Source organism: Streptomyces sp. NPDC002886 (assembly GCF_042888445.1).
Classification (GTDB): Bacteria; Actinomycetota; Actinomycetes; order Streptomycetales; family Streptomycetaceae; genus Streptomyces.
Window position 1 is genome coordinate 1 of the sequence record NZ_JBIAPV010000018.1, and the last position, 54663, is coordinate 54663.

The 54663-nt window shown below is 68.9% G+C and carries 57 protein-coding genes and 2 pseudogenes; 27 read left to right on the top strand and 32 right to left on the bottom strand.

Annotated elements, in window-relative coordinates:
• A pseudogene (locus tag ACFYYB_RS40580) lies at positions 1 to 155 on the top strand (PRC-barrel domain containing protein); the annotation flags it as partial.
• A 201-nt stretch (positions 156 to 356) separates the two neighbouring features.
• Here the strand turns inward: ACFYYB_RS40580 and ACFYYB_RS40585 are convergent.
• Both ACFYYB_RS40585 and ACFYYB_RS40590 read right to left on the bottom strand, forming a co-directional pair.
• Positions 357 to 728: an STAS domain-containing protein gene (locus ACFYYB_RS40585; protein ID WP_389443475.1), complete on the bottom strand. Its 372-nt coding sequence runs from the start codon at positions 726 to 728 to the stop codon at positions 357 to 359.
• Positions 725 to 2152: a PP2C family protein-serine/threonine phosphatase gene (locus tag ACFYYB_RS40590; RefSeq protein WP_389443477.1), complete on the bottom strand. Its 1428-nt coding sequence runs from the start codon at positions 2150 to 2152 to the stop codon at positions 725 to 727. The genes ACFYYB_RS40585 and ACFYYB_RS40590 overlap by 4 nt, the downstream gene beginning before the upstream one ends.
• 405 nt (positions 2153 to 2557) lie before the next feature.
• On the opposite strand from ACFYYB_RS40590, the gene ACFYYB_RS40595 reads away from it, so the two are divergent.
• On the top strand, positions 2558 to 3001 hold the full coding sequence (locus ACFYYB_RS40595; RefSeq protein ID WP_389443479.1) for an STAS domain-containing protein: 444 nt from the start codon (positions 2558 to 2560) through the stop codon (positions 2999 to 3001).
• Here the strand turns inward: ACFYYB_RS40595 and ACFYYB_RS40600 are convergent.
• The 5 genes from ACFYYB_RS40600 to ACFYYB_RS40620 form a co-directional block, all read right to left on the bottom strand.
• Entirely contained in the window at positions 2998 to 3396 is a 399-nt protein-coding gene (locus ACFYYB_RS40600) for an STAS domain-containing protein (RefSeq protein ID WP_389443623.1), read from the bottom strand. The two genes, ACFYYB_RS40595 and ACFYYB_RS40600, sit on opposite strands and share 4 nt — an antisense overlap.
• 264 nt (positions 3397 to 3660) lie before the next feature.
• On the bottom strand, positions 3661 to 3978 hold the full coding sequence (locus ACFYYB_RS40605) for a hypothetical protein (RefSeq protein WP_389443481.1): 318 nt from the start codon (positions 3976 to 3978) through the stop codon (positions 3661 to 3663).
• Between the two features lie 389 nt (positions 3979 to 4367).
• Positions 4368 to 4841: a hemerythrin domain-containing protein gene (locus ACFYYB_RS40610; RefSeq protein ID WP_389443483.1), complete on the bottom strand. Its 474-nt coding sequence runs from the start codon at positions 4839 to 4841 to the stop codon at positions 4368 to 4370.
• Positions 4842 to 5052: 211 nt separating this feature from the next.
• Positions 5053 to 5403, bottom strand: a complete 351-nt coding sequence (locus ACFYYB_RS40615) for an STAS domain-containing protein (protein ID WP_389443485.1) — start codon at positions 5401 to 5403, stop codon at positions 5053 to 5055.
• 59 nt (positions 5404 to 5462) lie between these two features.
• The gene (locus ACFYYB_RS40620) at positions 5463 to 6137 is read right to left on the bottom strand and encodes an HSP18 transcriptional regulator (RefSeq protein ID WP_389443487.1); all 675 of its coding nucleotides are present in this window, start codon (positions 6135 to 6137) and stop codon (positions 5463 to 5465) included.
• A 129-nt stretch (positions 6138 to 6266) separates the two neighbouring features.
• Here ACFYYB_RS40620 and ACFYYB_RS40625 point away from each other — a divergent pair, with 129 nt between their 5' ends.
• The 3 genes from ACFYYB_RS40625 (at position 6267) to ACFYYB_RS40635 (ending at position 7708) form a co-directional block, all read left to right on the top strand.
• The gene (locus ACFYYB_RS40625) at positions 6267 to 6701 is read left to right on the top strand and encodes an Hsp20/alpha crystallin family protein (protein ID WP_389443489.1); all 435 of its coding nucleotides are present in this window, start codon (positions 6267 to 6269) and stop codon (positions 6699 to 6701) included.
• A 113-nt stretch (positions 6702 to 6814) separates the two neighbouring features.
• Positions 6815 to 7210 (top strand): DUF2267 domain-containing protein, encoded by a 396-nt coding sequence (locus ACFYYB_RS40630; protein ID WP_389443491.1) that lies wholly within the window; start codon positions 6815 to 6817, stop codon positions 7208 to 7210.
• A gap of 51 nt (positions 7211 to 7261) precedes the next feature.
• Positions 7262 to 7708: a DUF2267 domain-containing protein gene (locus ACFYYB_RS40635; RefSeq protein WP_389443493.1), complete on the top strand. Its 447-nt coding sequence runs from the start codon at positions 7262 to 7264 to the stop codon at positions 7706 to 7708.
• 99 nt (positions 7709 to 7807) lie between these two features.
• Here ACFYYB_RS40635 and ACFYYB_RS40640 read toward each other — a convergent pair whose 3' ends face one another.
• Complete coding sequence (locus ACFYYB_RS40640) at positions 7808 to 8200, bottom strand: ATP-binding protein (protein ID WP_389443495.1); 393 nt, start codon at positions 8198 to 8200, stop codon at positions 7808 to 7810.
• A gap of 1092 nt (positions 8201 to 9292) precedes the next feature.
• Between ACFYYB_RS40640 and ACFYYB_RS40645 the strand changes: the two genes are divergently transcribed.
• The 3 genes from ACFYYB_RS40645 to ACFYYB_RS40655 all read left to right on the top strand — a co-directional run bounded on the left by ACFYYB_RS40645 (position 9293) and on the right by ACFYYB_RS40655 (position 10764).
• Positions 9293 to 9628 (top strand): MerR family transcriptional regulator, encoded by a 336-nt coding sequence (locus ACFYYB_RS40645; protein WP_389443497.1) that lies wholly within the window; start codon positions 9293 to 9295, stop codon positions 9626 to 9628.
• Positions 9629 to 9835: 207 nt separating this feature from the next.
• Complete coding sequence (locus ACFYYB_RS40650) at positions 9836 to 10114, top strand: GlsB/YeaQ/YmgE family stress response membrane protein (protein WP_389443499.1); 279 nt, start codon at positions 9836 to 9838, stop codon at positions 10112 to 10114.
• Between the two features lie 176 nt (positions 10115 to 10290).
• Positions 10291 to 10764 (top strand): ATP-binding protein, encoded by a 474-nt coding sequence (locus ACFYYB_RS40655; protein ID WP_389443501.1) that lies wholly within the window; start codon positions 10291 to 10293, stop codon positions 10762 to 10764.
• A gap of 166 nt (positions 10765 to 10930) precedes the next feature.
• Here the strand turns inward: ACFYYB_RS40655 and ACFYYB_RS40660 are convergent, their stop codons facing one another.
• On the bottom strand, positions 10931 to 11317 hold the full coding sequence (locus tag ACFYYB_RS40660) for a hypothetical protein (protein WP_389443503.1): 387 nt from the start codon (positions 11315 to 11317) through the stop codon (positions 10931 to 10933).
• A gap of 230 nt (positions 11318 to 11547) precedes the next feature.
• Between ACFYYB_RS40660 and ACFYYB_RS40665 the strand changes: the two genes are divergently transcribed.
• Positions 11548 to 12021, top strand: coding sequence for an SPW repeat protein (locus ACFYYB_RS40665; RefSeq protein WP_389443505.1), 474 nt, complete (start codon positions 11548 to 11550; stop codon positions 12019 to 12021).
• Between the two features lie 345 nt (positions 12022 to 12366).
• Here the strand turns inward: ACFYYB_RS40665 and ACFYYB_RS40670 are convergent, their stop codons facing one another.
• Positions 12367 to 13386, bottom strand: coding sequence for a TIGR00341 family protein (locus tag ACFYYB_RS40670; protein ID WP_389443507.1), 1020 nt, complete (start codon positions 13384 to 13386; stop codon positions 12367 to 12369).
• Positions 13387 to 14208: 822 nt separating this feature from the next.
• Here ACFYYB_RS40670 and ACFYYB_RS40675 point away from each other — a divergent pair.
• The 8 genes from ACFYYB_RS40675 (at position 14209) to ACFYYB_RS40710 (ending at position 23729) form a co-directional block, all read left to right on the top strand.
• On the top strand, positions 14209 to 15411 hold the full coding sequence (locus ACFYYB_RS40675; protein ID WP_389443509.1) for an IS110 family transposase: 1203 nt from the start codon (positions 14209 to 14211) through the stop codon (positions 15409 to 15411).
• 66 nt (positions 15412 to 15477) lie between these two features.
• On the top strand, positions 15478 to 15777 hold the full coding sequence (locus tag ACFYYB_RS40680) for a hypothetical protein (RefSeq protein WP_389443511.1): 300 nt from the start codon (positions 15478 to 15480) through the stop codon (positions 15775 to 15777).
• A 362-nt stretch (positions 15778 to 16139) separates the two neighbouring features.
• Positions 16140 to 16358 carry a hypothetical protein gene (locus tag ACFYYB_RS40685; RefSeq protein WP_389443513.1) on the top strand — a complete coding sequence of 73 codons (219 nt, stop codon included), beginning with the start codon at positions 16140 to 16142 and terminating at the stop codon, positions 16356 to 16358.
• A 1741-nt stretch (positions 16359 to 18099) separates the two neighbouring features.
• Positions 18100 to 18297, top strand: a complete 198-nt coding sequence (locus ACFYYB_RS40690; protein ID WP_389443515.1) for a type II toxin-antitoxin system prevent-host-death family antitoxin — start codon at positions 18100 to 18102, stop codon at positions 18295 to 18297.
• A gap of 35 nt (positions 18298 to 18332) precedes the next feature.
• Positions 18333 to 18701, top strand: a complete 369-nt coding sequence (locus ACFYYB_RS40695) for a DUF6247 family protein (protein WP_389443517.1) — start codon at positions 18333 to 18335, stop codon at positions 18699 to 18701.
• Positions 18698 to 19021 carry a hypothetical protein gene (locus ACFYYB_RS40700; RefSeq protein ID WP_389443519.1) on the top strand — a complete coding sequence of 108 codons (324 nt, stop codon included), beginning with the start codon at positions 18698 to 18700 and terminating at the stop codon, positions 19019 to 19021. Before ACFYYB_RS40695 ends, ACFYYB_RS40700 begins: the two co-directional genes overlap by 4 nt.
• Before the next feature lie 752 nt (positions 19022 to 19773).
• Positions 19774 to 20721 carry a hypothetical protein gene (locus ACFYYB_RS40705; RefSeq protein WP_389443521.1) on the top strand — a complete coding sequence of 316 codons (948 nt, stop codon included), beginning with the start codon at positions 19774 to 19776 and terminating at the stop codon, positions 20719 to 20721.
• Between the two features lie 548 nt (positions 20722 to 21269).
• Positions 21270 to 23729, top strand: a complete 2460-nt coding sequence (locus ACFYYB_RS40710; RefSeq protein WP_389443523.1) for a prenyltransferase/squalene oxidase repeat-containing protein — start codon at positions 21270 to 21272, stop codon at positions 23727 to 23729.
• A gap of 736 nt (positions 23730 to 24465) precedes the next feature.
• Here ACFYYB_RS40710 and ACFYYB_RS40715 read toward each other — a convergent pair.
• A complete protein-coding gene (locus ACFYYB_RS40715) occupies positions 24466 to 24639 on the bottom strand; it encodes a CsbD family protein (RefSeq protein ID WP_389443525.1) in 174 nt (57 codons plus the stop codon).
• 241 nt (positions 24640 to 24880) lie between these two features.
• On the opposite strand from ACFYYB_RS40715, the gene ACFYYB_RS40720 reads away from it, so the two are divergent.
• Positions 24881 to 25330, top strand: coding sequence for an SRPBCC family protein (locus tag ACFYYB_RS40720; RefSeq protein ID WP_389443527.1), 450 nt, complete (start codon positions 24881 to 24883; stop codon positions 25328 to 25330).
• A 453-nt stretch (positions 25331 to 25783) separates the two neighbouring features.
• Here the strand turns inward: ACFYYB_RS40720 and ACFYYB_RS40725 are convergent, their stop codons facing one another.
• The 5 genes from ACFYYB_RS40725 to ACFYYB_RS40745 form a co-directional block, all read right to left on the bottom strand.
• Positions 25784 to 26320, bottom strand: coding sequence for a peptidylprolyl isomerase (locus tag ACFYYB_RS40725; protein WP_389443529.1), 537 nt, complete (start codon positions 26318 to 26320; stop codon positions 25784 to 25786).
• Positions 26321 to 26525: 205 nt separating this feature from the next.
• Positions 26526 to 26921, bottom strand: coding sequence for a hypothetical protein (locus ACFYYB_RS40730; RefSeq protein WP_389443531.1), 396 nt, complete (start codon positions 26919 to 26921; stop codon positions 26526 to 26528).
• Between the two features lie 69 nt (positions 26922 to 26990).
• Entirely contained in the window at positions 26991 to 27407 is a 417-nt protein-coding gene (locus ACFYYB_RS40735) for a DUF3052 domain-containing protein (RefSeq protein ID WP_389443533.1), read from the bottom strand.
• A gap of 168 nt (positions 27408 to 27575) precedes the next feature.
• Positions 27576 to 27827, bottom strand: coding sequence for a hypothetical protein (locus ACFYYB_RS40740; protein ID WP_389443535.1), 252 nt, complete (start codon positions 27825 to 27827; stop codon positions 27576 to 27578).
• A 135-nt stretch (positions 27828 to 27962) separates the two neighbouring features.
• A complete protein-coding gene (locus ACFYYB_RS40745; RefSeq protein WP_389443537.1) occupies positions 27963 to 28298 on the bottom strand; it encodes an STAS domain-containing protein in 336 nt (111 codons plus the stop codon).
• Positions 28299 to 28938: 640 nt separating this feature from the next.
• On the opposite strand from ACFYYB_RS40745, the gene ACFYYB_RS40750 reads away from it, so the two are divergent.
• Both ACFYYB_RS40750 and ACFYYB_RS40755 read left to right on the top strand, forming a co-directional pair.
• Positions 28939 to 29331: a hypothetical protein gene (locus ACFYYB_RS40750; RefSeq protein ID WP_389443539.1), complete on the top strand. Its 393-nt coding sequence runs from the start codon at positions 28939 to 28941 to the stop codon at positions 29329 to 29331.
• 356 nt (positions 29332 to 29687) lie between these two features.
• Positions 29688 to 31181 (top strand): NAD(P)/FAD-dependent oxidoreductase, encoded by a 1494-nt coding sequence (locus ACFYYB_RS40755; protein WP_389443541.1) that lies wholly within the window; start codon positions 29688 to 29690, stop codon positions 31179 to 31181.
• A 377-nt stretch (positions 31182 to 31558) separates the two neighbouring features.
• Here ACFYYB_RS40755 and ACFYYB_RS40760 read toward each other — a convergent pair whose 3' ends face one another.
• Positions 31559 to 31870 (bottom strand): carbohydrate-binding module family 14 protein, encoded by a 312-nt coding sequence (locus tag ACFYYB_RS40760; protein ID WP_389443543.1) that lies wholly within the window; start codon positions 31868 to 31870, stop codon positions 31559 to 31561.
• Between the two features lie 362 nt (positions 31871 to 32232).
• Here ACFYYB_RS40760 and ACFYYB_RS40765 point away from each other — a divergent pair, with 362 nt between their 5' ends.
• From ACFYYB_RS40765 to ACFYYB_RS40775, 3 genes and pseudogenes are all read left to right on the top strand, one after another.
• The gene (locus ACFYYB_RS40765; protein WP_389443545.1) at positions 32233 to 32442 is read left to right on the top strand and encodes a hypothetical protein; all 210 of its coding nucleotides are present in this window, start codon (positions 32233 to 32235) and stop codon (positions 32440 to 32442) included.
• Between the two features lie 68 nt (positions 32443 to 32510).
• A pseudogene (locus ACFYYB_RS40770) lies at positions 32511 to 33363 on the top strand (IS5 family transposase).
• Positions 33360 to 33758 (top strand): hypothetical protein, encoded by a 399-nt coding sequence (locus ACFYYB_RS40775; RefSeq protein WP_389443547.1) that lies wholly within the window; start codon positions 33360 to 33362, stop codon positions 33756 to 33758. The pseudogene ACFYYB_RS40770 and the gene ACFYYB_RS40775 overlap by 4 nt, the downstream one beginning before the upstream one ends.
• A gap of 157 nt (positions 33759 to 33915) precedes the next feature.
• Here the strand turns inward: ACFYYB_RS40775 and ACFYYB_RS40780 are convergent, their stop codons facing one another.
• The 4 genes from ACFYYB_RS40780 to ACFYYB_RS40795 all read right to left on the bottom strand — a co-directional run bounded on the left by ACFYYB_RS40780 (position 33916) and on the right by ACFYYB_RS40795 (position 36260).
• Positions 33916 to 34374 (bottom strand): hypothetical protein, encoded by a 459-nt coding sequence (locus ACFYYB_RS40780; RefSeq protein WP_389443549.1) that lies wholly within the window; start codon positions 34372 to 34374, stop codon positions 33916 to 33918.
• 328 nt (positions 34375 to 34702) lie between these two features.
• Positions 34703 to 35203 carry a peptidylprolyl isomerase gene (locus tag ACFYYB_RS40785; protein ID WP_389443551.1) on the bottom strand — a complete coding sequence of 167 codons (501 nt, stop codon included), beginning with the start codon at positions 35201 to 35203 and terminating at the stop codon, positions 34703 to 34705.
• Positions 35204 to 35379: 176 nt separating this feature from the next.
• On the bottom strand, positions 35380 to 35775 hold the full coding sequence (locus tag ACFYYB_RS40790; protein WP_389443553.1) for a lipocalin/fatty-acid binding family protein: 396 nt from the start codon (positions 35773 to 35775) through the stop codon (positions 35380 to 35382).
• Positions 35776 to 35843: 68 nt separating this feature from the next.
• A complete protein-coding gene (locus ACFYYB_RS40795) occupies positions 35844 to 36260 on the bottom strand; it encodes a DUF3052 domain-containing protein (protein WP_389443555.1) in 417 nt (138 codons plus the stop codon).
• Between the two features lie 299 nt (positions 36261 to 36559).
• Between ACFYYB_RS40795 and ACFYYB_RS40800 the strand changes: the two genes are divergently transcribed.
• A complete protein-coding gene (locus tag ACFYYB_RS40800) occupies positions 36560 to 37765 on the top strand; it encodes a hypothetical protein (protein WP_389443557.1) in 1206 nt (401 codons plus the stop codon).
• A gap of 372 nt (positions 37766 to 38137) precedes the next feature.
• Here ACFYYB_RS40800 and ACFYYB_RS40805 read toward each other — a convergent pair whose 3' ends face one another.
• The 10 genes from ACFYYB_RS40805 to ACFYYB_RS40850 all read right to left on the bottom strand — a co-directional run bounded on the left by ACFYYB_RS40805 (position 38138) and on the right by ACFYYB_RS40850 (position 48761).
• Positions 38138 to 38773 carry a hypothetical protein gene (locus ACFYYB_RS40805; RefSeq protein ID WP_389443559.1) on the bottom strand — a complete coding sequence of 212 codons (636 nt, stop codon included), beginning with the start codon at positions 38771 to 38773 and terminating at the stop codon, positions 38138 to 38140.
• A 230-nt stretch (positions 38774 to 39003) separates the two neighbouring features.
• Positions 39004 to 40155, bottom strand: coding sequence for a hypothetical protein (locus tag ACFYYB_RS40810; RefSeq protein ID WP_389443561.1), 1152 nt, complete (start codon positions 40153 to 40155; stop codon positions 39004 to 39006).
• Positions 40156 to 40292: 137 nt separating this feature from the next.
• The gene (locus ACFYYB_RS40815; RefSeq protein WP_389443563.1) at positions 40293 to 43334 is read right to left on the bottom strand and encodes a tyrosine-type recombinase/integrase; all 3042 of its coding nucleotides are present in this window, start codon (positions 43332 to 43334) and stop codon (positions 40293 to 40295) included.
• Positions 43307 to 43741: a hypothetical protein gene (locus ACFYYB_RS40820; RefSeq protein ID WP_389443565.1), complete on the bottom strand. Its 435-nt coding sequence runs from the start codon at positions 43739 to 43741 to the stop codon at positions 43307 to 43309. The genes ACFYYB_RS40815 and ACFYYB_RS40820 overlap by 28 nt, the downstream gene beginning before the upstream one ends.
• A gap of 43 nt (positions 43742 to 43784) precedes the next feature.
• Positions 43785 to 44249 carry a hypothetical protein gene (locus ACFYYB_RS40825; protein WP_389443567.1) on the bottom strand — a complete coding sequence of 155 codons (465 nt, stop codon included), beginning with the start codon at positions 44247 to 44249 and terminating at the stop codon, positions 43785 to 43787.
• Between the two features lie 4 nt (positions 44250 to 44253).
• Positions 44254 to 46674, bottom strand: coding sequence for a tyrosine-type recombinase/integrase (locus ACFYYB_RS40830; RefSeq protein WP_389443569.1), 2421 nt, complete (start codon positions 46672 to 46674; stop codon positions 44254 to 44256).
• On the bottom strand, positions 46667 to 47872 hold the full coding sequence (locus ACFYYB_RS40835) for a tyrosine-type recombinase/integrase (protein WP_389443571.1): 1206 nt from the start codon (positions 47870 to 47872) through the stop codon (positions 46667 to 46669). Before ACFYYB_RS40835 ends, ACFYYB_RS40830 begins: the two co-directional genes overlap by 8 nt.
• A gap of 36 nt (positions 47873 to 47908) precedes the next feature.
• Positions 47909 to 48154 (bottom strand): hypothetical protein, encoded by a 246-nt coding sequence (locus ACFYYB_RS40840; protein ID WP_389443573.1) that lies wholly within the window; start codon positions 48152 to 48154, stop codon positions 47909 to 47911.
• 146 nt (positions 48155 to 48300) lie between these two features.
• Positions 48301 to 48549, bottom strand: a complete 249-nt coding sequence (locus ACFYYB_RS40845) for a hypothetical protein (protein WP_389443575.1) — start codon at positions 48547 to 48549, stop codon at positions 48301 to 48303.
• 50 nt (positions 48550 to 48599) lie between these two features.
• Complete coding sequence (locus ACFYYB_RS40850) at positions 48600 to 48761, bottom strand: hypothetical protein (RefSeq protein WP_389443577.1); 162 nt, start codon at positions 48759 to 48761, stop codon at positions 48600 to 48602.
• Between the two features lie 641 nt (positions 48762 to 49402).
• On the opposite strand from ACFYYB_RS40850, the gene ACFYYB_RS40855 reads away from it, so the two are divergent.
• From ACFYYB_RS40855 to ACFYYB_RS40865, 3 genes are all read left to right on the top strand, one after another.
• Positions 49403 to 50305: a Ku protein gene (locus ACFYYB_RS40855; protein ID WP_389443579.1), complete on the top strand. Its 903-nt coding sequence runs from the start codon at positions 49403 to 49405 to the stop codon at positions 50303 to 50305.
• Positions 50306 to 51229: 924 nt separating this feature from the next.
• The gene (locus tag ACFYYB_RS40860; RefSeq protein ID WP_389443581.1) at positions 51230 to 51988 is read left to right on the top strand and encodes a hypothetical protein; all 759 of its coding nucleotides are present in this window, start codon (positions 51230 to 51232) and stop codon (positions 51986 to 51988) included.
• 165 nt (positions 51989 to 52153) lie between these two features.
• Positions 52154 to 52801, top strand: coding sequence for a DUF1524 domain-containing protein (locus ACFYYB_RS40865; protein ID WP_389443583.1), 648 nt, complete (start codon positions 52154 to 52156; stop codon positions 52799 to 52801).
• A gap of 909 nt (positions 52802 to 53710) precedes the next feature.
• On the opposite strand, the gene ACFYYB_RS40870 is transcribed toward ACFYYB_RS40865, so the two are convergent.
• A complete protein-coding gene (locus tag ACFYYB_RS40870) occupies positions 53711 to 54172 on the bottom strand; it encodes a hypothetical protein (protein ID WP_389443585.1) in 462 nt (153 codons plus the stop codon).
• Between the last annotated feature and the right edge of the window lie 491 nt (positions 54173 to 54663).

The window sequence follows — 54663 nt, forward strand, 5'->3', positions numbered from 1 at the left end:
TCAGCCGGATCGACGCGAACGACGAGAAGATCTACGTCGACCGGACCAAGGAGCAGATCAAGAACGCTCCCGAGTTCGACAAGGACAAGCACCTCGGTGATGCGGAATACCACCGCCAGGTCGGCGGCTACTACGACGGCCCGCACCGCCTGTAACCGACGCGGACACGGCTGTACGAGGCGGGGGCGGCAACCTACTGGTTGCCGCCCCCGCCTCTGTCATGTCATGAGCGGCCGCTGCCCAGCGCGCACTTTCACACGTCGCCGGCCGACGGGCCTCTCTTCTCGGGGCGTGTTGGGATGCGCCGGCACCGCCCTTCGTCCAGTAGGCGTGGACTGGCGGGTCGCCGCGGGAGGTTATGCGGGTGCGGTGTCCTGGCTGCGGGTGTGTGCGGTGAGGGCATGGGCGGCGGTGGAGTGGGCGGGCATCAGGGTGTCAAGGCCGGTCAGGTGGAGGAGCCGCTGAAGACGGTCGGGCACGGCGGCGAGAACCAGGGTCCCGTCGGCTGCCTTGGCGCAGCGGAAGATCCCGACGAGGGCGTTGAAGCCGGAGGAGTCGCAGAAGGTCACGGCCTGGAGGTCCAGGATCAGGTGTCGGTGGCCTTGTTCGATGAGGGCCAGGGCTTGGGTGCGCAGGTGGGGGGCGGTGGCTATGTCGAGTTCCCCGGTGACGTGGGCCAGGGCGAGGTCGTCTTCGGTGTGCTGTGTGGTGAGGCGGAAGTCGGTCACGGTCGGCTCTCCGTCTCGCCGGCGGGGGCGATCGTGTGGGCGGTGGCGATGGCGGTCAGCCCGTCTGTGGACCCGGCGTGGGGGACAGACAGGGCCAGTAGGGCGACGTCGTCTCCGGCGCCGTGGGGCATGGTGTCGAGGAGATCGACGGTGTCGTCTATGACCGCCGTCGCGCTGACGGGTCCGGTGCGGGCGGCCAGGAAGCGGGTCAGGCCCTCGTCGCCGATCATGTCCCCGCCCAGGGTGCGGGCCTCGGTCAGCCCGTCGGTGTAGAAGAGGAGTCCTTCGCCAGGGGCGAGGTGGAAGGTGTGGGAGGCGAAGCGGGCCTCGGCGATCGCGCCGATGAGCATGCCTCCCTTGGGCTGCACCGCTTCCACCATCCCGGGACCGCGCAGGTGGTAAGCCGGGGGGTGGCCGCCGGTGGCCACCATGACCGTGAACCCGCCCTTCTCATGCGGTTCCAGGACACCGAACACGGCCGTGCAAAACCGGGTACCGACGGACGGGTCCAGGAGCAGTGCCGTATTCAGCGAGGTGAGGACTTTGTTCGGGTCCGGGTCGATCTGGGCGGCGGCACGCAGGGTGTAGCGGGTCAAGGAGGTGACGGCGGCCGCTTCGGGACCCTTGCCGCACACGTCACCGAGGAAGAACGCCCACCTGGTGCCGTCGAGAGGGAAGACGTCGTAGAAGTCGCCGCCCACATCCTGCGGAGAGGCGGTGGCGTAGTGGCAGGCCAGCTCCAGCCCCGGCACCACCGGCAGCGCCGGCGGCAGCAGGGTGCGCTGGAGGGTGGAGGCGAACGCCTGGATGGCGGCCGTGTCGCGCTCCGCACGCTCGCGGGCCTCCTCCTGCTCGACGCGCCGCTCCTGCTCGTCGCGCACGGCGTTCAACGCCGCCAGACGCATTTCCATCTCGTCGAGCACGATCGCGGCCAGGTCGGCGAGGGTGGCGGTGTCGTCCTCGGTGATCAGGCGGGGCTTGGTGTCGAGGATGTTGACGGTGCCCAGCCGGTGCCCGTCACGGGTAATGATCGGGGCGGCGGCGTAGAAACGGACCGCCATCGGCCCGGCGACCAGGCCGTTGTTGAAGGCGACGGGATCGGCGAGCGTGTCCGGGATCACCAGCGTCTCGTCGGACAGGATCGCGGACCCGCACAGGCCCGGCTCCCGGCTGATCTCGCTCACCCCGTCCAGGCCGTGGGCGGCTTTGAACCAGATCCGGTCCTCGTCCACGATCGTCACACTCGCCACCGGCACCTTGAACAGCCGGGCCGCCATCGCCGCGACGCGGTCGAACGCTCCGTCCGGCGGGGTGTCGAGGATGTCGTAGCGGCGCACCGCGTCCATCCGGGCCGCTTCTACCGGGCTGAGCGTCGCCCGGCCCGGCGTGTCCGCGGGGCCGGTCGCGTGTCCCGCTTGCGGCATCGTCTGCCTCTCCTCGCCGCGCCGGCCTCGGTGGCCGCCGACGGCGGCAGCCTATGCCAGCCTCCTGTCGTCAAGAAACTGCGCGAAAGCAAGAGATCACACACGAGCGGTGCTCGGCGAGGATGCACTGTTCCGGAGCCTGAACCTGAGGGGCGTCCGCCCCGGACCCTGTCGGGTCGGGTGACGTCTCTGTGCCGTCACCGCGTACACGTCCCCGACGTCACCCGGGACGCTTCCGGTCGGTCGGCCGCACCGTCCCACTGCGCTCGGCGTCAGTTCGCCGGGCGCCTCGCGGCGGTCTGGCTTGCGGACGGTTACAGCGCAGCGCGACTATCGATTCGGGTCATCCCATGCCCGCAACCGCGCCGGCGTGCATCTAGCCGGCTGAGCGGCGAGGTAGTCGACATGGACTTCCGCATGATGATGAGGCGCTACGGGCCGACCGTTCACCTCACCCCGGCCGGTGAGCTCGACCTGGACGGCAGGGCCGCCCTTGACGAAATACAGGCCGGTCTCGACAGTAGCGTTGCCGTCGTGGCCTGCGACATGCGGCACCTGACGTTCCTCGACATCACCGGCCTGAACAGCCTGATTTCCTTCGTCCGCCGGCTCGACGCGCGCGGCATCGCGTTCTTCGCCTACAACTGGCAGACCCAGCCCCGCCGGCTCCTGGACCTCGTCGATGGCCTGTACCCACCCGCGGGCCCGAACGGGAGCCCCCGCCGCAAACCCACCACGCTGCTGCGCCGCTCCCTGCAGGACACCGTCACAGCCCGCCGTGCTGCCGGGGCTGCCCCGGTTCGGGAAGCCGTTCCGCGCTGGGCAGCCGCCGCAAAACCGCCCGGCTAGGCGCGGGGCACCCATCCGGCCCCGAAATCCGCGAGGTCCCGTGTACGCTCCGCCCGCTTTTCGATCAGTCGGCGGAAGGCCGCCAGTGCGTACCGTTCCCCGGTGGCCGAGCCCGGGCCGGGGATCCCGGCGACCTCGGCCATGAGCTGCTGAGGCTGGGGCTGCCAGCCGACGACCAGAACCCGCAGGCCCCGGAGCTCCGCCCGCCGGTGCAGGTCCAGCAGGTGCAGCAGCCCGTCGGAGTCCATGAACAACGTGCCGTGGAGATCGACCATGAGGTCCCGCTCGTAGCCCGTGGCATCGGAAAGCGCCTTCTGGAGTGCCGTACCGGCGTCCTGGTCGAGTTCCCCGTCGAGGCTGACCAAGACCGAATGGCCGCGGTACTGGACGTCCATGGTGATCAACGCGTTCTCCTCCCGCCCGGGGCGCCAGGGCCCTTTCGGGCACCCATCCTGTCGCGGCGTTCCCCCGAACGGGCACGAGGCTCGCTGAAGCTCCGGCATCAAGCTGGCCGGGTACGGATCAACGTCTCAGGTATTGCTTCAACCGGTACGTGGCGAACGGTTCGCCGCCGGATCGAGACCGCACCCATTGGGAAGGTGACCTCGCGAACCAGAGAGGTGCCCTTCCCCTCGTCCGGCTGGGCGGTCGGAGCGGGGTCAGTTCGGAGCATGGGTGATGCGGAGCCGGCCGTCGCTCCGGGCTGTGACGTGATAGCCGGCGGTGGTCAGCACGACGGCCAGGGCCGTGTTCAGGGCCTTGCGGATTCCGACGAGCTCCGGTCCCGTCCCGAAATCCGGTTCGTTGCCGTGGACGTGAGTACCCGGCCGCAGGAGGTCCGCCGGCTGCCAGCCCAGGAGGACCACGCCGTTTTCCACGCTCAGGTGCAGACCTTCCATGCCGTGGGCCGGATCCTCAAAGCCCGCGGACTCCAGTTCCCGGCGCACACCGTGCAGGAGATCTTCTTCACTGGTCACGGTCGAACAGTAGAGCGGGCTGGTGCGGCGGTGCCGTGCGGGGGCAGGGCAGGACCCGGGCGGGCTGATGTTGACTAGGATTCCCGACCGGATCCTGCGTGGTGGGCGACAGCTCTGGGGCAGAGCTCTTCGTAGCGCAGCTCGTCCTTGTCGCGCGTCATCTCGTCTTGGCCGCGGCGATTGAGCTCCTCGGGGCTCTTGCCCGGTTTCTGGTGATGTAGCTCGGCGGAGGGGGCGCGCGGCCGCGCCCGACCTCAGATTTGGCCGCAGGACGCTGGGCCGGCTCCGTCCGGTGCCGGATCACCTCGAGAGCCGTCTGCCTCCGGGCTCGGTGGTTTACGTGGGTCCGGCCATCGACGCGACCAGGGATTGTGCAGGGTGCGGCCTACCTACTTCTTGGCGCTGGGGACGGCGAGTGGTTCACCGGGGGCCTTCTTCTTGGCCTTTTCCATCTGGTCGCCGAGTTCGGTGAGGCGGTTGCGGCCCATGGCTTTGCGGACGTCGGGGAACCACTCCTTCTCCTCTTCCTCGACGTGGTGGCGGACGTTCTCCATGAGGACGGACATCTTCGCGTCGAACCGCTCGTCGGCCGCGTCGAGGTCCTTGAGCTCGGAGAGCATCCACAGCACGACGTGGTGCTCCTCGACGCTTTCGAGAACGTGGTCCTTGGTGTCGGGGGCGGCCTCGCGGGCGGCTGGGTAGAAGATCTTCTCCTCGATCCAGGTGTGCGTGGTGAGTTCCTCGATCACCTGGTCGACGATCTTGCGCTTCTCGGCGTGTGCGTCCTCGCCGGCCTTCTCGAACTGCTTGAACAGCTTCTCGACCGTCTTGTGGTCTTCCTTGAGCAGCACGATCCCGTCCACCAGCGCCTCCTCGGCATCGTCATACCGGGCGCCTGATCCGGCCGCCCCGACGTCGTCTACCCGGTGAGGCGCCGGGTGGCCCGTTTCGGGCACGGGGTTGGCCCGGACAGGCGATGCGCCTACGCCGTACGCCGATCAGGGGGCTGCACGCCACGGCGTGCCTCACTGCGCAGCCTCTGGGCGCACTCCCGCGACAGACGGCCGGCGGGGGCTACTGGTCCAGGGGGAACAGCGGCAGGGTGCCGGTCAGCTCCAGGAGGTGGCGGAGCTGGGGGTTGGGCGCGGCGAGGCGGATGACGGCACCGTTGGGCTGCGCTGCGCGGCGGGCGGTGAGGAGGACGTTGAGCGCGGAGGAGTCGCAGAAGGTGAGGCGGCTGCAGTCGATGACCACGGGCCTGGCGGGTGAGGCGTGGGTGAGGGCTTCGGTGAGGGCGAGCTGCAGGGAAGGAGCTACGTCGATGTCGATCTCGCCAGTGGGCCTGACCGCGACGGCGTGGTCCAGGACCTCCACGGCGATGTCCCCACCGCTGTCGCTGTCCTCCTGGTGAAGGTGTTCGGCCATGCTGGTTCACTCCTCGGATCGTGGGTGCGGTCGGTGGGCCGGCCGGTCCGCGATGGCGGTCACATACTGCGCTGGTCGTGGGTGTTCTGGCGAAGCTGGGCCGTGTGCCGGGTGAGGGTGTCGATGCGTTCGGCGAGGTCGGCGTCTTGGGAGCGCAGGTGGGGCCGGGTGTCGGCCAGTGGGCGGACGAGGCGGGCGGCGTCGTTGTCGGCGAGGGCCATGTTCAGGTTGTCGACCGCGCTGTCGGCGCTGGCGGGCAGGCCCGTGAGGGAGGTGATCTGGCCGGCGAGCCGCCGCAGGTCGGCCGCGTTGTCGCGGGCCCAGGCGGTCACGGTGCGGTCGGCGGCGCGGGTGGTACGTGTTGCCTGGACGCGCTGGTCGCCGGTGCTTCCGGCGGTGCCGGGGCGCAGGCGCAGGTAGCGGCGCTCGGCGGCCTGGCGGCTGGCGACCCCGAGGGGCCCGGCGAGGTCGGCCCAGCTCGCGCCCTGTCCGCGGGCGGTTTCGATCAGTCCGCTCTCCCAGCCGGCCAGCGTCTCGCGGATCTCGCGCAGCATGACCAGCGCGGCCAGCGCCGGGTGCGGGTCGCTGTCCGTGTCCGATGAGGGCTCCTCCAGTCCGTCCCCGGGTGGAGTTGTACACGGATCCTGCGCGCCTCGTACGGAGTGATCGATGGCCTCCAGCGCCGCGGCGGCTGCGAGGAAGGAGGGCTGTGAAGTTGTGACGGGCTCGTTCATAGCACCCTCTCCATTCATGTCACCCTTCTGGTGACATCCTTCTTGTCATCGTTTCGATGACATGTTACAACGGATGCACGTTGAAGCGCATTGGCAGTTTCTGCCTGAACCAACTGGAGGTGTTTCGTGATGTTGATGCGCACTGACCCGTTCCGCGAGATGGACCGGATCGTCCAGCAGCTGTCCGGCAGCTCGGGCACGTGGTCGAAGCCGTCCGTGATGCCGATGGACGCCTACCGCCAGGGCGAGGAGTACGTGATCGCCTTCGACCTCCCCGGCGTGAGCACCGAGGCGATCGACATCGACGTCGAGCGGAACATGCTGACCGTGAAGGCCGAACGCCGGCCCACGGGCAAGGCCGACGGCGTGCAGATGGAGTTTTCCGAGCGGCCCCTGGGTGTCTTCTCCCGCCAGATCATGCTGGCCGACACCCTGGACACCGAGCGCATCGAAGCCGATTACGACGCGGGTGTCCTGACCCTGCGGATCCCGATCGCCGAGCGCGCCAAGCCCCGCAAGATCAGCATCGGCGGCGAGTCCGGCCGCAAGCAGATCTCCGGCTGAACCCTCCAGCACCAGCCGGCCAGCGGAGGGCGGGGAAGCCCCGATCCCCCTCCGGCGACCCGCCCTCCGCACCCCCTTCTTTGACCCCTTCACCCCTTCTCGGAGGTGTCGTGATGTCGATGCGCAGGGAAGCGTTTCTGGCCCATGTTCAGGAACGAGGCGAGTACGAGACCGCGGAAGAGGCCGATCGCGTTGCCCGTGTCGTCCTGGCGCTGCTGGGCGCCCACCTCGCCGGTACCGTCCGTGCCGAGCTCGCGGCGCGGCTGCCCGAGACGTACGCATTGATCCTCCTCAACCCCCTCCAGGCGGCCGAACCCCTCTCGCCGGAGCGGTTCGTCCGGGCTACCGCGGCCTGGATCGAGGGCGCCACCGAGACGACAGCCCTGTGGGACATCGGCGCCGTGCTCTCCACCGCAGCCGCCGCCGCGGGCGACGTCCTCATCCGCGAGGTCCTGCTCCAGCTGCCCCCGGGCTACGACCTCCTCTTCGGCCACCCCCAGCCCACCTGACCGCACCCCAGCCCCCGCCCCAACTTGACCGAGAAAGGCCAGCATCCCGTCATGTACGCCCAGACCAGTCCGGAACGCTCCCTGACGGCCATGACGTACGACCAGCTCCTCGAACGCGTCCGCTACGAGGGCGTCTATCCCACCCGCGAACGCGCCGCGGAAGTCGTCCACCACGTCCTGGCGGCCCTGGGCCGCCAGCTCACCGGCGACGAACGCTTCGACCTCGCCCAGCGCCTGCCCGTCGAGGCCGCCCTCACCCTGTCCGCCCAGGTCCCCGACACCGAGCACCTCACCGGCTGGGGCTTCGTGAAGGATCTGGCCGCCCGTACCGGCGCCACCCCGGCCACTGCCCGCTGGGACGTCGGCGCCGTCCTGGCCGTCGTCGCCCGCCTCGCTGGCCCCGACCTCCTGGGCCGCATCCTGCGCCGGCTCCCCGGCGGCTACGCCCTGCTCTTCGGTCAGGCCGAACTGCGCCAGCCCCAGCCCGCTGCCGCCTGACCAGTCAAGAGGCCTGTGCACATGCGTCTGGGCCGGAACCGCTTCTGCGGTTCCGGCCCAGACGCATGCCCGGGGGTCTGCCAAGTCCTGCCCGGGCCGCTACCGGGGGAGGAGGGCGTGGACGGTCTTGCCGCCCTCGGGACCGGGGATGACGACGACCTGGTGGGCGAGGTCGTTGACCATGTGCCAGCCGAATCCGCCCGTCCCCTCTACGAGGTCGGGAGTCCGCATCCGCGGCATCTGCGGGCTGGGGTCCTGCACCGCGACCTCGATGGCGCCGGGGTGGGCGGAGAGGTGCAGGGTGTAGGTGCCGCCTCCGTGGCGCAGGGCGTTCGTCACGAGCTCGGAGACGACCAAGACGACCGTGTCGGCCTGCTCCCGGTCGATGGCCGGCTGCCCGAGGGCTTCGAGGAACGCCCGGGTGGCCTGGCGCGCCTCGGCCACAGCGGACAGAGGGCGAAGGGCTGTGCGCTCGGCGTGCATCGTGGTCATCGCGCGCTCCGGGTTCTGTCGTCGGTGTCCGGTCCTGCCTGCCCGGTCGTTGTGCCCGCGCCTACAACAGTTCAACCCGACCGCACCCGATTACCTCCGAGACGCGCACATGAAAATCTATGGCGGCCGGAGTAGACATTGCGCGGTGACGTGGTTATGGTTTCTCTCGTGACCCAGTGAAGAAGGGCCCGGCAGAGACGAACTGCCAGGCAGCAGTACCAGCAGTCGCAGTTGCAGTGCGTAGGACGGTGCGGTGGTGGAGTTCCGGAGCCAAGTGGGTCGCATGGCGGTGACGGGACTGGCGACCGGACCGGGTGGCCCGCAGATATCAGGGGCCGCCACAGGCAGTACCGCAGTTAACGCAGTGGTGCAGTACCCGTAGGTGAATGCAGTTCGCAGTACCCAGCAGTAGTGAACGGTGCCTCGGTGAGCGCGTCGAAGCGTGGGCGGGTGAACCGGGAGGTTCGGCAGTGGGGTTCTAAGCCAGAGCAGTTGCAGGACGGGCGACGGGGCTGGCTGCCGAAGGGTGGCGCTCGGACAGGCCGCGAGCAGTACAAGCAGTGAGGGCAGTTCGCAGGACCAGCAGTACCCAGCAGTGAAGTAATTGAGAGCGGTACCTCGGTGAAGGCGTCGGCTGCGGGCGCGCGCACCGGGAAGTTCGGTAGTGGGGTTCTAAGCCAGAGCAGTTGCAGGGCGGGTGACGGGGCTGGCTGCCGGAGAGTGGCGCTCGGACAGGCCACGAGCAGTACTAGCAGTGCGCAGTACAGCAGTTGAGTGGAGCAGTACCCGCAGTTCGCAGTACCAGCAGTTCCCAGTGGTAGGTAGTTGATCATCCGAGGGATGAACGGAGGGATTGGGCGCCATCAGGATCGCCCGGGCCGGCAGGTTGAAGCCCGGGTACCGCAGGACATCGTTTGTGAGGTGGTCTCCGGTCAAGCAACCGCGATCCCCGCGAATCCCGTCCCCGATCGGACGGGCCAGCGGAAACAGGAGGCCGGCGCAGTTCCAGGGCCGGCAGATGGTGTAGTCAGTTCCTTCGGGGCCCTGGTGCCATAGGCGCCAGGGCCCCTCCGTGTTCCAGAAAGAGGTGCGATGACAGCAGACGACTCCTTCGGTCGGCTCGATGACGACGACTACCCCGCCTACACGATGGGCCGGGCCGCAGAACTGCTCGGCACCACCCAGGCCTTCCTCCGCGCCATCGGAGACGCCCGCCTCATCACCCCGCTGCGCTCCGAAGGCGGCCACCGACGCTACTCCCGCTACCAGCTGCGCATCGCCGCCCGCGCCCGCGAGCTCGTCGACCAGGGCACGCCCATCGAATCCGCGTGCCGGATCGTCATCCTGGAGGACCAGCTGGAGGAAGCCCGGCGCATCAACGCCGAGGCCCGCGCCGCGGCCACCGCAGACCCCAAGTCCATGGCCTGAGACCGCGTGGTCGTCGTCCCTTTGCTGCCACGACATTGCCCGGGACGCATGCAGTTCCGGCCGCTCATTCCAGAGCTGAACCGCGCCCCGCAAAGCCCCTGCTGCCGCCGGGGATCGAAATGATCACAAGTTCCGGGCGTTTGGAAGCCTCGGCTTGGTGCAGACGAGTGCTGACACCGGCTCTATTCATACAGGTAGGAGAAGCGCATGGGCATCATTGCTTGGATCCTGATCGGACTGCTCGCGGGCTTCATCGCGAAGGCGCTGATGCCGGGCAAGGACCCGGGTGGGATCATCATCACCATGCTCATCGGCGTCGCGGGCGGTCTCCTCGGCGGATTCCTCGGCAGGGTCATCTTCGGCGTCGACTCCATCGACGGGTTCTTCGACCTCTCGACCTGGATCGCCGCCATCATCGGCTCGGTCATCCTCCTCGCGCTCTACCGGCTCGTCACCGGCAACAAGCGCCACCACAGCCACGCCTGAACCACCCGGCACCTGCCCCGACCCGGACGGCTCCCCCTCAGATGAGGGGGAGCCGTACTGCTGTTCCGCGTCACCGGGCGGTCAGATCTTCGTTTTGTGATCTTGTGTATGGCTGGGGTTTCGGGGTATCTGGCTGGAAGCAGCCGCGTGTGGCTTGCTCTGGATGAGGGTGGCGTATGGCTGCTGTGGTGCCCCAAGACGAGTGTGAGTCGCTGGCCGGCCGGCCGATCGTGTCGGCCATGGCCTTGGACGGCAGTGAACCGATCGCTGGAGCCAGGCGTACTGCCCGTAGTTTCATGACCGAGGTGCAGGCCGTTCATGGGATTCCGGTGTCGGACCGTGCGATGTGCATGGTGGAGCTGGTGGTCAGCGAGTTGGTGACCAACGCCTACAAATACGCGCCCGGGCCGTGCCTGGTGGATCTGGAGGTCCGCGACGGTGTCGTGGAGATCAGCGTGTGGGATACCGACGGGCAGCTGCCCTCGGTGAGCCCGGCTGATCCGGGCAGGATCGGGCAGCACGGGCTGGAGATCGCGATGGCGGTGTGCCGCAGTTTCGAGGTGCGGCGCGAGCCCGTGGGCAAGCGGGTGAAAGTCACCATAGGGCTGGCTGATGACCCCGGCGGGCATCCGGCCGGCCGCCTTGCCTGACGCTGCCGACTAGGCTCTGGCGCACAGGTTGGGAGCGCTCGACCCGGTTGCGCACTGTTTTCGCGAGCCTGCGTCCGTGCGTCCTCCATTGCCGGGGACACCTACGACTACAGCCTCCTGTATGTCCGGACCGCCGGCGCGGAACGGCCGGCGCCCTGTGGGTGCGTTATCCGGCGCTGCGGGTGCCGGGTGGGTCTTGGGGGTCCACGCCGGTGGAGGCGGAGGCGTCTTTGGTTCCGCTGGGGCGCTGGGAGCGGCCTCGCGGGCCGAGGTCGTGCATCCCCTTGGCGGAACCCTTCTTGCTCTGCTCTTCCCCGCGGGCACCGGTGCTCTTGGAGGGGTTGCCGTGAGGGTTGCCCGCTTCTTCTTTGGAGACCGTTCGGCCGGGGCCCTTGGCGGGGGCGTACTTGTCCGGGTGGAAGGAGCGGTGGGCGCTGGGGTTGGCTTCCTGGTGCGTCTCGTCCACATCCGGCGACCAACCGTGCTGCTTTCCCTTGTGCCGGCTGATGCCCTCGCCGTCGCGGGACTGAGACGGCTTTCGTTGCTTGGCCATGGCCTGACCTGCTGTTCTATAAGGGATGGACGCACACGTACGCGCGCTCTACCCGTGGTATTGAAATTCTCCCACCTGCCCGCCGACCGGTCGTGTCAGGCCACAAGGGACTGCCTGCTCGTAGCCCTGTGCTCCGGCTAGGGGTGCCACACACCCGATGACGCGACTTTCTACTTACATCCGCTTTATGCGGGTATGTGCGGGTTACGGCTCCTTCTCTGGAGGTCATCATGGCGTCAACCCACCGTGCACCCATCGAAGAGCACCCCGACCTGATGGAACTGCGTGCCCGTCACGACCGCGCGGCCGCCACGCCCCGCGCTCAGATGGTCGAGGCCCTGGCCCTGCTCACCGGCATCTTCCTTGCCGCGTCCCCGTGGATCGTCGGGTTCAACGGCTTCACGACCCTGGCCGTCACCAACCTCATCGCCGGCATCGCCTACATGCTCCTGCTCGGCGGTCTCGGCAACTCCTACGAGCGCACCCACTCCATGGCCTGGGCCGCGGTCGCCATCGGTATCTGGACCTGCGTCGCACCCTGGATCGTGGCAGGCGACGTCGCCCACACCCGCTCGATCACCAGCAACCTGATCACCGGCGCCATCGCCACCCTGCTCGCCCTCGCCGCCGCCTCGGGCGCCCGCGACCGCGACAGTCGCCGTCGCAGCCTCGGTACTCAGCCGCGCCATCCCGGAGCCCGCTGACCCGCCGGGCGGTGCGCGCTGTCTGGGTGGGGCCGAGGAACAGGTGCGCGGGTCCACGGCTCAAGCAGCCGGTAACGGTATCCAATTGGAGTGCAGGGAGGCAGCGACTGCAGCCGCTGCTCCCAGCCCCCGTGGAGCTGTCGGCTACGGGCAGGTCCGGCAGCCGTCACACGTCGCCTCCCCTGCCCGGCCGGTAGCACCCGCAGTCGTTACCGGCCTGCCTCTCCTCGCTCTGCGCTTGCGGTGGTGGGGTTCCTGGGCGCGGAAGCCTCGGGCTAAACTCCACCGCCGGCGCCGGCCGCCCCCAACGTGTGACGGGACTCCGGCCGTCCGTCCCGGGCCCGCTCAGCCGCGGCCGGCTTCGTGTGTGGTGCAGGTGGCCGTGTCTGCCGGGCACCAGTGGGTGCGGCCGCCGACGAGGTGGAGTTCGAGATCCGCGTCAGCCATCCCATTAAGGTCGAGGGCGGTCCGCAGGGCAGCTGGGGCCGGCTGCGGCGGCAGACCGAGGACGCCGATCACCACGATGCCGTTGCGGGCCTCGACCGATGCGATCTGCCAGCTCCTCTCGGCAGCCCACCGCTCGGCGACGGGCTGTGCGTTGGCGGCCAGAGCGCGATCGCGGGCCACGGTCACCGTGCCGGCCGTGAGCGGCACCGCGATGAGGAGGACGACCACCGCGACGGCACCAAGGGTCGCTCCCCGCAACTCCCCGACGGTCATGCCGGCTTCCTGCGCCGCGGCACGGACGCCGTAGGCGAGGAAGACGACGGTGCCGGTGGCGACGATGGCGGCCACGTTGGTCGCGAACAGGAGCGCGGACTGCCCTGCGTCGTGGTAGCGGTGGGCGGTGATCAGCAGACCGGTCACCGCGAGCGGCGGGACCAGGGAGATGGCGATCGCGACACCGGGCAGCGTGTCGGAGATGTCCGTCCGCACCAGGGCGAACGCACCGACGGTACCGGTTGCCAGCGCGGCCAGGAGATCGATCAGGCGGGGGCTGATACGCGAGGACACCTGACTGTTGGACGCGAACGCATCAGGCGGGGAGACGACCCACCCGAGCAACATCCCGATCGCCACCACCGCCATGGCACCGCCGAGGACAAGGAGCGCACTGCGGACCAGGTGCTCCCGGTCGGCCAGCACCAGGGCCAGCGCGCTGCCGAGAATGGGTGTCATCAGCGGAGCGACGATCATCGCGCCGATCACCGTCGCCGTCGAGTCGCCCACGACACCAGCGCCGGCAATGACCGCCGCCAAAACCAGCAGAACCCAGAACCGGCTCGAACTACGGCTGCGCCACGCTCGCTCGATGAAAAGGGCATCGGTCATGCGCCGCGCCGCTGTCGTGTCCACACCTGCCATGTCTCGCCGTCCTTCGGGGCTGGGGCGGTCTGCCGCGCCGACGGCCGGGCCGCCTAGCCGGTGCGCGGACGAGGTGCCTGCGACGTGACGTCGCCAGTCTGATCAGTGGTCGTGTCAGGAGTTCAGTACGCGGGCCTTCCCAGCCGTGAACTTCTCGGCCGTCACCAGCCCGTGGACGTTGACTTCAATGCGGGCCGTGAACCGCGCGACGCGGTCGGTGGAGCTGGGGTCTGCGCCGCGAGCCGCAGCTGCACCTGGCGCTCGACGGCACCTCGTTGCATGCGCGGGGAGACGCCGGTGCCGGGGCTGGTGATCACGGCGGTAGGTGCCGTCGAGCCGAGCAGCCCAGACCGTCGCATCCGTCGGGGAGGTGGCATGGGTCGTCTCTTCCCTCGTCGGGGGCCACGATGACCTGCTCGACATCTTCCCTGAGGGCATCCTCCAGGGGCAGCAGGCGCCCGTTGGACTCCCCGACCGCGTCGCCAGACGGGCAGCCGGCTCCGGCGGGAAGCTGCAACGTGAGCTCTGAGACGCCTCAACGTAAACGGCCGACTTGGCTCCGTCGCTAGCGTCCCCCCCCCCCGTTACCGTTTTCGTGGCTCCGCAGTGGGGCCTCCGGCCTTCGGGTCCGGCATGGCTTCCCCCCCTTGTTGCGGTTGATGATCCGGGGGGTGGTGTCACCGGGCCCGGAGGCATCGACGGACCGCTGATGAGGGGCTTGAGCACCGGCTTCACCCGAGCCGGAAGAGCTCTCCGTAACGTGGGTGTGGCAGCTCGGTGCCGAGGCAAGGCCGGACAAAGCGTGAGCAGAGGGGCCTGCACGTGATCGACACCAGCGACATCGACGTCTTCCTCGGCCTGGACGTCGGCAAAGGCGAACACCACGCCACCGCCGTCACCCCGGCCGGCAAGAAGGCCTTCGACAAGCGCCTGCCCAACACCGAACCCAAGCTCCGCGAGCTGTTCGCCAAGCTGCAGGCCAAGCACGGAACGGTGCTGGTCGTGGTCGACCAGCCGGCCTCGATCGGTGCCCTGCCGCTGGCCGTGGCCCGGGACATTGGATGCCCCGTGGCCTACCTTCCGGGCCTCACGATGCGGCGGATCGCCGACCTCTACCCGGGTGAGGCCAAGACGGACGCGAAGGACGCGTTCATCATCGCGGACGCCGCCCGCGCGATGCCTCACACGCTGCGGGCGATCGACGGCGAGGACGAGACGATCGCCGAGCTGGAGATGATCGTCGGCTTCGACGACGACCTGGCCGGCGAAGCCACCCGGGTTGCCAACCGGCTCCACGGCTTGCTGACGCAGATCCATCCATCGTTGGAGCGGGTGCTGGGGCCGAGGATGAAGCACCCGGCTGTCCTGGCCTTGCTGGAGCGGTTCGGGTCACCAGCTCAGATCCGCAAGGCCGGACGGCGCCGCCTGGTCACGCTCTTACGTCCGAAGGCGCCGAGGATGGCCGAGCGGCTGGTCGAGGACATCTTCACCGCTCTGGACGAGCAGACCGTCACCGTCCCCGGCACCGAGGCGGCAGCGTTGATCGTCCCAAGCCTGGCCGGATCCCTGACCGCCGTCCTCGACCAGCGGAAACTGCTGGCCGGACGGATCGAGGAACTCCTGGAGGACCACCCTCTTTCGAAGGTCCTGACGTCCATGCCGGGAATCGGCGTCAGGACCGGAGCCCGTATCTTGATCGAGGTCGGCGACGGCAGCACCTTCCCGACCGCCGGCCACCTCGCCGCCTACGCCGGACTCGCACCCGCGACCCGCAGTTCCGGCTCCTCGATCCGCGGCGAGCAACCGTCCCGACGCGGAAACAAGCAGCTCAAACGGGCCTTCTTCCTCTCCGCGTTCGCCGCCCTGGGCGACCCGGCATCCCGGGCCTACTACGACAAGAAGATCGCCCAAGGGAAGCACCACACCCAGGCCCTGCTCTGCCTCGCCAGACGACGAGCGGATGTCCTCTTCGCGATGCTCCGCGACGGAACCTTCTACGAATCCCGGACCACCGCAGCGACTTGAGACCTTCTTGTCCTGCGGACAGGTGCGTGATCAGCTTCGGAGATGGGGGCCGAGGATTCCGAGCACATGAAACTCATCCACCGCTGGCTCGCCGGCGAGGTGGTCAACAACACCGTCGGCATCAAGGTGACCGGCGGCCCGTTCGACGGACGGACCAAAATCGTCCAGCTCGATCAAGACGGGCTTCCGCCCGCACGCCTCCGTGCTCGCGGCGGCCGGGGACAGACACCTGGAATCCCTGCTGCCTGGCACATCTACGAAGCCGTCCCGGCCCCCGATACTGCCGCCGGCTGGACCTACGGATACGCCGGAGCCGACACGACTGACGCTTCCGCCGAGGGCCCCTCAGGCGCCCACACGGCTTGACCAAAGAGATAGGGGCACCCCCCCGGGCACACTCGGCTAGCAGTCGGGGGCTCCGATGGGCAGCACGCGCCTCGTCATTGACGAAAAGGCTGACTGCCGACGCAGAGGCGAGGCTGCCAGCCGCAAACCCTGCAGGAAGGGTCCCTGAGGAGCGGGTCGGTCGCAGGTCAGGCCCCCGGTTGGCGGACAGGGCCGTGTCATGGGGAGTGCGGGATCGTTTCGGCACTCATGAACGACACCCGTCACGTTGGAGTGAGCACCCCGGTCGCCCCGCAGAACCGTGCAACAGCAGGCCCACCCCGACCGCCCACCCTCTACGGGTCGGGACCTACTCGCCGTCTGGCCGGGGGCGGGGTGGCGGAGTGAGGGAGCGGGAGCGCTGGTTCTACTGGTGCCGTGCCTGCCGCCAGCCGCTCTACGCGACCAGCACGGCCACGGCTTCATCGGCCCGGGAGTGGGAGATCGACCACCAGCAGCCCGGCCCCTGTACCCGCGCGCACGCGCTGCCCCTGACGGGTATCGCTGAAGGGCCGGAGGAACTACCGACCGCCTCGACGGTCCTGCGGCACATGGGCCCGTAACCCCTGCCCGTGGTAGCCAGACGGGCATGCATCGTCCAGGAGCGGTGCCCGCCGGGAAGGTCACCAGTTGGCGGCCGTTACGTTCGTGCACCGGCACTGAGCCACTAAGCGCAGTACTCGGCCCAAGATGTGGCTCATTAGGTGCGTCACGCCACCTCGGTGCGGCTACCGACGGTAACTTTGTGAGGCGCTGAGAACGGAAGGGGCACTGCCATGCCAAGCGAGACAGTTCAAGGGTTGCCTCTGGACCTGCCCGAGCACGACTGGCGTCCCCCCGCCCCCGCCGCCGGATGTGAGACCTGCGCGAAGGCAGCCGGGAAACGCGGCAAGGCCCGCGAGGCCGGAGACCGCTCAGCCGTCACCGACCACAACATCACCTTGCGCAGCCACCCCCACACTCGCGCCAGCCAGGTCTGATCCAGCCCTACTATCCCGCCGCCGCGCTCTCACGCCTTGTTCTAGGCCGCGGCGATAAGGCCGGCTGCCCCTGCTCCGGCGGACACCGTTCCGCTGCGAGCTCCGCGGCTCTGGACAACCCGGCGCTACACAGCACGCAGCCGCGCCGATGGCGGGAGAGCGGGCGCCGCTCTCGCACAAGGGATCTCCGCCAGGAGGTCGTTCGTCTGTTCGGGGGTCATGGACACGGGTGACGGGGGCAGGGGAAGGTCTCCCCGGGTACGGCCGGGCACCGCTCGGCCGGCGAAGAGGAAGGAAACCTGTCGGGCCGAAGGCGAGTGAGGGTGACGATAGGGCTGGCTGACGACCTGGGCGGGTATCCGGCCGGCCGCCTGCTGTGACGACGCCGGCCCCGCTCTTCTCGCACCGGTAGAGGAGCGCTCCAGCCGCTCGCGCGCTGCTTGCGGCTCACGATCCACATCCCGGTCAGGGGGAGGCCGTGAGGCCGTTCCGACGATGGCGTGCCGGGCGGCTGCTGCGGTCGTCGGCACCCTGTGAATTGGGTGGCTGGGAGCGGAGCGGGGGGTGGTGATCCGGCGAAGGCTGGTGGGTGTCCGGTGCCGCGTGGTCGGGATCGCTGGAAACAAGGGTCCGTGTGTGACCTGGGGGAGCCCGAGGCGCCGTGCGTGAGGAATGGCTTGACAAATTCTATGGCCGGCCATCCCTATCCGTTCGGCTGACGGTGCTCATCTCGGTGGTTTCGGTACCGGTCCATCCACCGTCTGAGGAGTTCTCCGGGGGTACGGGCCGTCGGCGGCTGCTCGGGGGGCCAGTTCTCCTGACGGATGAGCGGGGTGTAGGGCATGAGGTACCGCAGACCGTCCGTTTCCAGCACGCACAGCGGGATGTCGCCGGGAGCGTCAGGATGCCCGATGCGGATCAAGAACAGTGCCGGGGGATCGGTGGAGATTTCCCCCCGCAGCAACATGGGCGCGTGATGTGCTGCACAGGCCGAAGCCAGCATCTTCCCATCGACCAGGACCTCGGTACAGCGGCGCCGGACATGGTGCACGACAGTGATCGAGTGTCCGTTCTGGTCGAGGTGGTATCGGGTGGGTCACCATGGCAGCCTCTCGGGGCGTCCGACTCCAGGGTAGGACTTCCCGGACCGCCGGAAGACGGCGCTTTTGACGGCAAAACGTCCGTGCCCACCCGCTGTCGTGCCTTGCCATCAGTGCTCGCCACGGAGCTGCGGGTGAAGGCAGCCTGACCTGAATGTCTCGCACGATGCCTAATCAGGGAAGCAGAACTATCACAACTATGATAGTTGGGGTAGGTTGGGTGGATGGAGCCGAAGACGTATACGACGATCGACCTGCGAAAGCAGATGGGGGAGATCCTCGACCGCACCCGGATCGCGGGGGAGCCGGCCGCGATCACCCGCAAGGGCAAAACCCTCGCCTACCTCGTGCCCGCCGAATGGTTCGAGCAGTACACGGCACAGCACCCCTCGACTACCGCCGCCGAGCAGGACGCGGCCTGAGGCCGGACCGCAGGCACACCAGGAGTCCCTTCGCCATGACAGCGCAGCCCATCCACTTCGACGGCCCGGGCGGCGACCAGCCGCGCCGGGTGCCGCTGATGCCCGAACGCACACCCCAGGCTCTGCGCCTGGCTATCCAGGAACACGCCCCGCACCTGCTGCCGGACTTCGAGGCCCACTGGCGTCGCGCGATCGGGGACGCGTTCAACCTCACCCCGGTCCCGGCCTTCATGCGGTTGTGGTGGACCCAGTACGCCATCGCCCGCGACCCCGGCCTGGAAACACACCTGCGTGACCTGGAAGCACGCGCCGCGAAGTGCGAGGACCCCGAGGAGTCCGCCCGGCTCTTGGCCGAGTACAGCCGACTGCGCGCCCGGGCGGCCACCGTGGAGCCCGGCCGGTGACCGACGAGCTCCCACGCCCACCCTGGCAGATGGATTGGACGGCGGAGGCGCTCCACGAGTTCGAGGGCATGCCCGAGGACGGAAAACGGCTGGTCCTCTCAGCCCGGGCCGAGCTCGTCACGGCTACCGACCCCTACTACCGGGGTATCGACGCCGACGTATCCCTCCCTCACTGGATCACCGTCCGTCCGCTGGCCTCGACCAGCCCGGGCGGCCCGCACATCGCCGACCTCGCCGGCGGCCGAGGCTGGCTCGTCTTCACCTTCATCCGCCGCAATGCCGACCCCCAGATCACCATCACCGACGCCTTCTGGGCCTGATCCGGGCACGGCCCTGCCCGCGCTTGCGTGAGCCCGCGCTGCAACGCACAGCCAGGCTCACCTGCCGTTCACGCGCCGGCGCGGTCGCCGGCACCCACCACACCGGCCGCTTCACGAAGGTGCCATGGTTCGCCAAGCTCCTACAAGCCCCCACCCCACCCGACCGGGCGTACCGGCAGCCGTGGTGGCCTGGCCCCCCGGCGCCCGCGCCGATCTTTGGAGCGCCGCCGGCATCTGACGAGTTCAGTGGTTGTTTGCCGTGTCGGCGGCTTGGCGGGCTGCGGGGGTGGGAATTCGATATGTCCTGGCGGCCGTGGCCTCGAACACCTGGCTCAGGGCGTAGGCGGGGACACGAAGGCAGCGCCGGCGTATGCGATTTCGGCCATGGGTTGGATTCCGCGGCTGTGGTAGAAGTCGAATTCTCACATGCGGCTGCGCGCCGAAGTGCGTGAATGCTTCGGTGTACAGGGGGTGAGGAAGTCGGTGAAATTCGCACGGCCCGCGGAGGTTGCGGGTGTGAGCCCGAGGAAGGCCGACCCCCGCCCGGAGACTCTGCCTGTTGGCGTTCAATACGCAGGCACTGTCTGGCTCCGCAGGACGGCTTCCGTTCCCGCGTGCGTGTGACTAGGGTCGTGGCGGAGTCAGGGCGCGCACGTTCCCCGTGGCTGTCACCTCCGCCCACGCGGTTCAGCGGCGCCGTCGGCCATGGTTGAGGCGAGCAGCGGTGGGGACCTCGCCCGGATCGGGGAGCCGTGTTCAAGAACAACTTCGCCGTGCGTCGCCGTCGGGCGCGCCTCTTCGCCGACTGCGTCGGCATTGGCTATGCCGAGGCTCTGCGCCGTCTGGACGACGCCCGCACCGGGGCCGTCGGTCACCAGCACGGCTCTCCGGACCTGACCTTCCTTACCCGGGAGCCTTACAGCGGCGGCCGCATCGTGAATACCGACTTCGCCGCTCGCCTGGTCGCAGCCGCGCAGAGCAGATGCCGCCACTGCCTGATCATGTTGTCGGTCGACGCCCTGGACGACCGCCCCACCGTAGCCGCGTTCTCCGGGAGGGCGTTAGGGATCCTGCCCAAGGCGGGGAGGGTGCGGGAGTCCACCGCGCGGTGGGCGGCTCTGGCTCGGCGCGTATACGGCGACCGTGAGGACTCCGCGGCCGCCTCAGCGGTGTGGGAGGCCGTCGAGGCGATGGACGTCCCTCAGTTGTACGGCCTGCTCGACGACGCGCTCACCCTGTGGGCCATCGCAGGGTCCCCGCCTGTCGTCATCCATCACGGCGAGTTCGGCGATGGCTGGGACGGTGGACCTCTCTATCAGGTGACGGTGGCGTCCAGGGAGGACGGCGGTCACCGGGTGCCCGTGCTCGCGCTCGGCCACGAGGCCGGCCGAGCAGGGCTGGCTCATCTGCGCGAGGTGGGCCTGCCCGACTGGGACTGGGAGGGCCCACCGGTCATGGACCCCAAGTGGGAGCTGCGGGTCAGCCGCGGCTCCCGGGCGTTGGAGGCGATCGTCCGCGTCGACGATGAGGGGCTCGACGACATCGTGCTGTGGAAGGCCGCGAAGCTCGTCCGGCTGTCCGCCGGCTGGTGGGACCTGCTCGACCGCGCGCAGCACGTCGAGGTGGGGGGCCCTTGGGCACCGGGCGCCCCCGAGGCGCCCGAGAAGGTCGCCGTCGTCGCCCGCGTCACGTTCCGGTAAGGGCACCGCCGCAATGCGGCAGAAGCCGCCGGCGCACGCACCATGGCACACCTGGACGCATTCCTGCCCGGCCTCGACGTCCACCTCAGCGACGACATCCTCGAACCGCATCCACGAAATCGTCCCGCCCGGTACCGACACCGGCGCCCCCGACCAGGACTACCTTCCGCCCGCCATCCAGAACGCGGCCGTGCGCCGCCGCCATGGCGAACGCGCAGCCGCCTGCATGCGTGAGAGGTGTTTGGGCCTTCCAGCGGGATGGCCGGTGCCGGGCATGACGCGGTTCGGCGCAGAGGCCCCGGGCTTCTGTGTTGTCTGCGGCCGCTGCTTTCGGCCGGCTCGGTCAAGGGCTTGGGGGTGCTGTCACCCGTTCGGGGGGTCGTTGCAGGCAGGACCCGGCGGGCGGTGTCGTGGGCCCGGGACACTTCGAGGGCAGGGGGTGCAGCGGTGACCGTCTGAAGGAAAGGGTCTTGCTCGTGGTGGAAAGGGCCGGCGAGCCGGTGCGGTCGGGTACCTGCAGTGCGAGGTGGCAGGCGGCCGAGCGGAGCATGCAGAGGTGGGCGGAGCGGTTCGGGCTGGTGCCGGGTGCGGCTGAGCAGCAGAGACTGGCCCGGTGGGGGCAGGGCCGGATGGCCGGCTACGTCGCCCCGGGCGCATCGGTGGGAGAGTTGGAGTTGCTGGCGTGCTGGGGGGCGTTCATCACGCTCGTCGACGACGGCTTCGACCGGCCTCATCCCATGCCGTCGGCGAATGTGGAGGCGGTACTCGCACCGCTGGTAGCAGTGGTCTCGGGCAGCGATTCCGGATCAGCGGGAGCAACACCGGCGGTGACCGCGCTGCGGGATCTGTGGCGGCGCACCGCGGTGGGGACCGGGACCGGGTGGCGGAAGGATTTCGCGGCCGCCTACGCGTCGTTCGCGGAGGCGACTTGCGAGGAGGCCCGCTGGCGTGAGAGCGGCTTCCTCCCTTCCCTGGAGGAGTACATACGGCTGAGGCGCCGCACGATCACGGTCGTCCCGCTGCTGCTGGTGACCGAGCGCCTCCACACCGAGGCCCCGTCGGCCGAGGGCCTGCACGACGTCTGCGCGGACGTCATCGGATGGACGAACGACCTGGCCGACGCCGCCACCGCACACGAAGGCCAACTGGACCTGGTCGACGTCTTGGTCCGGGAACAAGGCTGCGACCGCGGCGAGGCCGCGGCGATCGCCCGGGCGATGATCGAGGACCGCCTCGACGACTTCGACACGACCACCCAACAGCTGCTGGCCGCGCACCCTCACACCACCGGCACGCGCGAGCGGATCGAGCTCCTCCGCACGTTCCTGACGGGCGCGGTGACCTGGCAACACGAGTCGCAGCGCTACCGCGCCCCCCTGCCCGCACAACGCCCGGCCGGCCCGCGCCCGCCCGTCGATCCGGCGGAAGCGGCCGCTCTCCGCCTGGAACGCCGGCTGCCCCTGTCGGTGGCGGCCGGCGGCGCGGTGCGCGACCACTGCGCGGGCCGCGTCCTGGAAACCGCCCTCCTCCTGGCCCTGCTCCGCACCCGCGCCACCCACGACCCCGAACAGCGACAACTGTCCGCCTACCTCGAACAGCGCCGCCCGGCCGCCGACCCTCTCGACGCGCTGTTCATCGACGCCTGCCTGCACCCCAGCACTCTGCCGCCGAACGCCGCCGACGCGGCGAGGTCCGTGGCCGGCGACCCGACCCTGGCCGGGGGCAGTCCATCCGGCCGCCGGGGCCGGCTCAAGCGCAGCATGCTCCATGCCGTACTCCACGTCCTGGGCGGACTACGGCTGAACCCCGCGGACACTCCTGAACCGGCCACCGGCACCCTGTCCTCGTTCACCACCGTCAACCTCACAGCCGTGCGGATCCTCTACGCCCACGCCACCGGCTACCCGCACACGGTCTCCACTGACGAAGGCTTCCGCCTGGCCCACATCCTGAACGAGACCGCAGGACGGCTGGCATGGGAATCGAGCGCAGCCACCCACCTGCTGGGACTGCACGCCCTCAACTCCCACCGGCCCGCCCACCCACTGATCGAACAGGCGGTATCCGGCCTGCTGCTGGCACGCGACCTAGAGGGCGGGGTGCCGTTCCTCGACAGCCAGGACGTGTGGCTGTCCGCCGTCGCCGGCCTCGCCTTCCTCCAACGGCCCGCGCTGCGCCGATACACCCCGCGGATGGGTACTTTCGTCGCCGCCTGGCAGGCACCCGACGGCGGCTGGCCTTTCGCCAGCGGCATCCAGCAGACCGACGTGGACACCGCCACCCGCTGCATGGAGTTCCTGCACACCCTCGATCCCCACCGCTACCGGCACCACCTCGACAGGGGCGCCGCCTACCTCGCCACGAAAGCCGCACCCGACGGCGGATTCCCCACCTGGCAGCAAGGCGACCACCCCGACCTCGACATGACCGCCGGCGCCGTCCTCGCCCTCGCCCCCCACACCCCCTCCCACACCCGCCTCACCGCCGCCGCCACCCGCTTCATCCTCGACGCCCAGCACGAGGACGGCACCTGGACTCCCAGCTGGACCCGCAGCGAAGCCAGCGTCATCCTGCGAGCCCTCGACGCCCTCCACACCGCCCGCACCCTCCCCGGCGCCGACCTGGCCCGCATCCACGCCGCGACCACCCGCGCGACAGCACGGCTCCTCACCACCCAGCAGCCGGACGGCGGCTGGGGCCACACCCCCGACCACGACAGCGACACCCTCTCCACAGCCCAGGCCCTGCCCGTCATCGCCCGCCACGGCCCCCCTCACGCCACCACCGCCGCCCTGGCCCACCTGCTCTCCCGACAGGACGAAACCGGCTCCTTCCCCGCCCCACCAGACCAAGTAGGCCCCCGGCCCCTGCCCTTCGACTATCCCGTGGTCGCCGACCTCCACACCCTCACCGCCCTCAACCGCACCACGCCAGGCGCCCTGCTCCGGGCGCCGGCCAGGCCGCGGCCACGCACACCCGGAAAACCGGTCCGCCCCGGCCCCATGTGAACCAGCCGCGCCAAGCCGGCGAACCTTCCCGGTCACAGCACTGGAGTACGACGGAGGCCTCCGCCCAGGTCCTGGGGGAGGCCTCCGCTTCTGACGGTCGGAATGATCAGAAGGCGCCGTTCAGGCCCCACCCTGAGGTGGCGCGGAGAGGACTCGACGCGCCACGGGAAGGACTGTATCGCGCAGTGGGGAAGGTGCTGCGGCAAGGGGTGGCCGGGGCCGTGAGCTCCACGGCGACAGCGCGGCCCTCCGCGCCAAGGTCGTGTCCGATGGGTTGCGGAATCGCTTGGGCGTTAGAGGTGCGGGCCTTGGCGAGTAGCCGTTCAGCGGTACCTGTGCTGACGGCGTAGCAAGCGGCGAGAGCGTCGGCGGTGACGGCCGGCCCGTCGCAGGTGTGGGCGGTGGCGCGCGCGCCGGTGATTTCGGGCATGCGGGGGTCGGGGGTGTGCGGCGGTCGGTGCGCCGGGGGTACAGCATTTGTGCTGCGCGGGCCACGCGGCGCGGGCTTCGGCGGCCTCGCGGGTCCACCACCACCGTCCGTGCAGCTAGGGGCCAGGGGTATATCGATCGGCTAGTCGGCGATGGCCCAGCCGTAGACGGCTGCCAGTCCGAGGACGAGGGCGATAGAAGCGATCTTGACGGGTTTCACGGCCGTTTCCTCCTGCACGTGGCTGGGCCCCGACCCGGGGGGAGGGGTCGGGGCCCAGCGGGTGGCGGTGGTCCGCTGTGTGGGTGGCTAGTGGCGGAAGGTGTCCTTGACGTCTTCCTTGGCCTGGCGGGCGTTGCCCTTGGCCTGGTCGGCGTGGCCGTCGGCGGTCATCCGCTCGTTGGCAGCCACGCGGCCCATGGCTTCCTTGGCCTTGCCCTTGGCCTGCTCGGTGCGCGCCTTGGCCTTCTCCGTGCCCGACATCGGGACCTCCTCGTGTAGTACCGGATTGGTCGTGACCCTCTCGTGCTCCCGATCCCGGACCGCAAACCTCACCGCTTGGCATCGGCTGGCCGCTGGCTGGTGTCCTGGGGCGGGCATCGGACGGTGTTGCTGTCGGCGTGCGTCTGTTGGGGGTCATGGGCTCGAGGAATGGGGGCAGGGGAAGGTCTCCCCGGGTACGGCCGGGCAGCTGCTCGGTCGGCGAAGAGGAAGGAAACCTGTCGTGTCGAAGGTCGAAGAGCCCATCGAGGTCGACGTCCCCGTGCGTACCGCCTACAACCAATGGACGCAGTTCGAGTCGTTCCCCCAATTCATGGAGGGGGTCGAGCGGATCGAGCAGCGCACGGACACACTGACGCACTGGGTGACGAAGTTCGGCGGGGTGGACCGTGAGTTCGATGCGGAGATCACCGAGCAGATCCCCGACGAGCGCGTCGCCTGGACCACTGTCGGGGGTGAGGTGAAGCAGGCCGGTGTGGTTACTTTCCACCGCCTGGCCGACAACAAGTCGAAGGTGATGCTGCAGCTCGACTACGACCCGGAGGGTTTCGCGGAGAACGTCGGCGACAAGCTTGGCTTCGTCAAGCGGCAGATCGCCGGCGACCTGAAGCGGTTCAAGGAGTACATCGAGGACCGCGGTCGCGAGACAGGCTCCTGGCGCGGCAACATCTGACTGGCCCATCGGGGTGAACGGCGCCCTGATAGGCGCCTTCTCGCAGCTCCCGGGCCGGGGGCACTGCGAGAGCGAACCGCCCTTACCCCGAGATAGGGCGGCCTGACGGGGACCGGGGCGCGGTGCCGCGCCCCGGTCCCCGCTGGCAGGGTCCCGGCGGTGGTTGTCCGGCCGCCGCCGGAAGGCTGCGCGGGTGCGGGCCGGGGGAGTGGCCCATGAGCTTCTCGCCCTTAAGGACCGCTGATGTTGACCTGTATGGCATTTCTGCTCGATTGAGGGGCTGCCCGCCCGGATCGTCACTGAACGTTTCGGCTTTCGATCAGTGTGTCTGTGGCGGTGATGATCTCAGGGTCGCGGGCCTGACGTGTGACGCGGTTTCGCCGACCTCGGCCGGGCAGGTTGAGGAAGGCGCCTGGCCGGCGGGCCTGGGGCCTTCGTGATGGTGAGGTTGCGTCAGCCGGTGCGCCTGGCGGCCTCGATCTTGACCGTTTCGACGGGGACGTCATGGTGGTTGCTGTGGGTGCCGGTCTTGACGTTCGCGATCTTGTCGATGACCTCCATGCCTCCGGTGACCCTCCCGAAGACGGTGTAGCCGGCAGTCTCGCCCGGGTTGAGGAAGTCGTTGTCGCTCAGGTTGATGAAGAACTGGGCGGAGGCCGAGTCCGGGTTTTCGGTGCGGGCCATGGCCACCGTTCCGCGCGTGTTGAGCAGGCCGTTGCTCGCCTCGTTCTTGATCGTTCCCCGGGTGGGCTTCTGGTCCATGTCCTCGGTGAAGCCGCCGCCCTGGATCATGAAGCCGGGGATGGCGCGGTGGAAGATCGTGCTGTCGTAGTGCCCGGAGACGACATACTCAAGGAAGTTCTTCACCGTGATGGGGGCCTTCTCGGCGTCGAGTTCGATCTGGATCACGCCGAAGCTGGTGTGCAGTTCGACGTTCGAGGTCTTGTCGGTCATGGTCTCTCCGCTCAGGTTGAAGGTCGGCTGGAGCATCGTAGGGAACGTTGGGTGATGGAGTGGTCACGTTGAGGCTTCGAGGGCGGCGGTGCGCTTGTCGGCGAAGCGGATGTTGGAACGGGCTCCTTCGAGGCGCTCTCGGAGGGTTCGGTGCTCGCGGGTGAGCTGCTGGACCCGGTGCTTGAGAGGTGTGTTCTCGGTGGTCAGTGCCTGAAGTGACTCGCCAGGGACCGTCTGGGGGTCAGAGGCGTTTGAAGGTCCGCCTGGCGGTGACGCCGTCTGCTTCGCACAACTCGTCCATGCCGGTGTCGGTGAAGGTCCGGGTGACGGTGGCGGTGGAGTTGCCCAGGTGGAGTTCCTGGATCAGCTGGTCGCCGTTCTGAGTGATGGTGCTGGGGCAGGAGAGCCCCTCTACGTCCTCGGTGAACCTCTCGCCCAGGCTGAAGGTGACTTGAGCCTTCCTGATGCTGGTGAGAGTGTTCTTGCGCCAGCGGCTGTCACCCTCGGGGAAGATCTCCACCGTGGGCGTGGCCTTCAGGGCCATGTTCCGCATGATGTGCCCGACCCCCACTGCCTTGAGATACGCCTCGTAGTTGTCCGCGCTGGTCATCTCGAACATGCCGGAAGTGTCGTTCACGCTCGTCCTCCGCTCCGTGGAAAATTCTGGTCGCCAGATGCGTCCCGGGCTCCCCGCCGGGGCTTGGGCCTAGCGTCGCGTCTTGGGGGAAACCATCCGGGTGCCGGACCAGTGCGGGGCGACGCTGAGGGAGGTGGTCCGCGCGAGTCCGGCACTGGTCGCAGCTTCACTGATGTCGCCCGGGTCGACGTAGCCGTCCCGTCCGGACTTCGGGGTGCACAGCCAGATCGCGCCGCTGTCCTCCAGACCCTGGGCAGCGCCGCTCAGGGCGTCGATGAGGTCGCCGTCGTCCTCGCGGAACCACAGCACGACCACGTCGGCCAGGTCGGCATGGTCTTCGCCCACCAACTCGCTGCCGGTGGCCTCCTCGATGCCGGCCCGCAGGTCCTGGTCCACGTCCTCGGCGGAGCCGAGTTCCTGGACCACCTGACCGGGCTGGATCCCCATCCGGGCCGCCGGCCCCGCCTGTTCTTCCGTCGTCGTCATCGCAACTCCTCCAGTGCGCCCAGACACGCCATCCGTGCCCGTTGGTAGTCAGGCGGATGCCCAGAGCGATGATTGTGAATCACCCTCGTCGCACCCGCCCCGCTGACTGCCTCAACGCCCAGGCGGTCAGCGGGCCCGGTGGTGGCCGGGAGCCTCTCGGAGCCTGCGTCAGGGGACGGCGACGGTGAACGGGACGTCCACCGGGTCGTTGGCGTGACTGGTCGTCACGATCGTGATCGTGCGGGTCTGGCCGTTGTCGTTGGTGTTCGTAATGGTGGTGATCATGGTCTGGCTGTTGTTGACCGTGGCGAGCACGGCCGCATCGCGCAGGTTGACGGTGGGGAAGCTGATCCCGGCCCGGCGCCCTTCGCTGCGAATGTGTCCGCGGGCCGCCGCCACATCGGTGGCGGCGGCCCGCACCGTCGTGTGCTCGGTACCGTCGGCTACGGCGCGCTCTCCGGCGGGAGGGTCCGGCGTGGCCCTTTGGGCGGCGTGCGTATCCGGGGCTGTGCGTTGTCGTGGTGCGAGCCGGGCGGTGGGGTGCCGGGGGGCCGGTTATGTGTTGGTGACGGGGAAGACGGCGTCGGCGCCGGTCATCTCCAGGAGCCGCAGGAACTGGGGCTGCGGGTTGCGCAGGCTGATGCGCCGGCCGTGGCCGATCGCGGTGTGGCGAGCGCGGACGAGGACGTTGATGCCGGAGGAGTCACAGAAAGACAGGTCCGCGAGGTCGATGACGATCTCGTCGGGTCCATCGGGCTGGGTGAGCGCCGTGTGCAGGGCCTGATGCAGCATCGGGGCCCGGTCGGCGTCCATCTCCCCTCCGACGTGCACAACGCACCGCGCCTGCCCGTCCTCCCAGACGTCCGGCGCGGTTCTCTCTCGATCTTCCATGCCCTCCATGATGGTGCAGGCTGGGAGGGCCCCTCTTGTGACGGCCCTCGAGGGGCCGGGAATGGTGTGGGGAGCGGGGTGGTCGGTGGGGGCCGGTTGGTGCGAACGGGCGTAGTGGTGGCAGGGGGTGGGCGCCAGTCCCTCAGTGCGTGCGGCGTACCGGGTGAGGGACAGCCTGTCCACGGGTGGCTGCTGTCACGGGGTGACCAGCTTGCTGTCACGGGGTGACCAGCTTGCTGTCAGCAAGCGACTGCGCGCCGGCGAATCAGCTACCACCGGCTCGCACCTTCACGGGTGGGCCGGGTGGGCGGACCTGCCGCTGACCGAGGTGCGATCCGTCTTTGCCATAGGCAGCGAACTGGCATGCCGGATTGAGGCGTGGAGTCGACGGGCGCGGAGCCGTTGCGGGAGCGTCCTCGGCCTGGTGGGGCTGTGTGGGTGACATGCGTTTTAGCCGCACTACATGTGGTTTTAGCCGTTATGGCGATGCCCTGTTTTCGAGTTTTTGTGGCGGTTACACGCTCGTTCGGGATCGGGCACAGCGGCAGCCCAGTAGCTGTTGCGGGCGCCGGTCCCTGAACGGACAGGCTTCATTCCACGGGCCGCGCCCCTGTCGGGCGCGGCTGAGAAAGGCACAACGATGCGTACTCGAATCCTTGCTCTTACCGCCGCTGCTCTCGTGTCGGTTCCGGTCCTGGCCGCCAACGCCTGGGCTGCTCCGACGGATCTGAACGCGCCGTATGCCCGTGCCGCGGCCCGGGTGGGCGGGGACGCAACGCTCCTGGCGACGAAGAACGTGTCGTCGGCGGCGAGGGTCAACGGCCGGCCGGTGGGCTACTACTGCGTCGCGGTGTCCGATGCCACCGTGAACCTGAGTGATGCGGCGGTGCTCGCGACGGTCAACAACAATCGGGCCATGATCACGGCGATTCCGAACAGCAGCTGCAACGGCCAGTCCCGCACGATCACGATCGTGACGACCGACCACGCCAACGCCCCGGTGGATGTCCCGTTCACCGTCGCCGTCCTCTGACGCAGGCCCTCCGGGTGCCCCGGCCGGTACACCGGATCACCGGCCGGGGTCCGGGCGGACGACGCCGCCGGCCCCGGCCGTGTGGCGCAAACGCCGGTAGGGCGCCCCTGGCGGCGCGGTGAAGCAGGCCGCCGTCGGCTGGCTCCATTCGGCGGGTGCGGCGCCGTCGGCGGTGGCGCGCCTACCGGAGGCCGGCGGTCGGGGAGGTTCCCGGGCTGGGGTCGGCTGGGTGTGGTGTTGGTCTTTCAGTGGGAGAGCGGGCGGCTGGCGGCCGTTCGGGAGCGGGAGTGGCTCTCCTGTCGGGCGGTGGCGCGGCAGGGGTAGCGGTCTCTGGATTGTAGGGAGTGGCTGTGGTGGTGCGGGGTGTGGATGTGCTGGTGGTCGGTGCGGGGGTGGTGGGCCGTTCGCTGGCTTTCGCGCTCGCCGAGCGTGAGCCGTCGGTGCGGGTGGTGCTGGCCGGCGACACCGACACCACCCCTGCCGGGGCCGGGGCCGGTAGTGGGGTGGGTGCTTCGGGTGCTGCGGGGGCGATGCTCGGCGCGTTGGGCGAGGTCACCGACCTGGGCATGCGGACCCGGCACGGCCGGCTGCGTATCGACCTCGCGGTCGCGGCCGCACGACGCTGGCCGGCCTGGCGGGACCAGGTCCGCACCGCCGCGGGCAGCAACGCGCCGGCCCGGGACGGGTACGGCTCCGGCACGTTCATGATCCTGAACGCGGTCTCCTCTGCCCTGGACGACGCCTCGTTCACCGCCGTCGCCCAGGCCGCAGCCGACCACAACCTTCCCTGCCACGACACCAGCCCGGCAGACATCCCCGGCTATCGGCCGCTGGACAACGACCGTGCCCTGCGCGCCTGGCACCTGCCCGACGAACAGTTCCTGGACGCCAGGGCCTGGCTCACCACCCTGGACGCCGCCCTCGCCAACCTGCCCCACGTGACCCGCACCCCAACCGGAACGCTCACCGCGGCCCCTGGCGGCGGCTACCTTCTCACCACCCCGGCGGGCGTCTTCCGGGCCCCGCGCGCGGTGGTCGCGGCCGGCGCCTGGACCACTCCGATCCTGGAAGCTCTCGACCCTGATCTGCCGGTCGTTCCCGTCCTGGCGGCGGCCGGTACCGCGGTGACCGTCACGGGCACCGGCCCGCGGCCCGCCGTAATCCGCACCCCCAACCGGGCCTACGCGTGCGGGCTGCACGCCGTTCCCCAGGCCGACGGCTCCCTCTACCTCGGCGCCAGCGCACACCCCTCTCTCACCCCCACCACCGGACCCACGGCCGGAGCACTGCGCTTCCTTCTCGACGCGGCGCTGTCCCAGCTCGACCACCGCCTCACCGGCGCCGGCACCGCCCGTATCCATCACGGGAACCGGCCCCTGGCGCTGGACGGCCAGCCCGTCATCGGCCCCACCCCGCGCGAGGGCCTGTGGGTGGCATCCGGGACGCACCGCGACGGCCTGCACGCCTCCCCGCTGATCGCCGCCCTCCTCGCCGACGCCCTCCTCACACCCGGCAGCCCGCCCGGCCGGCTGCCGCACCCGCTGGCCGCGTTCACGCCGTGCCGCGAGCTGATCGCCGACCTCACCGCGAAGGAGGCGGCCGCCGAGGCCGCCGCCCATCACGCGGCCCTGGCCGCGGAGGCCCGGATGCGGCCCCCGCTGACCGGCCCCTGGCCCGAGGCCCTCGCCGACGCCTACGCCGCCCGGATGGAAACCGCGTACGCGGCCATGCCCGACGGCTACATCCCACCCCCCGACCTGGCACCCCTCGCCTACGAGGAGACCGGCCCGGCCCTCGCGGAACTCGCCGCCGCCCACCTGGCACGCCACGACCGAGCCCAAGCCCTGTAGAGCGCCAAGCGGGTTGTGCCCGCGCCCGGATCGCACCCACCCTGACGGCGCGGTCACGTTCCGGGGGCCCTTGCGAATAGGTCGCTGCAACCCGGAGATCGGCGCGTTCGCGCCACCGGCTGAGGAGGTCGCCGCTGCCATGGTGCACGCCGCGGGCTATGCCGGACACGGCGACGAGCAGGCCCACGAGTGGATCGCCGTGCAGCGCGCGGACGACCACATCCTGAAGGTCCGCCGCCCTGCACCGGCATCCCCGGCGTCGGCCCTGGTGGACCCGGGGTGTGTCGCGGAGATCTCCCCCGGGATGTGGCCGTCTCGCCCAGCTTCACGGTCAGAATGCCGCGCTGATGGGCGAGGTTCGCCGCGACCAGGTCTTGTCAGCTCGGGTCGGTGGCCGGCTTCTGCTCAGCGGCCGGGTTGCCGGCCTTCTCGGGCCAGTCGCAGACCAGCAGGTCCGGGTTGAAGTGCAGGATGCTCGGACAGTCCTTGACGTACCCCACGCCGTGCGAGCAGTGAATGAACTTGCCTGGGTCGCTCGGGTGGGGAAGGAGGTCCCCTTCCTTCCTGCACTGCGGATCGGCAGCGGTCGGGGAGACACTGACGGGCTGCGCCGAGGCGCCGTACGCGGGCAGGCACAGCGCACCAGCTGCAAGGAGGGCGGACGCCGCCAGCCGGGAAACCTTGATCATTTCAGTCCTTCATCGGGGAATTGAGTAGGGAGCGCGCCTCTGCCTCAGGCCATAGCGAGCGGGCGGGCGGCAGCGGGCGCCCCCTTCCTGAACGCCCCCGTCGCCGACTGGTGACGGCCGCCTGGAGAGTTGTCCTGAAGAAGCGGTGGCCCGATAGCAACCGCAAGGGCCGCCACTTTCCCCCGGGGCGGTCGTCGCAGGCGCCCGGCAGAAGGAGACGGACGTCTGCGGCTGCCGCGGCTCACTGGCCGCTCAGCTGCTGGGTCGGGGCCCTTCACTCGATGAGTGCATGCGTTCTGGCGTGGGCGTAGGGGGCAGCGTTGCCGAGCACATGCGCAGAAGGAAAGTCCGATGATCAAGGAGTGACCATGAACGAGCGTCGGCCCGCCGTCACCCTCTACAGCGGGGTCAACTACAGCGGCAAGAGCTACGAACTGAAACTCGACCGCGACACCTCGCTGGAGGAGACGGGCCTGGACAAGATCGCCTCCGTCAAGGTTCCCGCGGATCTCCAGGTTCGGCTCTTCGTCCCCTCTGAGTGGTCGTTAAGTCCGACTTCTCTTCGTTCGTGATCGCTCGATCGTGGTACTGATCGCGGTCCGGGCTCCTCGATGGGCATGTCCATGTTGAGATGCGGGGCGTGATGAGAGAGCCGTATCTCAGCGATTTGTCGGATGGGCAGTGGGCGTTGATCGAGCCGATGATCACGGCCTGGAAGCAGGGCCGGGTGGCTCGGTCGGCGACCGGGGATCCCGGGTCCTGTGACCTGAGGGAGGTGGTGAACGCGATCTTCTATCAGAACCGGACGGGCTGTCAGTGGCGCATGCTGCCCCATGACTTACCGGCCTGGTCGGCGGTGTTCTACTACTTCAGGTTGTGGCGCGAGGACGGGCTTGACCAGCGGATTCAGGAGATCCTGCGCTGCCAGGTCAGGGAGAGAGCCCGCCGATTAGAGGACCCGTCCCTCGTGATCATCGACACCCAGTCCGTCCGCGCCGCGGCGGGTGTCCCCAGGACCACGACGGGGGCTGGACGCGAACAAGAAGGTCTCGGGACGCAAGCGGGGACTGGCCGTCGACGTGCTGGGGCTGATCATCGGCGTTGTCGTCATGGCTGCCTCGGCGCACGACAACACCGCCGGCATCGCCCTGCTCGACCAGGCCGCCGAGCGATGCGGAATGCGCCTGGAGAAGGCCCTGGTCGACCAAGGCAAGGAAGCGGTCATCGTTCACGGCGCACTGCTTGACATCGACGTCGAGGTCGTCCGCCGCAACCCCGCCGACCAGGGGAAAGGGTTCGTCCCGCAGCCCAAGCGGTGGGTGGTCGAGCAGACGAACGGCACGCTGATGCTCCACCGGCGCCTGACCCGTGAGTACGACCACCGGCCCGACACTTCCGCCTCCCGCGTCTACTGGGCCTCCACCGCGAACATGGCCCGCCGCCTCACCACGCCCACGCCGGCCTGGCGCGACACCGTCGGACTGGCCGCGTGAACATCACCGAACTCCTGGTGGACCTTCACATCCGGGAGAACGAGGCCACGGCCCGGGCGGACGAACTTCGCCATCAGATCGCGCACCTCACTGCCACCCTCACCGAAACCGAGGCGCGTCTTGCGGACTTCGCCACCACCCGCAAGATCATCACCGAACTCGCACCTACCGGCATCAAACCCGATCTGCCCGAGTCGAGTACCGCCTACCAGGCCATCGTCGACGCCTTCAACCAGCACCCCGACCAGGCGTTCCGGGCCCGCGAGCTGCACGAACTCCTCGACATGCCCACCGACGAAGCATCAGTGAACATCACCCGCAGCCGCCTCGGACGACTCACCCGCCAAGGCTTCCTCACCCAACCCGGACGAGGCCGCTACCAGAAACGGACTTAACGCCCTCTGAGAAGTTCTCGAAGGGCAAGTACGACTTCACCGCGGACACTCCCGACACCGGCGAGGCCAGCGCAGCTAACTGGGCGCTGGCCAGGGAAATCTATGACGGTCCGTCGTTCGGCGCATCGCAGGGCGATATGGGCGCGGCGCGGCGGGCCTAGCCGACCAGGGTTCTGCGGGCGGTACAGGCGTCGCAGGCGCTGGCGATGGGCTCGTTGGCGATCATCCAGCGGGCCTCGTCCGTGGTGAGGGTGCCGCCGGTATTGCCAGCGATCGCCTCACAGGCAGGCTGATGGAGCCGGATCTTGAGATCGGCCCCCGCCTGTACCCGTTCCCCAAGCCACCGCCCGGAGTCCGCGGCGGCGGCCGGGGTGTGCTCCGGCGGTATGGGCACGGCGAGAGGGGTCGTGGGTGGCAGGCGGTGCAGCTTGGGGACACCTTCGTACGACGTCCCGGGTACAGGACGCACGCGGTCGGCGGGGACGTCGAGTTCGACCATGTCCGCGCTGATGTCCTGCCCGGTACTGGCGGTCCGGCTCGACGAGGCGCGCAGGGCGACCGTGTAGACCCACCGGCCGGCATCGGTCTGCCACCGGCGTACGAGCCGGCCAGCCACCTCGCCATCCGGCAGCAGGACGCGGACAGGCGGGAGCCGGGCGGGCGGCCGGCCTCGGGCGTGCCCGGTCATGGGCGGGTACGGGCGAGACGCTCGTCGCGCTCGTGCTAGCAGGCCTTGCAGAGCGGGTTCTCTGGGGGACAAGTGGTGGTGCGGCGCAGTCCGGCACGAGAAGGTGCAGCTCAGCGGCCACTCGGAGGACGATAGCGTGCGCAACAGGTGTGGCCATCGCCTGATCGAGCGATAGGCGATCGTTGGCGCCGTTCACGGAACGAAGGCGCCGCTCTCTCACCGGCGGGGCTGGGGCCTTTCTGATGGTGAGGTTGCGTCAGTCAGTACGCACGGCGGCCTCGATCTTGACCGCTTCGATGGGGACGTCCTGGTGGTGGCCCTTGGTGCCGGTCTTGACGCTCGCGATCTTGTCGATGACCTCCAAGCCCCCGGTGACCCTCCCGAAGACGGTGTAGCCGGCAGTCTCGCCCGGGTTGAGGAAGTCGTTGTCGCTCAGGTTGATGAAGAACTGGGCGGAGGCCGAGTCCGGGTTTTCGGTGCGGGCCATCGCCACCGTCCCGCGCGTGTTGAGCAGGCCGTTGCTCGCCTCGTTCTTGATCGTTCCCTGGGTGGACTTCTGGTCCATGTCCTCCGTGAAGCCGCCGCCCTGGATCATGAAGCCGGGGATGGCGCGGTGGAAGATCGTGCTGTCGTAGTGCCCGGACTCGACATACTCAAGGAAGTTCTTCACGGTGATGGGGGCCTTCTCGGCGTCGAGTTCGATCTGGATCACGCCGCAGCGAGTGTGCAGCTCGACGTGCGAGGTCTTGTCGCTCATGGTCTCTCCGCTCAGGTTGAAGGTCGGCTGGACCCTACTGCGGGTGCGGCGCTCTTGCCGCCCTCGCCGATGTCGCTCGCCTCGGAGTAGCCGTTCCGGCCGGGCTTCCGCGTGTACGGCCAGATCGCAGCTTGTCCGTCAGGGTTGCGGCTCGCGCCCCGGGTTGCGGGGCGGGGTCAGAGGCGTTTGAAGGTCCGCCTGGCAGTGACGCCGTCCGCTTCACACAACTCGTCCATGCCGGTGTCGGTGAACGTCCGGGTGACGGTGGCGGTGGAGTTGCCCAGGTGGAGTTCCTGAATCAGCTGGTCGCCGTCCTGACTGATCGTGCTGGGGCAGGAGAACCCCTCCACGTCCTCGGTGAACCTCTCGCCCAGCCTGAAGGTGACTACACCCTTCCTGACACTGGTGAGAGTGTTCTTGCGCCAGCGGCCGTCACCCTCGGGAAAAATCTCCACCGTGGGCGTGGCCTTCAAGGCCATGTTCCGCATGATGTGCCCGACCCCCACCGCCTTGAGATACGCCTCATAGTTGTCCGCGCTGGTCATCTCGAACCTGCCCGAAGTGTCGTTCACGCTCGTCCTCCGCTCCGTGGAAAATTCTGGTCGCCAGGATGCGCCCCGGCTCCCCGCCGGGCCTGGGCCTACCGTCGCGTCTTGGGGGAAACCATCCGGGTGCCGGACCAGTGCGGGGCGACGCTGAGGGAGGTGGCCCGCGCGAGTCCGGCACTCGTCGCAGCTTCACTGATGTCGCCCGGGTCGACGTAGCCGTCCCGTCCGGACTTCGGGGTGCACAGCCAGATCGCGCCGCTGTCCTCCAGACCCTGGACAGCGCCGCTCAGGGCGTCGATGAGGTCGCCGTCGTCCTCGCGGAACCACAGCACGACCACGTCGGCCAGATCGGCATGGTCTTCGCCCACCAACTCGCTGCCGGTGACCTCCTCGATGCCGGCCCGCAGGTCCTGGTCCACGTCCTCGGCGGAGCCGAGCTCCTGGACCACCTGACCGGGCTGGATCCCCATCCGGGCCGCCGGACCCGCCTGTTCTTCCGTCGTCGTCATCGCAACTCCTCCAGTGCGCCCAGACACGCCAACCGTGCCCGTTGGTAGTCACTCGGATACCCAGAGCGATGATTGTGAATCACCCCCGTCGCACCCACCCCGCTGACCGCCTCAAAACCCAGGCGGTCAGCGGGCCCATCAGCGGCCGGAGCGTCTCTCGGGCCTGCGTCAGAGGGACCACGCGTTGGCGATGACGCTGGTGGCCTTGCTGGAGCAGGCCACCGCGCACTCTCGGCCAAAGATCGAACCCGATAACTTTGTGTAGTTTATCGGTTACTCAGAGACGCAATACTGGTGGCATGACCAAGTTCCTGAACGGCAACTTCACGATCATCAACACGGAGACGGGCCGGGCTGTGCGCGCACGCCTGGGCAAGTCGGTGGACGTCAGCGACCACCGGCTCGGCACCAAGTACCTCCAGAGCGTTACCGACAAGCCCACCCTCCATCTGGGCGAGGCTGACAACAGCCCTGCCACCGCCTGGTGGCACGAGACGGCCAACGACGGCGCGGAGCGGCTCCCGTTCAACCAGATCGTCAGTCACGCGGTCGGCGAGTACCAGAACATCGGCAACTACTGCGTGTGGCTGCACACCGATGCCCTCGCCGAGGCAGACGACGCGCGCCGGGCTCGGGTCCTGTACGAGGACCGGCTGGACAACATGCCGAAGACGACCCGGGACAAGCTGGATGCGCTGACCCCTCCGGAGTACTGGGCCCATCGGGTCAAGAAGCGCGCCCGGGAGCTGGAGACCCTGGAATCGCGCGGCGGGCTGTACACGCAGGCACGGCTGGACGCGGAGAAGCAGGCTTGGGCGGAGGATGAGGACCCGCCCCTGCCGCGCAAGCTCGCCCGCTACCTGGAGATCCAGAGGATGCTCATGGGCGACGAACCTTGCGCAACGTCCCAGCGGGACGCCAAGCTGCTGGAAGAGTTCGCAGCCGAGCCCCGGGCCGCCCGAGTCATGGCCCGCGCCGAGAAGCTCGTGGACCCGCTGATGCAGAGCAGGAAGCAGGCTCTGCAGGAATCCGGGCGCACGCTGGACGACGTCGTGCGCTGGAACGACCTGTGCGGCTTCGTCGCCTTCGAGGGGGAGAGCGGCGTCATGTTGACGAACACCAACTACCGCACCAGTGAAGACAAGAAGATTTCCGCCGCGGCAACCAGCTACATCAAGGCAGCGGCCAAGGAAGGCATCACGAAGGCCGGCGGCGCCTCCAGCGCCCGCACCGCCATGGACGGCTCCGGCGCCAGCCGCGACAAGGGCAGCACCTACGCATGGGCCTACGACGGTACCTACATCTACGGCGCCGACAGCAGGACCGTGCCCTCCGAGCGGACCTACTGGACCGACGAGAACGGCTACCTGGTTGGCAGGAACAAGGGCGGAGCGGGCCAGAAATGGAAGCTTGCCCCCTGGACCCCCACCCCCCAGCCCACCGACGGCCTCGCCCTGGTACGCACCGGCCTCCTCGGACCACTCGGATTCTTCATCAACCTCTGACCCCAGGCTCCGGGGCCCGGTATGCCTGGCGGACCTGGCCGCGGCTGCCGTGGCAGATCACACGGGCGAGCCGGTAGAGGGACTCCTGCACGGTGAGGTGGTGGTTCAGGCCCTCCGGCTCGATGGTGTCGGGGGCCTGGTCGGTCTCGGCGTCGGGGACGGATAGCCCCGACGCCGGACGTCACCGGCGTAAGGGACTTGGTACCGCTGTGGCGATGACGGGGAACCGCCGCGGGGCTATCCGCACTGGCGGCGGTTGATTCTTTGCGACCTTCTTCGCGTGGATCGCACCGCGCTCCTCCACCGGCAGGTACTCCACCCGGTCGCCCTCGGCGGGTTCGGCGTCCGGCACGGTGTCGGAGAAGACGAACATCACGGCGTCCTCGGGCGCCTCGTCCTGGATGATCCCGAACTTGCCTTCACCGTCTGCACCACGCCAGTCCGCATCCGAGCTCGGCGTCGGCGGGCCACATCGGCGACCGGCTCCCTCAGCCGGTGCACGGGACGAAGCCGGTAGAACAGGCCCCCGTCCTCGCCCGTCGCCTCTGCCGGCAGATCGCGGCTGTCGGCGAGCTCATAGATCTGCCCCAGGACCCCGCGCGGCGCCTCACCCGCGGACACCGCGTACGACAGCAGACCCCGCACGGCGACCAGTACCCGGTTGATCCGCCGCTCGCACCGAACTGGGTCCGCCCCCGGTCCGGATCGCACCACCACGGCAACCCCGTCCCGGGGAGCCGGCGTGTACTTCAGCCAGACCATGAACAGGCCCAGGTCCCGGCCCGCGCTCGGCCACGGTCGGCTCGTTGCCCGGCACCACCGCAGGTACAGCGCGAGGCTTCCGGCGTACGCCTTCGTCGTCAGTTCGGCTCGGTCACGTCCGAACCGAAGGTTCCGCAGCCAGTGATCAGCTACGGGGACGATCTCCAGATCGTCATCAATGACCGTCCAGTACTTCTGCCCGGACGGCATCACCACGGGGAACGCCCGCATCAGCAACTCCTGCATCGAGTCGTGCAACAACCCGCCGCAGAGCCACAACCCCCGAGAACGAGTCCCAGGAGGTCAACGAACCCACCTCACACCACGTCACAACACAGCTGATCCACCCCGAGAGAAAGCGGGTTCCCGCCCTCTCCGTAACGGCATGTGGGGGCGTGGCTTCTCTGCACTAGTCAAGGCGAGCCGATCTGAACGGCATCAGTCGTAGCTGGCGTGCACCAACGGGTGGGCAGGGGTCACCAGTCGCGGCTGGAGTTCGCGCCTTCGATCAGCGCTGCGCGAGCGGCGGTCAGGTTGCGCCCGGCAGCTGTCTGCGCTTCGTCCGCCAAGAAGTCCAGAGCGTCGAACAGCTCCTCGCGTTCCACGGTCTCGATGAAGGGCGTGCGGCTGTCCAGCGCGTTGAAGGCGGCTCCGAAGGTGCGCCCGATCTCCACGATGTTGCCGTGGCCTTCGCCGCCGGTGACCTCGGCGAGGAAGGCGTCCCGGGTGGCCTTGTACTGGGCAACGGCCTTGCGGTACGCGGTGCGGGGTATGTGCTCGCGGCCGTCCCAGTCGCGGAGCGGGTTGGCGGCGTTGGCATCGACCCATTCAGGCTTGCGGGCACCGCGGACGTCGAGCTCTACTCCGTGCCGTACGTGGGGACGCCAGGTCTTGCGCATCGCGGCCGCGTAGTCGGCCGGAATGCCGTACAGCGACACCTCCTCTACTTCCGGGACGTGGCGCGGCAGCAGACAGTCGGATGCGTCCATCCCGAACAGCTCACTGATTGTGAGCGCTTGCAGCCGAGGTAGCTGGTTCAGGGCCGCCGCCGAGGTGAGCGTGCCCAGGTTCCCCGACAGCGACAAGCGGGTCAGATCCGGGAAGGCGGAGACGAGGCGGGCGCAGTCGAGCCGGGTGATCCCGCGAACGGTGAGGTGTTTGACGCCCGCCCGCACGACGCCGCAGGTGTGTTCGGCGGAGAGTTCTTCGGCTGTGCACGTCAGCGCGTACGGGGCATCCCAGTCCTCACGGTCGCCGCTGTCCCAGTGTCGCTGCAGGGTCAGCTGTTCGCCCCGCCCCCATACCGAGGCATAGGAGTATGAGGGTGCGGTCACCAGCGAGGGCAGGGAGCCGATCACCGTGAAGCTTCTCGGGAGGACCCACGATCGGTTGCAGTGGGAGAGCTTTCCGCCCCAGCTGTGGTGAGTGAGCCGGAGCGGCTGCACGTCGCCTAGGTCGGCCACGGTCTCAGGCTTGGGCCCGGACCAGTCCAGTTCGAGAACCGCAGCGCACTTCTGGGCGACGTCGATACCGGTGACCTGCGAGGCGGTCCAGGCACCGAGCGCCTCGGAGTACACCGCGACGACGTCGCCGACGGCGACCGGCCTCGGTGGTTGGTCTCGTCTCATGCCCGGATGCTAGCTGGCTGCGTTCGAGCCCCTGCGTCCGAGGGACGGTCTTGGTGGTCATGGGCGGTTGCGGTCAGCCACGTCGATCCGCAGCCGCGAGTAGAGATTGCGCCTTCGGATCGACGAGCTTCAGGCTCTCACTCGGGCCGGCGGGTGGTCGGGATGCCGAGGGCGATGGGTGCCCGTTGGGCGGTTCGGGCGGCGTCGGCCTGCTTGGTGCGGACGAAGGTCAAGGTCATGTCGATGCCTTCGATCTCGCCAAGCCACTGCTCGTCCTCGGCGCGTTTGCGGCGGAGGATCAGATCCTTCTCGATCTCCGTGAGCCGCGGCAGCATCTTCGGGTTGACCCGCAGCATGGGGCATCGGATGCAGGCGTGTTCATGCTGGCAGGGTGATCCGTAGGGGCGAGCGCAGTTGCCGAGTTCGACCTTGCGCTTGTCGAAGTGCTCCTCGAACTCCGCCCACTCCTCCGGCGTGACGTCGAGGTACTCGCCCTCGGGCCGTACGGCTCGGCGGTGGTTCAGGAACTGCTGGTAGTGCTGGACGATGTCCTCGGCGAAGACCGCCACGTAGCCCTGGGTGGTCTGCAGGTTCAGGTGTCCCAGCAGGGCTGCTCCGATGTGGATAGGCAGGCCGCCGTTGACGATTTCGGTGGCGAAAAGCCTGCGGAAGTCGTGCGGTGTGAACTTCGTGTCGGCGAATGCCGGATTCGTCTGTGCGATCTCGTTGCAGCTCCGCTTCAGCATTCCGTTGACTGTGGCTGTTGCGAGAACGGCGTGAGCTGTTCCGAGCTGACGCTGGAACAAGAAGGGCATGGGGTCCGACCAGAGTCGTTCTTGCGGGTCGTAGCGGCTGACGAGCGGGATTGCCCGCTGGTTGCGGGTCTGGCGGCGGACAACCTGAGCGATGGCGTGGAAGAGATCGGGAGACATCGGGATGACGCGTTCTCGCTCGCCCTTGGAGGGAGCGATCACCAACAGGGCGATGACCTCGCCGTTGGGCCGCTGGTACTGGCGGACGCTGAGGTGCGTGAGCTCGGTCAGCTCCTCGATTCGGATCCCGCTGTGCCGGAGGATTTCGACTGCGGCCCATTCCCAGAAGGCGAGATCTTCGACCTGGTCCAGGCGGATTGTCTTGCCGGTGTCCTGGTCGACGATGCGGATCGTCGGCCCCGCCTCGGTTTTGATCCGCCGGCGGTCTTCCGGTGAGTCGCTGCGGGTGTAGTGCCGGCCGCGGTGGACGAACGCAGTGCCCAGCGGGACGGCTCGGGCGGCCTCAAGGAGACTGCTTAGCTGCTCGTGCCGGGACTCGACGTGCTCGACGAGGACGGGCAGCAGAGGCTGGCGGACTCGGGTGCGGTCGGCCATCCGCCGGTAGATCTCGCGGCGGCGTTTCCCGAAGCCCTTGAGTTCACGGGGCAGGATTGGGCAGGGAGCCACCCATCGGGCCCAGCGCTCGGGTTCGGCAACAGCCCAGGTGTGGAGGTCCATGTAGAGGCCTCGGACCGTCAGCAGCACGGTCGCGACGTCTATGCGGACCTTCGATTTGTCGTTCTGCCAGTACTGGATCTCCGCCCGCCACTGGTCGTAGACCTCCGGGCTCAGGGCAAGGTCGGCCTGGTGCGGGTTGATGCGTTCGATGGTGGCCCAGAAGATGCTGGCGAGCTGGCGGGACAGCCCGTCCAGGGTGGTGTAGTCGGTGTCGGACTTGCGCCGCAGCAGGTAGTCGATCAGGAGCTGGCGGACCTCGGCGTTCTTGATCCCGTAGCGGTCCACGAGCCCCTCGATCGAGTGCTGGCCCTGCGAGAGGGTCTTTCGCAGGGTGGGGGCGGTGCCGTTCGGGAAGTGGCCCATGCCGTGCAGCACCTCCCAGGCGCCGCGGGCCGCATACCGGGTTCTATCCCGGTTGCATGCTCCGTGGGTGAGCCCGAGCCGTTTGTTCTCCACGGAGTAGTGCAGCAGCGCCGCCGGGGTCAGGTGCTCCAGGGCGATGCCCTGAGTTGTCAGTGCGCAGGTGACATCGAACTTGGCCCGGTCCTGATGAACCGTGCTGAGCCGGGGGTGATTGCTGGCTGCTTCGAAGAAGGCGTCCAGCCGGGAGTCTTCCTGAGCGAGACGGAACTGTTCGGCGTAGCCGGGGAACCTGTTCGCGCGGAACCCGGAGAGACAGGGCTGGATGATCCGCATGCAGAAGGCCAGCTTCACGGCAGCTACCAGATTGTTCCGCCGACCAGTTGAGCCGGGCGGGGCCAGTACGTTCACCGGCTGGGCATCCTCGCCTTTGAAGACGCTGGCATCCCATCGGTCCTGCCAGGTGGCTCCGGGCAGGGTCTCCAGATAGCCGAAGAGAGCGCGGATGCCGGACCTTCGCTTCTCGGAGACCGACGGGTTCCTGTCTCGCAGGAGTTCGGTGACCAAGGCGCAAAACTCCTCGATCCCGATCGAGGAGAGGTCCCCGAACGGCGCCGGCGGCAGTTCGGGCCGGGCGGCGGGTTGCGCCTGTAGCAGAGCCCGCTGGAATTGGGTTCCCTCTTGCGGTTCGCTGTAGGTATGGCGGCGATGGCGCGAGGTGTAGATCTCGATCGTTGCGCGACTAGCCACCGAATACCGCCTTAAATCGTCGGGGTCGTAGCCCGGTGCGATCGTCCGCTCGACGCGCGGTTGCGTATAGTGGGTCTGGAGGGCGTCGAAGAGGTCCTCGACCCTGGCGTTGAGGTAGCGGCCGGTGGTCGCCAGGTCGTTGTGCCGCAGGATTACCCGGACCTGGGCGAGCGTGAGGTGCGGATCGTTCGCCATCCGCATCGCGGCGGTATGCCGTAGATCGTGCAGAGTCCAGTTCGTGCCGAGCTTGTCGTTCACCCGCTGGATCACCCGCCGCATCGCCCAGTAGGTCAGTGGCCGGTCCGGACCCCGCCGCGTGCGAAGAATCGGCTGATCGGCTGTCGGCAGCCCGATGTGGTCGAGATAGGCAGCCAGGACGGTCATGGCCTGGGGACTGACCGGGACCGCCTCGCGGTCGTCCCGGCCCTTGGTGATCACCCAGATGAGCTGCTTGGACCAGTCGATGTCTCCCGGAGTGACGCCGAGGAGCTCGCCGGCCCGCGATCCGCTGGAAACGTAGAGCAGAACGGCCGCACGGTCCCGGTCGCAGGTCAGGGCGGCGAAGAACTCGTCCCACATCCCGTCCGGAATCGAGCGCGGATCGGTCTTGGGGACCCGCTGGCGCAGTCGGGCCCGCCGGAACTGCGGGACTTCGCTGTCCGCGGAGCCCGGTGGGCCAGGTCCCGGCGCTGTGCTCTCGACTCCGGTACCGGGTTGATCAGGGGGCCGCGGTTGTAGTGCCGGTGGTAGGCATAGAAGCCGCTGATCACGGTCAGGCAGTGGTTGATCGTGGAAGGCGCGTAGCCGGCCTTGAGGTAGGGCTTGCCGGTGCGCGGGTTGACCGAGCCCGGCTGCGGCGAGTTGGGGTTCCGCCGGCGGCGCTGTGGGTTCGGCGCGGTGCGGAGCCATCCGACCAGCGCGGAGGCGTCTGCTTCGGTCGCACGGGCCCAGTCGATGTCCAGGAACCACAGCAGCCTTCTCTGCACCAAGTCAAGCGGACTGCTCGTCGGATCCTGACCGGTTCGTGGGCTAGAGCCAGTCGCCTGTGTCGCGGTGCCGGCCGAGTTCGACTGCGGAGAACTCGTCGACGTGATTGCCCTTGGCGGCGCCGAGTCGCCGCAGCGCCTGAGAGATCGGAGTGCCGGTCGTCGGCGACGGCTCCCCTTCAGCCAGGTGCAATGGGCCAAGAACTACCTTCCCTGCATCCCAGACCTGCGCGCTCTGGGACCCTTCCCCGCCGAAGTATTCGGCCTCGACGTAGGCCACTGGCCCTGCCTCCGAGCATGCGGTCAGCAAGCGATCAACGCCCGCTGGAGCCTGCCAGGAACCGTCGAGTTTGGGTGCTCCGGCGGCCGTGACCGCATCGAACAGCGCGTCGGTCATCGGCAAGAGCCAGAGGTGCTGGCCGAGAGGAACGATGCACGCCTCCGTGATGGAGCCGGCCAACTTGCGGAGCACGGATTCGGTGGCGATGACCGCCTGCAGGCAATACATCCCCTCATTCTTGCCTGGCCGCCGATCGCAGCGCGATGCCGGGTATGCCGAGGTCGACCGGCGCGACCCTGGCGAGTCGACGGGTCTGGTCCCGCTTCTGGCGCAGGAAGGACAGAGTGAGGTCGATTCCTTCGATCTCACCGAGCCACCCCTCTGCTTCGGCTCGGGCTCGGCGGGCCAGAAGGTCGACTTCGATCTCGTCGAGGCGGGGCAACATCTTCGGGTTAATGTTGATCATGGGGCATCTCAGACAGGCGTGCTCATGCTGGCACGGTGTCGAGTAGGGGCGCGCGCACCCTCCCAACTCGACTTTGCGCTGGTCGAAGTGCTCCTCGAAGCCGAGCCATTCGGGTTCGGTGACCGGCCGGTACTCGTCTGTTGGCCGGGCTTGGCGGCGCCGGTCGAGAAATCCCTGGTAGTGCCGGACGACGTCCTCGTTGAACACGGCGACGTAACCGCGAGTCGTCTGTAGATTCAAGTGTCCGAGCAAGGCTGCTCCGATGTGGATCGGGAGCCCGCTGTTGACCAGTTCCGTGGCCAGGAGCCGGCGAAAGTCGTGCGGGGTGAAGCTGGTGGCAAGGAATCCGGGGTGCTGTTCAGCGAGCTCGACGCAGTGGCGCTTCAGCATGTTCACCACGGTGGTGTCGGACATGACCTCGTGCTTGGTGCCGATCTTGCGTTGGAACAAGAACGGCATGGGCGCGCTGCTCTGCCGTTCCTTCGGGTCGTAGCGGGGCAGCAGCGGGATGGTCCGGCCTCCGTCGGCGTGGCGGCGGACGATGGCCGCGACGACAGCGAACAGCTCGGCGGACATGGGGATGACGCGTTCCCGGTCGCTCTTCGAGGGAGCGACCACGAGCAAGGCGATGACCTCTCCGTTGGGCCGTTGGTACTGCCGGATGCTGAGGTGGGTGAGTTCCAGGGCCTCCTCTATGCGCACGCCCGAGTGCCGAAGCACCTCAACGATCGCCCACTCCCAGAAGGCGGCGTCCTCGGCATGGGTGACGTTGATGTTCTTGCCGCTCTCCAGGTCGAGGACGCGGACGTTCGCAAGCCCTCCGAGCCGGATGCGGCGCTCGTCGACCCGGCTCCACAGACGCTGGTAGGTGCGGCCTTCCAGCGTGACGGTCTGTCCGCCGGGTGTGTCCGCGACCTGAGTGAGGAGGTCACGGAGGTGGCCGTACCGGTTCTCCAGGTGTTCCACGAGGGTGTTCAGCAGCGGTTGCCGTTGCCTGGTGCGGTCGTCCATGCGTTCCTTGACGCGTCGTTTGCGGATCCCGTAGCCGCGAACCTCGGCGTCGGAGACGGGACAGGGTGCCACCCAGATCGCCCACTGTTCGGGTTCCGCCGCCGCCCACGCCTGCAGATCGGCATAGAGGGCGCGGACGGCCCGAAGGATGGGGTCAACGTCGCGCCTCCCTTTGCCGTCCACGCGGACCGCGACCCGCTCACGCCACTGTTGATAGAGCTCGCCGTCGATGCGCAGGTCAATCTGGCGCGGGGCGAGCTGTTCGACGGTCGCCCAGAAGTTGCTGGCCAGGTGACGCGACAGGTTGTCCAACGTCGAGTAGTCCAGCTCGGGTTTGCGTCGTTCCAGGTAGGCGACGAGCAGGTGCCGGACCTCGGTATTGCGGATCTTGTAGCGGTCGACCAGTTCTTCGACCGTCGACCGCCCGTTGAGCAAGGCGGCCTTCAGCGTCGCCGGCCCGTGGGAGGGAAAGTGGTCCATCGTGTGGAGCACCTGCCAGGCAAGGTGTCCGGGGAACCGGCTGCCGGCTCCGCGTGCCCCCAGGACCAGGCCCTGGCGGCGGCACTCCCACGCATAGTGCAGGAAAGCCGCAGGGGTCAGGTCGGCCAGCGCGATGCCCTGCGTGGTGAGGGCGACCGTGACGTCGAACAGCGCGGGCCCATGGTGAACCGGGTTCACCGGAGTGGCCTGCACCTCCGCCCAGAACCTCTCCAGCAGCGGGTCGTTCTGGGCGGTGAGGAAGCGCTGCCCGTAGTAAAGGAAGATGTTCGACCGGAATGCCTCCAACGAGGGCTGGATGATCCGCAGACACATCAAGCAGGCAGCGCCGGTGCCGATCTGGCTCCTCTCCCTGGGCTCCGACCGCAGGACGGAAACAGGGTTCCCACGCTGGTTGAACCCGCTGGCCTCCCACCGCTCCTGCCAGGTCCCGCCCGGAAACTGGCTCAGGTGGTGCAAGAGGTCCCGAGCTCCGCGGCTTCGGTTCCAGCGGTTGTCGGCCGACTTCGTCGGCCAGGTCGTGCGTACGGCCTGCGCGATCTCCTCGATAGAGGCCCTCGTCAGATCGCCTTGAGGGCGCGACGGGACCACAGGGGCTGGGGCAGGGGCGGCGGCCGCGCTGACGAAGCGGCTGACCCCCTTCTTGCTCGGCTGGGTCAGAGTGCTGGGTTCAGCCACCGAACACCGCCTTGATGTCCTCCGGGTCGTACCCGGCGGCGAAGGTGCGCTGGGGGCGGGGCTTGGTGTAGTGCTTCTGGAGCTTGTCGTGCAGGTCCTCCACACGGGCCGTCAGGTAGCGACCGGTGGTGTCGAGGTGTGCGTGCCGCAAGATCGTCTGCACCTCGGCGAGGGTGAGCCGTTCGTCTCCGGCCATCCTGACCGCTGCCGTGTGGCGAGCGTCGTGCAAGGTCCAGTTCGTGCCGAGCTTGTCGTTGGCCCGCTGGAGAATGCGGCGCGTCGCCCAATACGTCAACGGCCGCGGATCCCCGCGGCGGGTGCGCCACACCGGTTGCCCCGAGTCCGGCAGCCCGTCGGTGGCCAGGTAGCTGCCCAGGTAGCGGAAGGCGTTCGGGGAGGCGGGCACGGGCTGCCGGATCCGGGTGCCCTTACTGATCACATATATCAGCTGGCCCGACCAGTCGACGTCGTCCAGACCGACCCCCAGCAGCTCGCTCGCCCTGGCCCCCGAGGAGACGTAGAACTCCAGGAGCGCTCGGTCACGGTCACAGCCCATCCCGGCGAACAACTCATCCCACAAGTGATCGGGGATGGACCGCGGAGCCTGCACCGGCACCTTCTGCCGCAGCCGGCCCCGCCGGAACACCGGCGTCGGCTCCAACGGAGATCGGTGTGCGAGAGCCTCACGACGCCCGCGCGAGGCCGGCACCGGATTGACCACCGGACCAACACCGAACCGCGCGTGAAATGCATAGAACCCGCTGACCACGCTGAGGTTGTGGTTGATCGTGCTCGGCGCATACCCCTCCCGGAGTGACGGCTTGCCGGTCTTCAGATTGACCGACCCTGGAGGTGGAGATGCACCGTTCTGCTTGCGGAGCCGCTGCGGGTTGCGTGCTTCGCGCAGCCAGCCAACCAGCGCCGCGACCTCAGCCTCCGTGGCCTTGTCCCAGGGGATCTGCAGAAACCAGAGCAGCCGGTGCCACCGCAACAGCCCGAACCCATAGCTTCGGCAGGTCAGCGGGCTGACGTCCCCCAGCATCAGATCCCTCAGGTAGGCACTGACCGGCCCGATCTCGCAGCCGTCAGCGTCCACCAGGACGAACGGAAGGTCTCTCGCCGTCCCCGCGGCTACGGCACCCAGTTCGGGAACCGAGGACTTCCCTTCCATCAGGGCACGTCTTACGACCTCCACCACACCACGCTCCTGGAAAGACCAGGCGATCCGCCTGGTTCACGATCGAGACATGGTGCAGTTAACAGGTCGGTGCCAGCGGAGCAGGTCGTGGGCGTAGCTCTTCGCCGTCGCCGGACGGTTGTCGTCCAGGATCAGGCTGCGAAGGTACGGAACGACGTGCGCAACGACGGTGCCGTCAGCGTCCACGATGGCGTACCAGGGGATGGTGTCCAGCTCGATGACCGAACCGACACGGGGCACATCGGCCCGGCCTTCAATCAGCTGGTGGCGCAGGTCTAACAAGAGGCGCCTCCTTCAAGACATGGATCAACTCGCTCCGGAATCGGAGTCACTGGTGCAGTTAACAGGCCATTTCGTGCAGGGTCCGGCCTGGCTGGGAGCCCAGGTGACCACCACCGGGCGCGGGAGGGTGGTGGGGGTCTGCTCGCTCATGCCGCGCTCCGTGCCGTGGGGGTGTGGGTGCGGGCGGTGCGGCGCAGCTCGGCGGCGCCGGTCCGCCACTGGGCGGGCGAGGCCCAGTAAGGGTGGGTGGCGAGGCGGAGGTCCAGGAGGACCAGGGCGCGCCGCAGCGCGGCCGTGCCGGTCCCGGCGGGGGCGTGCGCGAGGGCGGTATAGGTCCGGTCCCGTTCCTGCTGGAGGGCGAGGAGATCGGCGGGAAAGCGGTACGACAGGTTCACCTTCCAACTAAAACATATGTTCGAATACCTGTGCGAGCGTCCGCCACGGTTCAGCGGCCGTACGCGTCCTGGCACAAGGCGGTGATGCTGGGGCTGTTCACGCCGTGTGCGGAGCGGCACAGTGCGGCCATGTCCCCGGCACGCACACCGGGGGCAGGGTGCCCGGAGCGGCGCGGTGCGGGTGTACGGGCGTCGGCCTTCGCGGTGCCCATGGTCTTGGGCTTGCTCCTCACGGTGGGGTGGGCGCCGGTCTTGGGCGGGCTGGCCCTGTGCGGCCGTGCGGGCTGCAGGCGGGCCCGGCGAGGAGCACCAGGGCCGCGCTGCTCAGCGGCTGCGGGAGCCCCGTGGGCGCGGCCGGGCGCACGCTGTGCTGGGTCGGTGCGGGGCTCGGCGGGTTGGGTGCTGGGCAGGGGCGAGAGGGGCAGTGCCGCAGGGTCGGCGGCGCGCTGCTCAGGCCGGGCGAAGCCGGGCCGTTTGTGGTCGGCCGCCCCGCTCGCCGGAGCGGCCGGGACGGCCTGCGGGACTGGGGCATGGGCGGGGTGGACGGTGACGCACCCGGGAGCCGCGAGTAACACGGCGAGGAGCAAGGGCAGGGACCAGCGGCGCATGTGATCACGCTCCCGCATCCCCGCCCGCCCGCGCTTCACCGGCTTTGCCGCACCCCCCGGATGGCCGAGCCGCAGACCTTGTCGGGCTGCTTGCGGGCGCGGGGCGGGCGTCTGCGCGGCTGTCCCATTGTCCGGTCGCCGGTATCGACTGGCGCCCGGGCTACCTGGACGGTGGCAGGGGCGGCGGGCCGGTGGGCGTGGTGCGAGGCTGGAGTGGATGGGGGCGGGTGAGCGGAGGTTCCTTGATGCGTCCCATCTGGTCCGGCGCGATCAGCTTCGGCCTGGTCACCATTCCGATCAAGGTGTACCCGGCGACCGAGAGCCACGCGATCTCCTTCCACCAGTTCCACCTTGCCGACGGCGGGCGGATCCGGAACCGGAAAGTCTGCGAGCTGGACGGCCAGGAACTAGACGCCAGCGACATCACCCGAGGCTACGAAACAGCGGTCGGCACCATCGCCCCGGTCACCGACGCCGACCTCGATGCGCTGCCGCTGCCGACCGCGAAGGCGACCGAGATCGTCGTGTTCGTGCCGGCCGCCTCGATCGACCCGATCCAGATCGGCGCCTCCTACTACCTGGCCGCCGAAGGCGTCGCCGCGAAACCCTACGAGCTCCTGCGGCGCGCCCTGGAGCGCAGCAGCAAGGTTGCGGTGGCCACGTTCGCGATGCGGGACCGCGAGCGCCTCGGCCTGCTCCGGGTCATGGACCGCGTGATTGTTTTGCACAGTCTCCGGTGGCCGGACGAGATCCGGTACGCCTCGCAGGTCGACGTCCCGGACGCCACAGTCACTGAGCAAGAGGTCGACGCGGCCGTCAAGCTCGCGGAGACCCTCTCGGGGACGGACGTGAGCGAGCTGCGCGACGAGTACCGCGACCCGCTGGAGAAACTGATCCAGGCCAAGGCCGCCGGCACCCGCCCCGAACCCGCCGAGACACCCGGGCCCGCCGCCGCGCAGGTCGTCGACCTCATGGCCATGCTGGAGCGCTCCGTCAGCGAGGCGAAGGCCGCGCGCACCGGCGGCCCCGACGCCACCGTCCACTACCTCCCCGCGAAGAAGACCACGAAGAAGCCGGCCGCGGCCAAGGCCCCGGCCAAGAAGCAACGCGCGAAGAAGACGGCGGTCCGCAACCCGCGCAGCGCGTGAGAGGCGGGCGCGAAGTGGTCTGCGGGGCCCCGCGTGGGAGACGTAGAGGCGAAACGTTACGCAGGTTCCGCGGCCTTCCGCAATTCGCCAAAAAAGGTCCGGCAATTTCCCTGAAAAGGCTTCAGGAGCCGCTGGCCCGGTTAATCTTGGCTCGCAGTCACACACGACAACGCTCCGTGCGCGCTCCTCGTGACAGGCGGACCAGCCAATTCCGGTTCTCCTGTCACGGGGTGCGCGAAGGACGCGCCCCCGTCCGACGAGGTAGGGGAAGCTTGTGTGTGCTGATGAGGAACCCGGCGAAACAGGGTCGAACCGCAGGTGGGTGTGGACCGGAGTGGTCATCCCGCTCCTTGGCGTCTGCGTGACGCTCGTGGTCGCCCTGGCCGGGAAGTAGCCCGCCCGGACCTGCTCCAATCAGGTCCGGGCGGAGTGTGAGAGCCCGTCATCGTTCAACGGTGGCGGGCTTTCCGCTTTTACGCGCGGCTACGGTAAAGCACCTCTGTAACTTATCTATTTGATGGCTTAGTCATAGGTTAGAGAGGTAGTTAAGTGCGCGGCCATAAGCCTTATGGCTTAGGTGAGTCTAATCTGTCGGGCGTTAAAACTTCCAGGACTTCGCGTACTCCCGGGCGTAGTCGCACCCTCGGGCCGTCACAGGGCCACTCAGGGCCCTTCGCGGGCCTGGTGTGCTCCGTGAGCCCGTGACGTGCGCCGTTGTCCCCTGGCGTGGAGGGCCGTGGGCGTTCGCGTGCCGGCCCTAAGGGTGCGCAGCGGGTCAGCGGCGAAGGCAGTTTTCCGAACGGCCCCTGTCCAACGACAGGTTCTGCTTAACGTTGGGGCACTCCAAGCGCGCAGAGTTGCGTGTACCCCCAACCCCACCTGGGTGGACCGTCCATACCGGAGCTGAGGACGAGAGGTCGACTGGTGCGACTTGAGTTAACGGAAGAGGACTTCCGGGACCGGCCTGAGAGTCGGTCCGGTAGATACGACATCCTCGCCCGCGAGACGGGGCTGACCATCGTGGCCTCAGACCACGAGTGGGCGCTGAGCGAGCAGGGGCTGCTCCAGCAGATCCAGCAGGGCGCGAGGATTCCCGACGACCAAGGATCAGAACGAGAGCCGGCCCCAGAGACACCTGTTGTGATCATGGAGTACGAGCGGCTGCCGCCCGGCGGATGGCGCAAAGCCTGGTGGTTCGATCCTTCACATGCCCGGAGGTTCTTCTACTTCCCCTACTTGGAGTTGTGGGCCACAGCAGGGGGTCGGCTCGTCAAAAGGTTCCCCTCAGGCAGATGGCTGCTCAGCACTGATCAAGATGCTTGGGAGCTGGTCTACAGCTGCCGACGGGACAACCAGATGAGTTCGCTCGATCAGGAGGTGCTGCCTCCGCGCCTCAGGCTCGCCCTCGACCTCGGGCGCTTCGTAAGCGACTCAGCCGAGGCGTGGACTGACGGTGAACCACGCGACGGCGGCCGGACCTATGAAGAAGCGGCCCTGGCCGTGGCCGGGCTGAAGCTCGCGATGGAGGGCCTGCAGCGCAGCGTTCTGCCCGATCTCCGGCTCCAGAGGTGTGATGCCGCGCGTCGAGTCGACCGAGGCCACAGCACCCAGAGTGCGGCGGCACAGGCCATGGGCTTGGACAAGAGCACGTGGTCCAAGCTGATCAGCAGCCGCACGGATTGACGGGGCACAGGAGCCGGCAGGACATCGTGCAAGGTGGCCAACGGGTCACCCGCGCGAGATGACGTCAGGGGCGCCTCGTTCCTCCGGTGAATCACTTCCCCCAGTGGGGTGAGAGTCCGTCCGTAAAGGCCTTGTCGGCGCGGGCCCCGGCGCTATCACCGGGGCGTGATCAAGAACCTTTCCCGCAGCTTCGCCGCCGCTGCCCTGGCCTTCGGGGTCCTCGCCCCGGCCGCCCCTGCGCATGCCGACGAGTACACCCTGACGGACGACATCACCTTGCTGCCGGTCGCAGCCGAGGTTCGCGACGGCTACCGGCGTGAGCTGTACCCGCACTGGAAGGACGATGACAAGAACGGCTGCTCGGCCAGGAACGACGTGCTGATCGCCGAGGCGATCGAGGCCCCGACCGTGGGAGCCGGCTGCATCATCACCGGGGGCGTGTGGCACTCGTACTACGACGACGTTGTCGTTTCCGGACCGGCCGGGATCGATATTGACCACATGATCCCGCTCGCGGAGCTCCACGATTCCGGCGGCTATGGCTGGACGACGGAGCGGCGCCGCCGGTACGCGAATGACATCACCAGCGACGTGACCCTCGTCGGGGTCACCGCGCGCTCGAACCGGCAGAAGTCCGACCAGGATCCGGCCACGTGGATGCCGGCCCCGGCGGTGCACTGCCGGTACATCGGGGAGTGGGTGGCGACCAAGCACCGGTGGGCGCTGTCGGTGGACCAGGCCGAGCGTGAAGCGCTACTGCGGTACGCGGCCGGCTGCCCGAACGCGACGCTGGCCTTCGACCGGGCCGCCTGATTCCGGGCTGATGCCCTTCGCTCCGGACATCTGCGCGGGCTGCGACAGCGGTGGCCCGCGCAGTCCTGCGCCCGCTCTTTCCGAGGGCTCGGGCAGGGGTTTCGCGCCGCCATACATCATTGCCCCCCAAGACCCGCAACCCCCCTCCGACCTGCGGTTTCGCCGTAGCTTGACAGGCTTGCTTCTTCCTCCTTGATCATGCCGTCACGTCGCCATCCGGGGGGCGTGATCCGCAGTCTTCTGCAAGGAGTGACCTGTCATGGGCATGTCTGAAACGGATGGAGTTCCGGCCGAGGGTGAACCGGCCCGGGAGCGGTCCGCTGAGGGTGGGGAGCCGGTGCCGGTGCGGCCTCGGCGTGGGGCTGTCGCGCGCCGCCTGGTCCGTGGCGCGGCGACGCTGTGCGTGCCTGTGGCCCTGGGCGCGGTGAGGGTCGCGGTGGCGCATTGGGCGCCGGAGTGGGCCGACGTGGCGAACGGCGTGGCCGAGGCCGCCCGGCTCGCCTGGAGCCGGGGAAGGTCGCGGCTCCGCCGCCCGCGCGGCTAGCCCCGCGTGGCGGCCCGGGATGCACGAGGGGCCGGTACCCGCAGTCCGCTCGCGGACGCCGGCCCCTTCGCCACACGCGTCACTCCAGCCACGGTTTTGCTGCCTTCCGCCCCCTCCTCCGCAGGGGGCGGGGATGGGGTGGCGGCCCGCTGGGGCGGTACTGCGGGGGTGGGCCGCGCTTGCCCCGCGGTTCACCCGGGCGGGTGAACCGCGGCCTCGCGTACGCGTAGGCGACTTGTGCGGTGCACCCCCAACCAGCTTTGAAATCATGGCTATTAACAACAAACAGGATCTTTCTGGATCTTTCCGGCACGGCCCGATCGGCGGGCCGCCGGTATGTGATCGGAGTGCGATTCATGGCGCGGTCAGTGCGGGAGCAGTACGACGGGAGCCAGGCCGCAGGACGGCTGCGGGTGCCCCTGGCGGCTTGGCGGTGGGCGGCCGGATCGGGCCTGGTCCCGCTGGCAGACGCCGGCTCGGGGCTGTGGTCGCGGGCGGTGGTGGAGGGGGCCGACCCGGAGCAGGTAAGGGCCGCGCTGCGGGGCCCGGTCGGGGCCGGGGTGGCGGCAGACCGGCTGACGCAGGCCCTTGGCGTGCCCCTCCCGGCGTGCCGGCCGAGGGTGACCGCCGCAGCGGTCGGCCACCTTGTCCGGGCCGGTCTCCTCGTCCGCCTCGGCGGCGACTTCGAGTTCCCCGAAGTCCATCCGGACCAGGTGGCTGCCCTCGCGCGCCGCCGGGACCTGCAGGCCCTTCTGGACCGGCACGTCCCCCTCGGCCCGGATCAGGCCGCAGTGCGCCTCGGGGTTCGCCGAACGGACTTCGACCACGTGGTCCGCCTCGGCTGGGTGACGCCGAGCGCCACGGCCGCTGTGGACTTCGGCCGCGCGGCTGGCGGCGTGGTCAACGTGCCGCTGTATTCAGCCTCGGAGGTGGCCCTGCTCCCGCTGGTCCGGCCCTCGGCGGACTGGAGGCAGGTGCGCGGCACGGCCCCCGGCCGCCGCTCCCCGCTCGCCTCTCACACGCCCCTGGTACCGGGTCAGGACACGGTGCTGCTCGCGGAGGTGGCCCGGATCGCTGCGGTGGGGCGCGCCACGGTGGTGAACTGGCGGCGCCTGCCCGGCTTCCCCGCCCCCGTGGACGGCACCAACGGTGGCACCGAGTTCGACCGGCGGGCGGTGGTGGCCTGGCTCTTCGCCAACGGCAAGATCACCATTCCCTCCGGGCCGGACACGGCCACCGTGCCCGTGTCCGTGCCGGGGCCCGGCGGCCGAATGCGGGTGCCGCAGTACTCTCCCGCCACACCTTGCCCGGCCACCGT

Excerpts from the sequence above, each read along its gene's own strand:
- ACFYYB_RS40590 (WP_389443477.1), bottom strand. The coding sequence starts at position 2,152 with ATGCCGCAAGCGGGACACGCGACCGGCCCCGCGGACACGCCGGGCCGG.
- ACFYYB_RS40595 (WP_389443479.1), top strand. The coding sequence starts at position 2,558 with ATGGACTTCCGCATGATGATGAGGCGCTACGGGCCGACCGTTCACCTC.
- ACFYYB_RS40600 (WP_389443623.1), bottom strand. The coding sequence starts at position 3,396 with ATGGACGTCCAGTACCGCGGCCATTCGGTCTTGGTCAGCCTCGACGGG.
- ACFYYB_RS40615 (WP_389443485.1), bottom strand. The coding sequence starts at position 5,403 with ATGGCCGAACACCTTCACCAGGAGGACAGCGACAGCGGTGGGGACATC.
- ACFYYB_RS40620 (WP_389443487.1), bottom strand. The coding sequence starts at position 6,137 with ATGAACGAGCCCGTCACAACTTCACAGCCCTCCTTCCTCGCAGCCGCC.
- ACFYYB_RS40625 (WP_389443489.1), top strand. The coding sequence starts at position 6,267 with ATGTTGATGCGCACTGACCCGTTCCGCGAGATGGACCGGATCGTCCAG.
- ACFYYB_RS40630 (WP_389443491.1), top strand. The coding sequence starts at position 6,815 with ATGTCGATGCGCAGGGAAGCGTTTCTGGCCCATGTTCAGGAACGAGGC.
- ACFYYB_RS40635 (WP_389443493.1), top strand. The coding sequence starts at position 7,262 with ATGTACGCCCAGACCAGTCCGGAACGCTCCCTGACGGCCATGACGTAC.
- ACFYYB_RS40640 (WP_389443495.1), bottom strand. The coding sequence starts at position 8,200 with ATGACCACGATGCACGCCGAGCGCACAGCCCTTCGCCCTCTGTCCGCT.
- ACFYYB_RS40645 (WP_389443497.1), top strand. The coding sequence starts at position 9,293 with ATGACAGCAGACGACTCCTTCGGTCGGCTCGATGACGACGACTACCCC.
- ACFYYB_RS40650 (WP_389443499.1), top strand. The coding sequence starts at position 9,836 with ATGGGCATCATTGCTTGGATCCTGATCGGACTGCTCGCGGGCTTCATC.
- ACFYYB_RS40655 (WP_389443501.1), top strand. The coding sequence starts at position 10,291 with ATGGCTGCTGTGGTGCCCCAAGACGAGTGTGAGTCGCTGGCCGGCCGG.
- ACFYYB_RS40660 (WP_389443503.1), bottom strand. The coding sequence starts at position 11,317 with ATGGCCAAGCAACGAAAGCCGTCTCAGTCCCGCGACGGCGAGGGCATC.
- ACFYYB_RS40665 (WP_389443505.1), top strand. The coding sequence starts at position 11,548 with ATGGCGTCAACCCACCGTGCACCCATCGAAGAGCACCCCGACCTGATG.
- ACFYYB_RS40670 (WP_389443507.1), bottom strand. The coding sequence starts at position 13,386 with ATGGCAGGTGTGGACACGACAGCGGCGCGGCGCATGACCGATGCCCTT.
- ACFYYB_RS40680 (WP_389443511.1), top strand. The coding sequence starts at position 15,478 with ATGAAACTCATCCACCGCTGGCTCGCCGGCGAGGTGGTCAACAACACC.
- ACFYYB_RS40690 (WP_389443515.1), top strand. The coding sequence starts at position 18,100 with ATGGAGCCGAAGACGTATACGACGATCGACCTGCGAAAGCAGATGGGG.
- ACFYYB_RS40695 (WP_389443517.1), top strand. The coding sequence starts at position 18,333 with ATGACAGCGCAGCCCATCCACTTCGACGGCCCGGGCGGCGACCAGCCG.
- ACFYYB_RS40710 (WP_389443523.1), top strand. The coding sequence starts at position 21,270 with ATGCAGAGGTGGGCGGAGCGGTTCGGGCTGGTGCCGGGTGCGGCTGAG.
- ACFYYB_RS40715 (WP_389443525.1), bottom strand. The coding sequence starts at position 24,639 with ATGTCGGGCACGGAGAAGGCCAAGGCGCGCACCGAGCAGGCCAAGGGC.
- ACFYYB_RS40725 (WP_389443529.1), bottom strand. The coding sequence starts at position 26,320 with ATGCTCCAGCCGACCTTCAACCTGAGCGGAGAGACCATGACCGACAAG.
- ACFYYB_RS40735 (WP_389443533.1), bottom strand. The coding sequence starts at position 27,407 with ATGACGACGACGGAAGAACAGGCGGGGCCGGCGGCCCGGATGGGGATC.
- ACFYYB_RS40745 (WP_389443537.1), bottom strand. The coding sequence starts at position 28,298 with ATGGAAGATCGAGAGAGAACCGCGCCGGACGTCTGGGAGGACGGGCAG.
- ACFYYB_RS40750 (WP_389443539.1), top strand. The coding sequence starts at position 28,939 with ATGCGTACTCGAATCCTTGCTCTTACCGCCGCTGCTCTCGTGTCGGTT.
- ACFYYB_RS40760 (WP_389443543.1), bottom strand. The coding sequence starts at position 31,870 with ATGATCAAGGTTTCCCGGCTGGCGGCGTCCGCCCTCCTTGCAGCTGGT.
- ACFYYB_RS40785 (WP_389443551.1), bottom strand. The coding sequence starts at position 35,203 with ATGAGCGACAAGACCTCGCACGTCGAGCTGCACACTCGCTGCGGCGTG.
- ACFYYB_RS40795 (WP_389443555.1), bottom strand. The coding sequence starts at position 36,260 with ATGACGACGACGGAAGAACAGGCGGGTCCGGCGGCCCGGATGGGGATC.
- ACFYYB_RS40800 (WP_389443557.1), top strand. The coding sequence starts at position 36,560 with ATGACCAAGTTCCTGAACGGCAACTTCACGATCATCAACACGGAGACG.
- ACFYYB_RS40805 (WP_389443559.1), bottom strand. The coding sequence starts at position 38,773 with ATGCAGGAGTTGCTGATGCGGGCGTTCCCCGTGGTGATGCCGTCCGGG.
- ACFYYB_RS40810 (WP_389443561.1), bottom strand. The coding sequence starts at position 40,155 with ATGAGACGAGACCAACCACCGAGGCCGGTCGCCGTCGGCGACGTCGTC.
- ACFYYB_RS40815 (WP_389443563.1), bottom strand. The coding sequence starts at position 43,334 with ATGTGGGACGAGTTCTTCGCCGCCCTGACCTGCGACCGGGACCGTGCG.
- ACFYYB_RS40825 (WP_389443567.1), bottom strand. The coding sequence starts at position 44,249 with ATGTATTGCCTGCAGGCGGTCATCGCCACCGAATCCGTGCTCCGCAAG.
- ACFYYB_RS40850 (WP_389443577.1), bottom strand. The coding sequence starts at position 48,761 with ATGGGCACCGCGAAGGCCGACGCCCGTACACCCGCACCGCGCCGCTCC.
- ACFYYB_RS40855 (WP_389443579.1), top strand. The coding sequence starts at position 49,403 with ATGCGTCCCATCTGGTCCGGCGCGATCAGCTTCGGCCTGGTCACCATT.